Consider the following 57,367-nt stretch of genomic DNA (forward strand, 5'->3'; position numbering starts at 1 on the left):
TCGTCCTTCGCCAGCCAGTGGGTGGTCACGGTCAGCCCGTTGAGCAGTCCCGCCGCCCCGAGGACGAGCGCCCCGGTGCAGACGGAGGCGGTGAAACGGGTCGTCCCGTGGATCCGGCGCACCCAGTCGATGAACTCCGTGTTGTTCAGCATCAGCCGCGCCCCCGCACCGCCCGGGACGAGCAGCACGTCGCAGGACTCGACCTCCGTGAAGCGGGTGGGCACGTCCACCCGCAGGGAACCCAGCACGTCGGCGATCCGCCCGGGTTCGGGCGCGACGAAGCGCACCCGGGCGTCGGGGACGTTCGCCAGGAGCTCGTACGGGCCGATGGCGTCGAGCGGCTCGAAGAGCCTGAAGAGCGGGATCACGATGTCCATGCCGGGGAGCCTAGGCAGGCCTCCGTGTCGTCCGGGGGCGCATCCGCGGACACGCCCGGGCACGCACGGCAGGTTCACGAGAACGGGGGGCCGCCTCGGCCGCCCGCCGACGCACGTCTCCGCCGAAGGGCCCGACGCCGCTGGAAACCCGGAGGCCAACGTACGGGGGACCGCCGGCGGCCGGGGGGTTGGCCGCCGAATCGCGTCGGGGGGTTTCCCCCAGGGAAGTCGGAGGATGTCCCCAGGGCGTCGGAGGTACCGCCACAGCGAAGATCAACTCATCGAACGCCGAGGTCAACGGCGTTCCATCGAGTTGAGGAGTGGTTGGAACGATGACGGCTGACAAGCGGATCGGGCGACGCGGACTGCTGCTGGCGGCGGCGATGGCGGCGGCCGTGCTGGCCCCGGTGGCGGCGAGCGCCGCTCCCGTCGCCTCGGCCGCCCCGGCGGGCCCGGCGGCCGCGCCCGGGGCGAACGCCGCGGACGCCCGGCAGGACGCCGTGGTGCGCGCGCTGGAGAGCGTGGCCCAGCCGCTGCGGACGACCGAGCCCGGCGGCCGCACCGCAGACCTCCGGGCGCTGGGGGAGATGATCGGCGACGCCAAGGTGGTCGGCCTGGGCGAGGCCACCCACGGTTCCCACGAGTTCTTCGCGATGAAGCAGCGGCTCTTCCGCTACCTGGTCGAGGAGAAGGGCTTCACCACCTTCGCCCTGGAGACGAGCTGGACCAGCGGCCTGCGGATCGACGAGTACCTCCAGGGCGGCCCGGGCGACGCGCGGCAGGTCGTCAAGGAGGCCCTGGGCGGCAGCCCGTGGGACCGCGAGGAGTTCGCCGACCTGATCGCCTGGATGCGGTCCTACAACCAGAGCCACCCCCGGAACCCGGTCCACTTCCTGGGCGACGACCTCGGCCTCCCGAAGCTCGGCGACCCGGCCTTCGAGCGGGTCGCCTCCTACCTGCGGCAGGCCCGGCCGGCCGCTCTGCCGCAGCTCGAAGGGCTCTACGCCGGTCTGCGGCCCCTGGACGACCTCTTCGGCTACATCGGCAAGCCGGTCGCCGAGCGCCGGGAGAACGCGGCCAGGGCCCAGCAGGCGCTCGACCTGGTCACCGTGAACGGCACCCCCGGCGACGACGCCTACGAGTGGGCCGTGCAGCACGCCCGGAACATCGCCCAGACCTTCGCCTTCGCCACCTTCGACATCGCCGACCCGGCCTCCGTCTCCGCCTCGGAGCAGCTGCGCGACCGGGCGATGGCCGAGAACACCGCCTGGTGGCAGCGCCGCACCGGCGGCAAGGTCCTGATGTCGGCGCACAACGGGCACGCCGGCTACCTGTCCACGGACACCTTCCTGTACCCCAAGCCGCAGGGCTCCTACCTGAGGGACGCCTACGGCCGCGACTACGTCGCCATCGGCTTCACCTTCGACAGCGGCTCCTTCCTCACCACCGACGCGGTCCTGACCGGCGGCTGGAAGTCCGTCACCGTCCCGCCGGCCACGCCCGACATGAACGAGTACACCCTCGACCGGGTCCGCCACCGCGACTACTACGTCGACCTGCGCACCGCCCCCCGGGCGGCCCGCGACTGGCTGGACGTCTCCCGGCCCACCTACGACGCCGGTTCGGTCTTCGTCAACGACCCCCTGCCGCAGCTCGCGATCGGCCGGGCCTACGACGTCCTCATCCACCTGAACCAGGTCACCGAGGCGCGCACGTTCTGACCGGACGCCCCGGCGGCGGTGGACGTCCGTCCGGAGCGCCCTCGACGGCACGGACGCCCTGACCGCCCGCCGCAGCCGGTGGCCCGGGGCGGCTCGCCGAAAATCCGTGGTCCCGTGGCGGAGGCGCCCGTAGCATCCGCTCATGATCGAAAACGATGGGACCGCGGACACGGAGCTCGACGAGGAGGACGCGAGGGTGGTCAGCTGGCGCAACGCGGTGGTCGGGCTCGCGGTGCTCGACGTCGACGACGCCGAGCTGCTGCAGAGCTGGCGCTCCGACCCGGTGGCGGCCCACGAGATCGGCTTCTGGCCGCGGTCGCTCTCCGCGCTGCGCGAGCGCGTCGAACGCGACCGGGACAACGAGGACCGCGACGACTTCCTCGTCCTGCTCCCCGGCGGCCTCCCGATCGGCCACATCGCGCTGACCGGCCAGGACATGGTCAACGGCACGGCCCGCGTGGAGCTGGTGCTGGCGCCCGAGCACCGCGGCCGCGGGTACGGCGGCGCGGCGCTGGACGCCCTCGTGGACCTGGCCTTCGGCGAACTCCCGCTGCATCGCCTCGCCGTGGAGACCCACACCCACAACAGCGCCGCACTGGCCGTGCTCGCGGGATCCGGCTTCGTGCGCGAGGGCGTCAGCCGCTCCGCCTGCCTGCACCGGGGCCGCCGCTACGACCTCGCCGTGCTCGCACTGCTCCGCCCCGAATGGGAGGCCCTGGACCGCCCCCGCGCCTGGGACGCCTGACCGGCCGTCCGCCCCCGGCTGCCGGTCGCCGGCCGCTCGGCGCGCAGCGTGCCGCTCGCCACATCGACGGAGCGGGCTCTTGAACCGCGGCGGCCCGGAGCCGAAAGGCTCCGGGCGCGGCGGGGTCGGGAGACCGGGGCGGTGGCGGGGCTCAGCCGCGTTCCCAGAGGCAGACCAGGGTGCGGTCGGTGTCCGCGCCGTGGGCCTGGACGCCCAGGTCGTGCAGGAACGCCGTCAGGTCGGGCGCGCCGACCCGCCAGGTCTCGGCCAGGTAGGCGCCGACGTCGGGGCGCCGGAGCAGCTCGGCCGTGGCGCCGGTGCACAGCACCAGCAGGTCGCCCGGCCGGGTGTCGACGGGCTGCCAGCGCAGCTCCAGCCCGTCGGGCAGGGCCCGTTCGGGGGCCCAGGCGGTACGGCCGCCCAGGGCCAGCTGCTCGTTCCAGACGCCGTCGCGCAGCAGCAGGGCCGTCCCGTTGCCGGTGCCGAACACCAGCTGCCGGCGGGTCTCCGCGGGATTCTGGCCGAGCGGGGACAGGGCGGCCAGCAGATCGGCGGACACGTCGCCCGGCGCGGCCTGGCGCAGGTGGCCGAGCCGCTCCAGCCCGCCCGTGGTGCCGCGCAGCGCCGAGCGCAGCAACTCGCTGACGGTGTCGGGGGAGTGGGCCTCCCACATGGCGTACGCCAGCGGTTCGGCGAACGCGCCGACCTGGGTGGCCAGGGAGTTCACCAGTACGTCGGCGGCGCTGTGGGACCAGGCGCCCAGCGGGTTGCCCGCCGCCACCGCCGACAGCAGCGTCTGCCGGGGGAACTCGGGCACGATCCGGGTCAGGAAGGCGTCGCGGCGGAACCGCTGGTCGAGCCGGTTGCGGCCGCCGCGCTGGGACCCGGCCCGGACGTGCAGGTGGCCCAGGTCGACGCCGTCGACGACGGTGTCCGGCGCGACGTCCCGGCCGATCGGGAAGGCGCTCGGTACGGCCACCGGGAACGGGCCGGTGCCGAACCGGGGACCCGAGCGGGCGGGCACCTCCACCGGCCTGGTGATCTCGACCTCGACGATGCGTTCCGGTCCGGGGACCGGGACCTCGCGGACGACCTCGGGGCCCGGCACCTCCACGTACTGGACGGGCCCGGGGATCTCGCGCACCACCTCGGGCCCCGGCACCTCCACGTACTGGACGGGCCCGGGCACTTCGCGCACCACCTCGGGCCCCGGCACCTGGATGTACTGGGGCTGGCCGGGCACCTGGACGGTGGGCCGGCGGGCCACCAGGAACCAGGTGAGGACGGCGTTGCCGATCAGGGACAGGATCAGCAGGATGACGATCACAGTGTTCACGGAGCACCTTCCTGGGCGTCGCGCAGCGCGTCGGCCACCAGCGGGCCGCACGCGGTGGCGATCAGCTTCTCGTGCAGTTCCCGCGCGTACGCGGGGTCGGACAGCCGGTCCCCGTCCAGGCCCGGCCAGTCGGGGTCGGCGGTCCGGGCCAAGCCTTGCGCGGAGGCCCGCAGCGCCGAGCCGTAACGGCGGCGGGCCAGTGCGGCGACCGCCGCGGGAGCCGAGGCGGTCCACGGCTCCAGCACCTGCGCCGCGAGGTCGGCCAGCCCGGCGTCGGCGGCCTCCCGTTCGGTGCGCGCCGCGAGGGCGCGGCCGGTGAGTACCGGGACGACGGTGAGCGCGTGCAGCGACTCGCCGAGGACCCGCCGGACCGCCGCCGCCGCCCAGACCGCGAGGTGCGGCCGGGCGCTCACCCCCAGCGTGTCCGTACCCAGCACCACGACGGCGGTCCGGTCCGCGCCGACCGCCGCCACCGCGGCCGGCAGGATCCGCCGCAGCGCGCCGGTCGCGGCCCGCGGACGGGCGGCCTCGCCGGGCGGCGGGCCCGCGGCGGCCCGCTCCAGCGCGGGGTAGTCCACCAGGACCAGCACCGCGTGCGCCTGGCGGACGAGTCGCGCGGTCCCGTCGGCCGGACGGCCGACCGCGGCCGGACCCACCGGTGCGTCCAGCAGGTCGTGCCGGACGGCGCCGGTCGCGGCCGTGTCCAGCAGCCGGACCAGCAGCTCCCGCCAGCCGGCGGGCGGCAGCGCGGCGTGCAGCAGCGCGATCCGGTGCCGGACCGGCGGGCCGTCGGCGGGCGCCGGGGAGACAGTCGCCGGGGAAACGGACATCGGGGAGGCGGACGTCGCCGAGCGACCGGCTGCCGCCGCGAGGTCCTCGGCCAGGGAGCGGCGCATTCCGGCGCGCTCGCCGACGGCGGTGTCGCCCAGCAGCCGGGCCACCTCGGCGTGCCAGCCAGGTCCGGCCGCGGGGACGGGATCCTCGGGGTGTCCCGTCATGTCAGTGCCGGAGCTGGCGGGTGGCGGCCTGGCGGGGGGAACAGATCGCCTGACCCCGCACCAGTCCCTGACCGCCCGGCGGTTCGTACGGGAGCTTGAGCCACCACAGCACCGCGTTGGGCACCCCGCCGGGCAGGATGCGGGTGTCCGCCATCGTGCTGATCTCCTTCGTCAGGTAGCTGTCGTAGGTGGCCAGTACCTTTGCGCCCTGGGCGCCGATCACGTTGTTGACGCCGTTGCGGAGCTGCAGGCGCCCGTCGTACCACCAACTGCCGCTGGTCGGAATCGGGTCGGCGACGATCTGGGCGAGGGCCAGGTCGAGCTCCGTCAGCTTCGCCAGGAAGGCCGCGCCGGCCGAAGGGGTCTTGTGCTCACCGAGCCTGCTCAGCTCGCCGAGCCAGGTCAGGACGGCCTTCTCCCAGTTCTGGGCGGTCGGTTCGTCGAGGGGCCTGATGTTCTGGAGTCCGTTCGCCCGGACCAGACCGCTGTGCGGTACCAGCAGGCTCTCCCGCACCACGGCGATCAGGTCCATGGCGTGCTGGACGATCAGGCACAGCGGCCGCTGCTGGTTGGGGAGGGCGTGCGGCGGCCGGACCGCCACGGTGCTGTCCTCCGGGTCGAGCAGACGGATCAACCGGGCCCAGAGGTCGTGCAGTTGCTCCAGCGACGAGGTCTCGGACCGCTGCTCGAACGGCACCGGGTCCAGGATGTCACCGAAGCCGGGGAGCCTGCCGGCGTCCGGCGGACTGTCCGTCCCGAGGACCTCGGCCAGCTTCCGGTGCAGGAGGTCGCTCTCGCGCACCGGCAGCCGCAGCGCGTCCAGCCGCAGCCCGCGGGCCAGTTCCCGGTGGTCGGCGGAGAACTCGCGGTTCCGGGCGATCTGCGGGTCCGGTGCCACGAGCTGGGGGCGGAAACCCCCGGACGGACGGCCGGGGCCGGACGGCCACCGGGAGTGGATCTCGCTCTTGAGCAGTCGGCGGACGGCCTGGAGGTCGGGCTCGCCGGCGGTGGTCGTCTCGTCGGCGGGGTCCTCCTCCGCAGGGGCGCTGTCGTCGCCGCCGCTGTCCGTGTCGACGTCCGGGGCGTCCGGGGCGTCCGATACATCTGAGGCGTCCGGGGCGTCCGGGACGTCCACGGCGTCCGAGACGTCCGCAGCATCGGCAACGTCAGAGACGTCCGCGGCATCCGGGTCCGGGGCGGCCGAGGCGTCCGGCCGCTCCTCGGCCGGGGGCGGGTCCTCCGGGGCCGTGGCGTCCGGAGTCGGCGACCGGTCGCCGCCGTCTCCGGCGGCCGCGGCGGGCCGGACCTCACCGGCGGCCTCACCGTCGGCCCCTCCGCCGGACTCCCCGTCGCCGGGGACGGCGGCGGCACCGGAGGACGCCTCCTTCACCTCCCCCAGCCCCCCGTCCGCGCCCGCGTCGTCCGCCGTCGGCAGGGCGCGGCAGACGACGTGGACGAGCTCGTCCAGGTGCCGGTGCGCCAGGTACAGGGCCTCGTCCCTGACCTGCTCCGCCCACACGTCGCGGAGCGTGCCCGCGACCCGGGCGAGCCGCTGGTGCAGGTGCTCGTCGACCGGCGCCAGTGCCAGCAGCGCGTCGGCGAAGGCCACCGCCTCCCGGTGCGCCGCGGCGGTGCGGTGGTCGATGGTGGCGTCATCGTGGACAGAGTCCGCGGAGTGAACGACGTCCATGTCCGTGCTGATCCCTTTCCCTCGTGGTCCGTCGGGCGGTGCGCGTGGTCCGGCGGTGGGTCAGTGCCTGCCGCTGAAGGGGTTCCAGTCGGGGTAGAGGCTGTCGAGGTCCTGCGTCATGAGCGCGGAGTAGACGGTGCCGGGGTGCGCCTGGACCGTCCGCAGGTCCTTCGCCTCCAGGAACGGCGGCACGGTGGCGTGCACCCGCAGCCGGCCGAGGCTGTCCACGCTGAGGTAGCGCGAGGTGCGGCGGGGGCCGACCGGGGCCTTCAGCCGGCCGAGCGGGTGCTCCGTGCCGTCCTCGGTGACGCAGGTGAAGACGTACTCCTTGGCCGAGGGGACCGGTGCGAACGGGATCAGCAGACCGGGGACCGGCTCGTCCGGGCCGGCCAGGTCCTGGCTGTGGTGGAAGGTGTCCGGCAGCCGCTCGGTCAGCTTCGCCGTCTCCGTCCAGTGCGGCAGGACCTCCACCGGCTCGGTGAGCACGCCGTCCCGGTTGATGCCGGCCATCGTGACGCGGCCGGCCAGCCCGGTCAGGTGGCCGTCCTCGCCGAGCCGGGCGCAGCCGAGATCGGCCAGGTCGAGGTAGGGGCCGTCGACGACGTGGTGCGCGTGGTCGCCCTGCCGGAAGTGGATCCGCGGCTCCAGCCGTTCGTCGATCTCCATCATCATCCGCACCACGGGGTCGACGCCCTCGGACAGCCGGCCCGCCCACAGCTCCTCGTCCAGGGTGACGCCCTGGTCGAGGGCCTTGCGGCGGACGTCGTAGGTGCCCCAGCTCATGCTGATCTCACCGTTGAGCGGCCGGTGCAGGTTGATCGACCAGTCCGGCCGGAGCCACGGCGAGCGCACCGCCAGCCGTCCGCCGGGCACCGCGTCGTACGGGGTGCCGACGGCGAACACCAGGGCGCGCTCGGCGTTGTTGTCGATGAGGCTGAAGTCGCAGGGCAGGGTGGCCGACAGGTCGCCGACCTCGATGTCCACCGTGCTGGTGCGCAGGTTGTCGGCGTCGTCGTCGGCCCGGAGCCCGGAGCGGGTGCGGGCGAGGCTGCGGGTGTGCGCCCAGGCCGCGCCGATCGAGGTGGCCTGTTTGGCGAACGGCGCCTCCACGTCGATGGCGGCGGGGTTGTGGAACACCGGCCGGCCGTTGGCCAGGGTGCGCGGCGCGATCTCCTCGGCGACCGAGTCCAGCACGATCTGCATCGAGGTGCTGCGCCCGCACAGGATGATCCGGTCCAGGGTCAGGGACGGGTCCTGCCCGAACCGGCTCTGCACCAGTTCCACCGCGATCGCCGCGGCCTCCCGGAAGACCGGGACGGCGAGGAGGGCGAAGTCCTCCCGGCGGATGTCGAACAGGTGCTCGGTCTCCCGGCGGTCCAGCAGGGCGCGAAGTCCGCCGGCCCGGTCCTGGTCGGGCAGGTCGTTGAGCCAGCCGATCACCTGGGTCCGGGTGACCGTCCACACCGGCTCCGCACCGTCGGCCGGTGCGCTGCCGAGCAGGATCTTGGCCCGCTCGGCGTCCGCCCACACCTTGCGGAACAGCGGGTTCTCCAGGTTGGCGCCGGGCTCCCAGCCGGTCGGCAGGATCGCCGCCAGCACCGCCGTGACGCTCTCCGGGGCGAGGGTCTTGGGCAGGACCTGGCCGGAGAGGTGGCCGAGCACCTCGGCGGCCAGCTTGCGCGGCGGCTCGGTCGCGGTGGCGGCCAGCGCGTCGGGGAGCAGGCTGAGCAGCTCCTGCCCGAGGCCGGGCGAGTCCGTGCTCCAGCCGCCGCCGGCCGCCGCGCGCTGCTCCTCGTGGGCCAGTTCCAGGAGGTAGTCCGCGAACGCCGCCTTGAGCAGGTAGTAGACCCGCAGGGTGAGGTAGTCGCCGCCGAGGTCGGGGTGGCCGGAGGAGCCGAGCACCTCGGGGCGCAGCTCGTAGCGGCGGCCGCGGACCCGGGCCTGCTCCTTGGTCATCGGCTGGCTGTAGTCGGTGAGGGTGAGCCCGAGCAGGGCGATGTCGGTGGTGCCGCCGCCGATGTCGACGACCAGCATGGTCTGGCGCCAGGTGTCGTGCTCCTGGCCGGAGAGCTTGTGGGAGGCGGCGCGCAGCGCCTCGACCCCGGTGCCGGGGCTGCCGGCGAAGTCCCGCATCACGAAGAACAGCCCGGCGGCCACGCCCTCGTCGTAGCGCAGCACGACCTGCTGCAGGCCGCACTTGTCGAGCAGCAGGTGCTCCAACCGGTTCTGCGCGTCGGGCGGGGTGGTCGTCGGATGGGTGACCACCAGCTCGGTGAGGTGGCGCAGTTCGCCGGTCTGCGGGTGGCGGATGTTCTCCTGGGTGCTCTCGATCAGCCGGACGAACGCCAGCGCGATCAGGTCGTCGGAGCTGTGCTCCACGTCCGCGCCGAGGCCCGGCACCGGGATCGGGCCCGGTCGGCGCAGCCGGCGCTTGAGCCCGCGCACCGGGGAGCTGGACTCGTCCATGCCCAGGGTGAGCCGCCCGTCGGCGACCGTGAGCACGCTCGGCACCTCGTACGTGGTGGAGGCGCCGGTCAGGAAGTCCACCCGGCGCAGGCCCAGCCGGGCCAGCGGGGGGACCCGGAAGGCCCGGTCGTAGGCCGCGTGCAGCCGGGGGACCAGCCACTCGCTGAACCCGGCGGTGCGGGCGAGCTTCTCCAGCTCGTGGGCGGTGCCCTCGACCAGGGCCGCGGCGGGGCCGTCGGCGAGGGTGAGCAGCTCGGCCAGCCGCCGCGGGGTGCGCTCGCCCGCCGGCTGGCCGGCCAGCACCCGGGCGGCGAGCAGCTCGGCCGCCGCCGCCCAGGCCGGCGGCGTCGCGGGCTCGGCACCGGCCGCGCGGTGGACGACCTCGGCGAGCGAGGCGCCGAGCGAGCGGCCCTGCTCGGGGTCGATCCGCCAGATGACGTTCTCCTCGCCGTTGTAGACGGTGGCGGTCGAACCGGTGTTGCCGAAGTCCACCGCGGCGAAGTTGTTGAAGACCAGCCCGGGGCCGATGTGCCGGGGTATGCCGTCCAGCAGCGGAGCGGCCTGCTGCGGGCCGTCCTCGGAGCTGAAGGTCAGCTCCACCGACCCGAAGTCCTCGGCCTGGACGCCCTTCTCGTTGCGGTAGATCAGCTGCCACGTGACGCTGACCCGCACGTCCCCGGCCGGGGTCTCCGGGGGGCGTACGACCTCCGCGGGCACGACCAGCCCGGGGATCACCACCAGCCGGCCGTAGACCGGCAGGTTGTCGGGGAAGGGCAGCGCGGTCCAGTTGTTCTGCAGCCACTGCCGCAGCGGCGCCGAGCCGTCCGCGGTCTCGATGATCCGCAGCTCCTGCGGATAGCCGAGCAGGTTGTCGTAGGACTCCAGGACCACCTGCGGCAGGACGTGGCCGCCGTCCTCGCGCGCGGCGCTGGTGAACGCCTGGTCGGCGCCGGTGAGGCCGGGGACGGCCTCGAACATGACCTGAAGAGTGCTCACTTCTCCTGCTCCCAACGACGCAGTACGGCCCGCAGCGAGCCGTTCTCCTCGGACCCGTCGGCCGCTCCGCCGCCGTCGCCCGCTTCCCCGCCGCCCGCCGCCCCGGCGCCGGCGCTGATCATCTCGGCCACCTGGAGTGAGTCCGGCACCGCGCGCGCGTTCTGCTGCACCAGCTGGATCAGGCCGGTGAGGGCGGCCGACAGCATGTCGGTGAACGCGGCCGCGGCCTGCTCGTACACCGCCGCGACCAGCCGGCTGCGGAACAGCGCGACCACGTACTGGCTGCTCTCGGCCTCCCGCCGCTTGGGCGAGGGGTCGTCCGGGTAGTCGTGGCTCCACGGCAGCACGTGGTCCGGGAGCTGCGGGAACCCGGTGATGTCGGTGGGCGCCAGGGCCGCCGCCGAGGTGGTGGCTGCGGCCGTCGCGGTCGGGGGGAAGTACGCGGTCGTGGTGAGCACCCGCAGCTGGCTGACCCGGAAGGACGGGGGCACCCGCGACTCCGGGAGCTGCGCGAAGAGTGCCTCCAGCCGGACGCCGGTCTCCTCGTCGGCGAGCCACGCGTGCACCTCGCCGAACACCTCCTCCTGTTCGGCGGCCCACGACTCGGCCCACGCGGTCAGCTGCTTCAGCGCGTCCTCGCGCAGCGCGGTCACCGTCCGCACGTAGTGGCGGTGGAAGGCCGCCGTGGTGTCGGCGTCCCGCTCCTGCGACTGACCGGCCAGGTTCTTCAGGAACTCCTGCTGCAACTCGGGCGGGAGCACCCGCACGTAGTCCGGGACCTCGGTGCTCGACACCGGGGCCTTGGTCACCACGCCGTCCTCCAGGGCGGCGAACAGCTCGTTCCAGAGCGGCCACGAGAACACCTTGGTGACCGCCTGCCGCTCCAGCCGGGCCAGGACCGAACCGCCGCTGCCCTGGCGCGCCTTCGCCGGGTTGCGCAGCTCGTTGAGCGCCGTCATCAGCCGGCCCGCGTCGGCCCCCAGCCGCTCGAACCGCTCGATCAGCTCAGCGTGCTCCGGACTGCCCTCGGCGACCGAGTGCGCCCTGGTCCGCGCGTCCACCGTGCGCCAGGCCCGGTGGGTGCGCCGGAACTGCTCGCCGACGGTACGGCGCTTGAGCCGTACGCCGTGGGCCTCGATGTGCTCGGCGATCATCGCCCGCAGGGCGAGCAGCCCGCCGTCGCGCGCGTACTCGCCGAGCTGGCGCACCCAGTGGTGGCCCGGGTCGGCGAGCGCGATCCGGTTGGCCAGCTCGCCCCATTCCCGGCGCCGCTTCGCCATCGCCTTGGCCGCCTCGGGCGTCATGGCCGAGAGGTCCGCGAGCGTGCAGTCGAGACCGGAGCCGTCGGTCGCGACCGCGGCGAGCACCGACACCGGCAGCGCCCGCTCGATCCGTTCGAACAGCAGCTTCCCGGCCTCGACCCGGAACATGTGCAGCGCCTCGGAGGCGTCCGTCGCCGTGGCACCGAGCGCCACCGTCTCGGCGGGCAGCTCCGGGGCGTTGTGGGCGTCCCACTTGTTGAAGGCCATCAGGATGCTGTCGGCGAGCGTGTCCCGGTGATGGCCCTGCGACTCCATCTTCCCGTAGAACGTGCCGACCAGCCGGGAGCCCATCAGGTCGCCGCGGGGGACCACGAGGATGGTCTCGACGTTCTTCAGCTGGGACAGGCACAGGTAGTCGTCGCGGCGTCCGGCCGCCCCGAGGCCGGGGAAGTCCAGCAGCAGCGCGCTGCCGTCCTGGGAATCGACCGCCTCCCAGGCGCCGGGCCGGACGTCGACCTCCATGTCGATCCGCCGGATCAGCGGCGACAGCACGGCCCGGTACTCCTCACCGAGCGCCGCCCCGGTGCGGGAGGCGTGCTCCAGGGCGGCCTCCAGGCTCTGCCGGTCGAGCTTCTTGCGCAGCGGCGACCGGGCCGGGTACGGCGCGCCGGGGTCGTCCGCCTTGCCCATGTCCGCGAGCGCCCGGGCGACCGCGGTGGACATCCCCACCGTGCTGCCGAACAGGTCTGGGTCGACCGTCAGCAGCGCCTCGCTGAGCCGGTGCATCTCGCGGACGCTCTCGCGCAGGGTCTCGTCGTCCTGCGGGTGCGTCCAGAGCGCCTCGCGCGCCCAGGTGTCGAAACGCTGCCAGGTCCGCGGATCGCGCCACAGCGGGGTGGCGTCGGTCGCCGGGGTGGCGATGGCCGCCAGGAACTCCTGGAGCGGCCGGCGGTCCAGCCCCTCCTTCGACCGCTTGAAGTCGGCCGACAGCTCGTTCGCCATGTAGGTGAGGCAGCCCAGGACGTCGGCCGGGCTGAGGAGTTCGGCCACCGCCCGGTCGCCGAGCGCGGTCGGCCGGTCCGGCGGGCCGCTGCGCAGCCGCAGGGCGGTCACCTGCGCGGTGGTCGCGCGGTTCGCGGTCGGCAGCAGGTCGGGCTTGCCGAGCAGGGCGCCGATCAGGCTGGACTTGCCGGCGGTGAACTCGCCGACCACGCCGATCGCCACCGGGGTGGTCGCGACCCTGATCAGCTCCTCCGTGTGGTGCAGGGCGTCGCGGAAGTCGTCGGCGGCCTCCTCCGGTACGTCCAGCGGATCCGGCGCGGCCTCTTTGACCTCCTGGGCGAACCGCAGTGCCTGTACCGGGTCGTCCCATTTCACGGGCGTGCTCCTTCACGGGTGGTGCCGGGTGCGTGGGCTTCGGTGGGTGCGGAGTGCGGAGTGCGGAGTGCGGGAATGCGGTGGGTTCGGGCTCGGGTGGTTCGGGCTTCGGCGGTGCGGGGTCACGAGTTGTAGAGGAACAGCTCCATCCGCAGGGTGCCGGAGGCGGCGTCGAGGTCGAGGTAGCCCCGGTAGAACCCGGGATCGGTCGGCAGCAGGCCGTGCCCGCCCTGCCGGATGGCCTCGGCCGCGGCCACCGCGAAGGCGCTGCTGGCGTTGGACGTGGGGTCGCACCTGCCGCAGCCCCCGGCCGTGCCGAAGACGAAGACCATGGCACCGCGCTTCTGCTCCCCGTTCAGCGCGGTGGTGACGGCGTCATTGATCCGGCGGGCGGCGGCGGCCTTGCGCTCCGGACTGCCGTTCACCAGGTCGTCGGCCACCGACTGGTCGGCGAGCAGGGCCAGGTTGCGGCTCTGCGGGATCATGCCGACCGGAGGCGTCGGGGTGGGGGTCTGCGTCGGGGTCGGGGTGGCCGTCGGCGTGGACCGGGACGGCGACGGGGTGAGGGCCGCGGTCGGAGTGGCGGTCGGCGGCGGGTCCGAGACGACGGCGGGTGTCCGGGTGATCTGACCGCCGAGCACCACCAGCACCAGGATCAGCAGCAGGTCGGCGAAGAGCCAGCCCGCGAGGTGCGTGACGCCGGTACCCCTCACGACGGGCTCCCCGGCTCCGCGGAACGCGGTCCGGCCGGGGGAACGTCGCGCGGGGGCCGGTCGTCCGGCCGTGCGGTCGGCGGAGAGGTGTCCTGCGGAGGGGTGTCCTGCGGCGGGGTGTCCTGTGGTGGGGTGTCCTGTGGTGGGTCGGTGTGCGGGCGGGGGTCCTGCGGGGGCGGTACGACCCGCGGGTCCCGGCCCTGCGGAGGGACGGCCCGCGCGGGCACGTCGTACGGGGGCCGGGCGTCCGCCTTGCCCAGGCGGACGGCCTCCGGACCGGCGCCGCCACCGCCGCTGCGGTCGCCGCTGCCCAGGCGGACGACCGTGCGGTCCAGGCCGCCGACGCTCGCGTCGAGGGCGTCCACGCTGCCGTGCAGCGTGCCGACCGTGGCCCCGAGGCGCTCGGCGGTGCCGTCCAGGGTGACGACCGCCGAGCCCAGGTTCTCCACCCCGGAGTCGAACACGCCGACGGTCGAGCCGAGGGCGCCCGCGGTGCCGTCGAGCACCGTCACGGTGCCGTTCAGCGAACCCACCGTGCCGCCCAGAGTGCCCACCGCGCCGCCGAGTTCGCCGACGCTGCCGTCCAGGGCGCCGACCGTCCCGCCGAGCGTGCCCACCGTCCCGCCGAGCGTCCCGACGGTTCCGTCGAGGCTGCCGACGGTCCCGCCGAGCGTGCCGACCGCCGTGTCCAGGGTGCCCACGGCGCGGGTGAAGTCGGTGAGCGCGGCCTCCACGGCGCCGCCGGCCTGCTGGAACTGCCGGCTGAGCTCGACCGCCGCGGTGGCGATCGCCAGGTGGTAGGTGCGGGCGATGTGGTCGGCGCCCGTGCCGAGGGTGTGTTCCAGCCAGCCGGAGAGCCCCTCGCCGGCCAGGCCCAGCCGGTCGCCCGAGCGGTCGAGCGCGGCCGAGACGGTCCGCAGCTCGTCCAACAGGACGGCGAGCGAGGCGTCGGCCCGCTCCGAGGCGCCGCCGACCAGCCGTTCGCCCTGCGCGGCGGCCCGGGTGACCAGCTTCTCGACGTTCTCGCCGATCTCGCCCATCCGCAGGCTCGCGGTGTCCGACAGCACCGTGACCGTCCGCGTCATCTCCCCGGACAGCTCCTGCACCGTCCGGACCGCGTGGTCACCGAGGGCGCCGACGGTACGGGCCGAGGCGTCGGTGGCCTCCCGGATCTCCTGCACGCTCTCGGCGGCGGCCTGCGACAGGTCCGCCCGGGTGCGGGCGACCTCCTCCCGGACCAGCTGCGCCACCGCGTCGGCCGCGGCCGTGCTCCGCTCGGTCGCGGTGACCAGCCGGTTGCCGCTGTCGGTGAGCCGGCCGGCCGTGCCGTCGAGCACCGCGGACGCCTCGCTCAGCTGCTTGGTGCTGCGCTTGGCGGTGCGCAGCAGTTCGACGGTGCTGTCGGCGAGCGACCTGGTGGCGGCGTGGGTGTCGGCGGCCCGGTCGAGCAGCGGGGTCAGCTGCGCGGCGGCCCGGCTCAGTTCCGCGACGAACCTGGCCGGTGCCTCCAACCTGGCCGCCGACAGCAGCAGCTGGGCCTCCGTCAGCAGCGGCGGGAGCTGGGCGACGGCGGCGCCGAGCGAGGCCTTCCCGGCCAGGTCGCCACGCCGCCGGACGAGTTCGGCGGCCAGCGTGGTGCCGAGCAGCAGGAGCAGCGCCGCGATCGTCCACCACACCATGGCGCCGAAGGTGAACAGCCCGCTGAGGTGGCCGCCGAAGCCGTCCTGCCACAGGTCGAGGAAGGTCCGGCCGTCGGCGAGCTCCCGCCCGGCCTGGGTCGAACGCAACTCCTCGTACGCGCCGGTCGCCCGGCTGAGCCCGAACCAGGTGATGCCGAGCGGCACGAACACCAGCAGCGGCGGCGCGTGGGTGACCGCCTCCCGCAGCCGGGAGGTCCGGTCCGCCGGGGTGTCCGGGGCGCGGTACAGCTCGGGGCGGCCGAACAGCGCCATCAGGTCCAGCTGCGCCCAGGTGTCGACGTCGGCGGCGAGCGCGTCCTGGGCGTTCGCCGCGGCCGTCTGCCGGTCGGCCGGCGCCTGGCCGGCCCGTTCGTCCACCGCGAGGGCCAGCCCCCGAAGGCCCCGACGCTGTGCGGCAAGCACGGGCAGATCGGCGACGGTTCTCAGCCGTGCGCCGAGCGTGCCCCCTGAAACAGAATTCTGGCCCAAAACCGCCCCCCAGGCAGCAGGGCGCGACCGCCTGGTGCGGCGTCGACCCCGGAAGTCCAAGTGTGCACAGTTCCTTCGTCGGCTGTGGCTGATTCCGGTAAAGCCGGGGGCTTCAATTTTCGCGTGTACGACCGTTGTTGCGCTGCTCGTAGGGCTGCGGCCACCTTGCCGCGGTTGTCATGTCCGGCCGGGCGGAAGGACGTCCGCGCGGGCGCGCCCGTGATCGCCGGACGGTTCCCGGGCGGCGGCCGCGCGATCGTCCGACGGCGGCGCGGACGTAGAAGTCAAGCCACTCGCGGTGCCCAGCAACCGGGCGGCCTCTGTCATCGCCGATCCCAGCGGCAGATCGAGGCGGAGCGCGGCGAGGTCGTCGCCGCGGGTGGGGCCCTGGTTGACGATGGCGACGGGCAGTTGCGCCCGGGCGGCGCGGCGCACGAAGCGCAGGCCCGACAGGACCGTGAGCGAGGAACCGAGGACCACCAGCGAGCTGGCGGCGTCCACCAGTTCGTAGCAGTCCGCGACCCTGGCGGCGGGCACGTTCTCGCCGAAGAACACCACGTCCGGCTTGAGTACGCCTCCGCAGTCCGCGCAGGGCGCGACGCGGAAGCCGTCCACCAGCTCCTGCGCGAGCTGCGCGTCACCGTCCGGTCGCAGAACGGCGCCGGGGCGGCGGAAGCCCCGGTTCAACTCGTCCAGGCGCATGTCGAGTTCGGCCCGGGAACTGGTGCGGCGACAGTCGAGGCAGATCACCCGGTCGAGCCCACCGTGCAGCTCCACGGCCTCCCGGGTGCCGGCCGCGTGGTGCAGCCCGTCGACGTTCTGGGTGATGACCGCCCCGATGTGCCCCGAGCGGCGCAGGAGCTCCACCGCCCGGTGGCCGGCGTTCGGCCTGGCCCGGGCGAAGAGCGGCCAGCCGGTGTGGCTGCGGGCCCAGTAGCGGCGGCGGGCGGCCTCGCCGCCGGTGAACTCCTGGTAGGTCATCGGCGTTCCGCTGCGGTGGCGGCCGGTGGCACCGCGGTAGTCGGGGATGCCGGACTCGGTGGACAGCCCCGCCCCGCTGAGCACCACCGCACCGCGCCGGTCCAGCATCCTCACCAGATCCGCGAGGCCGCCGGAGCTCGTGGGGGACTCCGGGGCGCTGGCTTCCGACGCGTTCATACCGCCGAGGGTAACTCCGCCGACCGGCCCCTGTGCAGGGGCCGCTGTGCGGGGGCTGCTCGGCCCGGCAGGCCCCTCGTGACGAAAGAATCTTCAGCTCCGGACGGTGGGGTGACCTCACTTGGAGCGGTCTTGGCCGAAGAATCTCCTGCCCGGGCGGTGGCGCGGGCCGTTCCGGCCGTCCCGGCCGGGGCGGGGCGGGCGTACCCGCCGGCGCCCGGGACGAGGCCCGCCGTCCGGCTCGCCTCAAGGGCCGGGTGTTCGTCGTCGGGCCGACGACCGTGGAGAATGTCCGGGTGAGCGATGTACGTGAAATCCTGGATTATTCGACGTTCGGCCGTGCGGTGCGCGAGCTGGCGCAGGCGGTGGCGGATGACGGGTTCGAGCCCGATCTCATCCTGAGCATCGCCCGCGGTGGTGTGTTCGTGGCCGGAGGTCTGGCCTATGCGCTGGACTGCAAGAACATTCACCTCGTGAATGTGGAGTTCTACACGGGGGTGGGCACGACCCTCGACATGCCCGTGATGCTGGCACCCGTTCCCGAGGCGATCGATTTCACGGACAAGAAGGTCCTGATCGCCGACGACGTCGCCGACACGGGAAAGACGCTGAAGCTGGTGCGCGACTTCTGCCTCGGCCACGTCGCCGAAGTGCGCTCGGCCGTCATCTACGAGAAGTCGCACAGCCTCGTGCAGTGCGAGTACGTCTGGAAGCGGACCGACGACTGGATCAACTTCCCGTGGTCGACGGAGGCGCCGGTCGTCCGGCGCGCGGGCGGCGTCCTGGACGCCTGACCGGGGCCGCATCCGGAACCGGCCTGCGGCGTGCGTCCGGCCGGATCCGTCCGGACGATCACCCGCGGGTCGGCCGTGACGGGTTCGGCCGGGGCCTCCCGTACCCTGGGCAGGACTGTGCGGGCGCGAGCGGGAGGTGTGCCGATGGACGGCGGCAGCGTTCTGTGGTGGGTCGTCGGTGCCCTGGCGGCCGCGTCCCTGGCGATCGCGGTGGTCCTGGTCGTGAAGCTGGTCCGAACCCGGAGGCTTCTGGCGTCGACCGGTGTCCCCATGTCGGCCAAGTTCCTGTTCTGGGCATCCATCGCCTATCTGATCAGCCCCGTCGACCTGCTCCCGGACCCCGTCCTGCTGGACGACATCGGGCTGCTCCTGGTGGCCCTGCGCACCCTGCACAAGGCCGTCGGGCAGGCAGCGCGCGGCTCCGGCGACGCCGACCGCTACGGGTCGGCCTGACCGTCCCCGGAAAGTGGACGTCCGAAGCGCGCCCGGGGCCCGTTGCGAAGGCGGTCGGCCTTTGCCACGATCATGGTTCGGCACGAGGGGATGGCGGACCGCAATGGGGCAAGAGTCGAAGGCTTGGTACGGCGCCAGAACCTTCTACAGATGGCTGAACTGGGAAGGCCGTCCCTACGAGGAGCGTGTCGTGCTGTTCCGCGCACGGTCCCTCGACGAGGCCGTGGAACTGGCCGAGCGGGAGTCGGCCGAGTACGCCCGGGAGGGCGACCTCGAAGTCCTCGGCCTGGTGCAGGCATACCGGATCTCCGACGGCGGCGAGGAGGTGGGCGCGGGTACGGAGGTGTTCTCCATGCTTCATTCGCTCGACCGCACGAGGAACGCGTTTCTCGACCGCTACGACTCGGGACCGGCGCACACGCAGATCAGTGAGTGATGTCGTTCGCGAGGTTCGGTCCGGCAGAAGGGCGTCGATGTCCGCGCTCGACCACCCCCACCTTGGCGCCGGCCGTGCGCCACGAAGCGGCAGTGCTGGCCGCAGCCATCAGCGAACGGCTTGGACCAGCACTTTCGCAGCAGACCCTAGTCAGCCGGTGTGCGGTTGACGGCGGCTCGGAGCTGCAGCCAGGTCGGGTCGGTCGCGGCGGCCTCGGTCACGGTGGCGAGGTCGCCCTGGGACCAGGCGCCGCTGCCGTCCGTGATGACGAGGTGGGGCTCCAGCTCGCCGTCCTCGGGCACGTCGTCGGTCGATGCCCGGAACGCCGCGGCCTCGTCGCCGAGTACGGCGGGGGCAGTCGGGTGCACCGACAGCAGGACCAGTTCGCCGTCGGCGCGGGCGGCCAGCAGGTGGCCGGTCGCGGTGGCGGTGAGGGCGGAGAGCGGGAGGCCGGAGAGCAGGTCGTGTTCGACGGCCGACCGGGTCGTGACGTCCAGTTCGATCAGGGTTCCGGTGGGGGAGCCGATCCAGAGCACGCCGGGTGCGGCGCCGAACGCGAGGTTCTGGCTCGGCCACTCGCCGGATTCCCCGGGCTCGCCGAGCGAGGTCGACAGGACCCTTCGCAGGGAGGGGAGTTCGAAGACGTCCACGGAGTCGAAGTACGCGTTGCCGCGGATCGCGAGGTGTCGTCCGTCGGCGCTGAAGAGTGGGGTTCCGTATCCGTCGACGTCCAGGATCAGGGTGTGCCGGAGCTGCCGCATCGCGCCGCCGGCCGGGCGGGCGAAGAGACAGAAGGTGGCGTCCTGGTCGCTGACCAGGGTGGCGAGGAGCGCGCCGGAGGGGTGGGCGGCGACGCCGGTGTCCCAGCCGCGGGCCGTGGTGGTGGCGCCGGTGGCGAGGTCGAGGACGTCCGAGGTCTCCCATCCGGCGGCGGACGGCGAGGCCCAGAGGTGGCCGCCGTCGGGGCTGAACGCCAGGGAGTTGTAGGGGGCCGGGGAGGGTTCGACGACCGGCGGTCCGCCGGGTGTCCAGCGGGTCAGGGTGCTTCCGTCGGTGACGAAGAGCAGCGGTTGCTCGGGGTGCCAGGCCAGCGGGAGGCACCCGCCGGGCCGCCGGGCGGACCGGTCGTCCGCGGGCTCCGGACCGAGGTCGACGGGAGCGAGCTCGCGGAGCCGCCCGTCGGCGAAGTCCCAGATCCGGACCAGGCGGCTGCCGGCGGCTGTGGCGGCCGCCAGCGGGAGGCGCGGGTGGCAGGTCAACTGCTCCACCAGGGGGCCGCCGCCGGCGTGGACACGGGCCAGGACTGCGATTTCGGTCATGGGCTCACTGTAGGGCCGGGGTGTGACGGAGCCCGGCGGATTCACCAGCGGCCGGGGGCCCGGTCGGCACGGGTGCGCAGGGCGGGGCTGCGAGCACCGGGGGCACCGTAGGGACGGCGGTGTGACGGAGTCCGGCCGGCTCACCGGCTGTGCAGGGGTGAGGTGCTGGGCCGTGCTTGTGCCGGGCGCGGCCGGGGCATTTACTGATGGTTTCAAAATGATCTGCAGTTGAGGTCGGGGAAGATCATGATGTGAGAGCACACGGATCCTCGCGACCGAACGGAGCCCGCATCGATGGCAAGGCCCCCTGACGCATTTCAGTCGATCACGTTCGCGGCCTGGCGTGACCGTCTTCCTGGGCAGGACTACGCCTCCAGTCGGTACTACGTCACGCTGGCGGAACTCCTTGTGCGCCTCGGGAGCTTTGGGCTCGGCCTCACCTGGAAGGTGCGGATCGACGATGCTCGACTGGTCACCAGGTTTGCCGACATCGAGAAGGCTTCCTCCGGTGCCGGCATCGGCACCCTGGAGCTACTGGCCCTGGTCACGCCGGACCTTCAGTTTGTTGACGCCGACTTCGCGGGGTACGCAGGTGACGAGCTGAGGGTCGTGCTGAGGGAGTTCGACAGCACGAGTTGGGACCTCTGCACTGCGGATGCCTCGGTAGTCCAGGAGATCCGCCAGCACTACCCGGACGCGGTGCCGACTCCTGAGGATGTTCTCCAGGAGATCCCCTGGCCAACCACCCGGCGCGAGATGTGAGCCAACGCTCGTACTGATCGCTTCTGGGTGGGTTGACCTGTGGGTCTTGCGTTCGACGATCTTGGTCTGCAGGGTGTCCAGGATGCGCGCTGATCTTGTTCCTGATGACCTGTGGGAGCGGGTGGCTCCGCTGTTGCCACCTGCTCCCCAGCGATGCCACCGTTACCCCGGGCGACTCCGCATTCCGGACAGAGTCGCTCTCGCCGGCATCATGTACGTGCTGCGGACCGGTGTTGCCTGGCGTGACGTCCCCACCGAGACCGTGGGCTGCTCCGGCGTCACGGCCTGACGCAGACTGCGGGACTGGACCGAAGCGGGTGTCTGGCCGCGCCTGCGCTCCGCCCTGCTGACCGAACTGCGCCGCGCGGACCTGCTGGACCCGGACGACTGCGCCGTGGACGGCTCGCACGTCCGGGCGCTCAAAGGGGGGATCATGTCGGCCCCTCGCCCGTCGACCGCGCCCGTCCCGGCTCCAAACATCACCTGATCGTCGACCGCCACGGAACCCCGCTCGCCGTCACGCTCACCGGTGGCAACCGCCACGACGTCACCCAGCTCCTGCCGCTACTGGAAGCAGTCCCGTCGATTCGGGGTCTACGGGGACGCCCTCGACGTAAGCCCCGGCGCCTGTATGCCGACCGCGGCTACGACTTCGACAAGTACCGCCGTCTGCTGTGGAAGCGCGGCATCAAACCGCTGATCGCCCGACGCGGCGTCGCCCACGGATCCGGACTCGGGAAGACCCGTTGGGTGGTCGAGCGCACCTTCGCCTGGCTGCACCAGTTCAAGCGCCTGCGGATCCGCTACGAGATACGCGCCGACCTCCACCAGGGCCTGCTCCAACTCGCTTGCAGCATCATCTGCCTGCGACGACTCCGAACCGGATTCTGAAACGATCAGTTAGAAGGTGCCGCCGAGGTAGCCGATGAGGTGGTCCCGGTGCAGGGCGAGATCGACCAGTGCGGCGGCCGGCAGAGCGAGGTGGATGTAGAGGCCTCCCGTCAGCGCGCTCCGCAGGACGCGGACTCCGCCCCGGGACGGGGGCGGTGCGGCGCGGCGGGTGCGCGCTTCGCGACGTGCGCTCGCGCGGCCGAGCGCGATGCCGATCAGCGCACCGACCGCGACCAGGGCGGCGAGCGCCGCCACGACGCGTCCGTCGTACCCGACGCGGGCCAGCAGCCAGACGTCGAGCACCAGGGTGAGGCCGCCGTACAGCGCCGCCTGGACGAGGTCACTGTCCGTGATCCGTGTCACCTGGGGGTTCCCCGCATGGCTCCAGGATGCCGGTCGGAGCGGTCGGGGGGAACCGGTTCCACAAGCCGGGCACCGGGCTCGGGCCGGCCACAACGCGGACGGTGGATGAACCCCGCCCGACGGACGGCCTGATGAGGCATCAATGCCGGGAGCGGAGGCGCTTGTTGCCCTAGGGGATCGTCTCGTGCTCGCGGCGGACACCAGCGCGTTCGGGTACGTCCGGCGATGTACGCCGTTGTCCTCACTGGTCACGAGGTGTCGAGGTTCCGGTGTCGGCGACGATGAGGACGGAGTCCGCTGAGAGGTGTCCCAGGTGTCCGAGCACGTACCGGTCCGTTCGTCCGCCGCGGTTCGTCCGGACCGGCTTGCCCTGCCCGATGTCCTGAGGGGCGTGGCGATCCTGGGCACGTTGATGACCAATGTGTGGATCTTCGCGGCGCCCGGCGGTGAGTGGGGTGCGCTGACCGGTGCGACGTCCGGTGCGACGCTGCGGGACCTGTTGGACGATCCCTCGCCCGCGTTGGCGGCGCAGACGTTCTTCCGCCTCGCGGCGGACGGCAAGTTCCTCGCCCTGCTCACCGTGCTGTTCGGTGTGGGTCTGGCGATCCAGTACGACTCCGCCCGTCGGCGCGGGCGGCCCTGGCCGAAGAGCTACCGGCCCCGGGGGTGGTTCCTGCTGGCCGAGGGCACGGTGCACTTCGTGCTGGTGTTCGCCTGGGACGTCCTGATGGCCTACGCGCTGTGCTCGCTGCTGGTCGCTCGCCTGCTCGCCGCCTCCGACCGGGTGCGGCGGGTCGTCTTCCGGTCGGCCGTGGCCTTCCACCTGGTCCTGATGACCGTCGGGAGCCTCGCCCTGGCGCTGGGCGACGAGGCGTCGGCGACCGGGTTGGGCCCCGATGCCGCAGTGGTGGACCTCTACGCCCACGGGAGCTACCCCGAGCAGATCGCCTTCCGGCTGGCCAACGTCCTCGCCCTGCGGATCGAGCCGGTGATCAGCTTCGCCCTGCTGACGGTCCTCTTCCTCCTCGGCGTCCGCCTCTACCGGGCGGGCGCGTTCGCACCGGGCGAGGAGGGCCGGCGCCTGCGCGGCCGGCTGCTGGCCTGGGGTCTGGGCATCGGGCTCCCGCTCTCGCTGGCCGCCTCCCTGGCCGGATCGCAGGGCTTCCTGATCCAGCGCTACGTGGCCGCCCCCGCCCTGGCCCTGGGCTACGCGGGCCTGGTCGGCGTGATCCTGGACCGCTTCGCCCGTCCGCCGCTCATCGGGAGCCTCACCGCCGTCGGCCGCACCGCGCTGTCCTGCTACGTCGCGCAGAACCTCCTCTGCGCGCTGGCCTGTTACGGCTTCGGCCTCGGCCTCGCCGAGCGGCTGCGGGGCAGCGGGCCGTGGTGGGTGATGGGCCTGTGGGCGGGGGTCTGCCTGCTCCTGGTGCTCGGCGCCCGCCTCTGGCTGCACCGCTTCCCGACCGGCCCGCTGGAGTCCGTCCAGCGCCGAGTGCTGCGCCGCGCGGTGCCCGCCGCCGTGCCCCGGCCGTGATCGCGGGCACCCGGCGGGGCTCTCCCGGTCGGGCGGGCGAAACACCGTTCCGCGACGGCGGGTTCGGCAGGCCGGCGGACGGGTCCGCCGGCGGTCGCCGCGTCGGCACCCCACGGGTATTCACTCGTCCGGCCTATAGGGCGGGGTAGTTCGAGCCCGATATATTCTCCCGTGTCGGGAAACTTCCCCGCGATCCCACAGGACGATGCGGGGAATCGCTTTCGGCACCGCCGCCGTGCCGTTCGGCGCGGGCGTGTCAGCCGTCCCGATACGACAGGACCGACTCACCGACACCTCCGGCGACCTCTACACGGCCGCCGATGAGGACGGCCGCCTCGTCGGCGGCGGTCCGAAGGTGCTGTTTCCGGGGAATCGCACCGCCCCGACGACCACGGCAATTCCCGTCCGCCGGCGCAAGAGGCCGAAGGCAAAGGGTCAATTCGCGGCCCTTGGCCCGACGTTCCCTGCCCGACGGATCACCGCCGAGGACCGCCACCTCCGGGCAACGGAGGACCGGCGGCTCGCGAAGACCGCACGCGACGCGCCCGGGCCCGTTCGCCGTCCGGCGCACACCGTCCACTCGGGAGGAACCATGACCGCCGCCGCCGGCTGGAACGACATCCTGGTCCGGGACAACTTCCAGGACACCGGACAGACCCCCACGGCAGACCCCGTCTGGGAGTCCCCGGACATCATCCCCTTCGGTAGCGACATCCTCGACTTCCCCCTGCTGGAGTCCAGTTACGACGGTCCCGACCTCGGACTGAGCCACCCCATCGTGTACGGGCAGCTCAACCGCATCTACGTCCGGGGGAGGAACCTGAGGACCGGCTGCCCCGCCTCCGGGAACGTCAGGCTCTACTACGCCCCCGGCGGACTCCTCCTCGACCCCCGGGCCTGGACCCCGCTCACCGCCGAGGGGGGCGGCACCGTCGTGCCGTTCACCGTCCGCGGCGGCTCCAGGGAGGTCCCGCCCGGACAGATCTGCGTCAGCAGGTCCGCCTTCCTCTGGCCGAGCCAGAACCCGCCGGGCCACTACTGCACGATCGCCACCGTCGACACGCCCGCCCACCCCATGTCCGCCACCCTGCCCGCGTTCGGCTCGCTCGTCGACTACCTGAACTGGGTCAGGTACAGCCCCAACGTCGGCTGGCGGAACATCGACGTCATCCCGTGCCGGCAGACCAGGTACGTCCTCTCCAGCCTGGCCGTCTGCAACCTGAACAACACCCCGACGCGATTCGTCTTCGGGATCTCCGGCACCGACCTGCCCTCCGGTACCGCGACCTTCTCCAACACCGACCAGCAGGCCCCGTTCAGCCTGACGGCGCAGATCTACGCGCCCGGCACCGACGAGGGGTACACGCGCTCGGTCGTCCTGCCCGCCAACTACTCCGGCACGGTCACGGTCGTGGTCCAGCTCGACCAGCCCCTCCCGTGCGACGCCCGCATCGTGCTGCGCGCCTACAACCCGGTGACCGCCAGGGCCGGAGAGCGCGAGCGGCGACTCGCCGTCCCCCTCACCGGCGTGCCCGGGCTCCAGGACGCCCTGTTCCTCGAACTCGGCGCGTACACCTTCGTCGCCACCTCAAGCAGTCCGTAAACACGGGAGGAGGCACCCGTGTCGGGGTCCGGGCCGACCGCGGTCGCGCCCCGGCGCCGGCCGGCCCGGAACGACCGCGGGCGGTCCGACGGGCCCCGCCGCCCGCTCCGGCGTTCGGGATCGGGAGGCGGGGCCCGGCCGTGGACCCGGAAGCTCAGCTCGCTTGCGTCGGGCCGTCCTCTCCCGTCAGGCCGTAGTGCCGGGCGGCCAGTTCGGGCACATCGGGCTTGACGTCGCCGCGGGCGGCGAGCGTGCGCAGGGCGTGGACGACGATGGACCCGGGGTCGACGCCGAAGTGCCGGCGTGCGTTGTCCCGGTTGTCGGAGAGGCCGAAGCCGTCGGTGCCCAGGGAGGTCCACTGCTGCGGGACCCAGGGGGCGATCTGGTCCGGAACGGCGCGCATCCAGTCGGACACCGCGAGGACCGGCCCCGGTGCGTCGGCCAGCGCCTCGGTGACGTACGGGGTACGGCCCCGGGCCTCGGCCTCCATGGCGTCGCGGCGCAGCAGGGTCCAGGAGGGGGCGGACCACACGTCGGCGGCGACGTTCCATTCGGTGGCGAGCAGCTCCTGGGTGCGCAGGATCCAGTGGATCGCCGTGCCGGAGGCGAGGAGTTGCAGGCGCGGGGCGTCGGCGGGGGCCGCGGCGGCGGGCCGGTAGCGGTACAGGCCGCGCAGGATGCCCTCCTCGATTCCCTCGGCCTGCGGCATCGGCGGCTGGACCTTGGTCTCGTTGTAGACGGTGAGGTAGTAGAAGACGTCCTCGGGGGCCTCTCCGTGCATCCGCCGCAGCCCCTCGCGGACGATCACGCCGACCTCGTAGGCGAAGGCGGGGTCGTAGGGGAGGCAGGCCGGGTTGGTGGAGGCGATGAGGTGCGAGTGGCCGTCGGCGTGCTGGAGGCCCTCGCCGGTCATGGTGGTGCGTCCCGCGGTGGCACCCACCACGAAGCCGCGGCCCAACTGGTCGGCGAGCGCCCAGAACTGGTCGGCCGTGCGCTGCCAGCCGAACATCGAGTAGAAGATGTAGAAGGGGATCATCGGCTCGCCGTGCGTCGCGTACGAGGTCGCGGCGGCGGTGAAGGAGGCGAGCGAACCGGCCTCCGTGATGCCCTCGTTGAGGATCTGGCCGTCGGTGGACTCCTTGTAGTACAGGAGTTGGTCCCGGTCGACGGGCTCGTAGGTCTGGCCCTTGGGGGAGTAGATGCCGGCGGACGGGAACAGCGACTCCATGCCGAAGGTGCGGGCTTCGTCCGGGACGACCGGCACCCAGCGCGGGCCCGTCCCCTCCTCCCGCATCAGGTCCTTGACCAGGCGGACGAAGGCCATGGTGGTGGCGATCGGCTGGGTGCCCGAGCCCTTGGCGAGCGCGGCGAACGGCTTGTCCGAGGGGGCGGGGAGCGGCCGGGGTACGACCCGGCGGGCCGGGGCCGGGCCGCCGAGCGCCCGTCGGCGCTCCCGGAGGTAGGCGACCTCCTCGGAGCCGGCCCCCGGATGGGCGTACGGGACCAGGTCCTCACCCAGCCGGGCGTCGGGGATGGGAAGGCCGAGGAGGTCGCGCATGACGCGGAACTCCTTGCCGGACAGCTTCTTCATCTGGTGGTTGGCGTTGCGGGACTCGAAGCCGGGGCCGAGCGTCCAGCCCTTGACCGTCTGGACCAGGACGGCGGTGGGCGCCCCGCGGTGGTCGAGCGCGGCCCGGTAGGCGGCGTGGATCTTGCGCGGTTCGTGTCCGCCGCGCGAGGTGCCGACGATCCGGGCGAGGTCCTCGTCGCCGTAGGGGCGGGCGAGTCCGGCGAGCGCTCCGGTGAACAGGCGCTCGCGGATGTACGCGCCGTCGCGGGCGGCGAAGGTCTGCAACTGCCCGTCGGGCAGGGTCTCCAGGGCGTCGAGCAGGAGCCCGTCGGCGTCGGCGGCGAGCAGGCCGTCCCACTCCACGCCCCAGGGCGCCTTGACGACGTTCCAGCCCGCCGCGCGGAACTGGGCCTCCAGCTCCTGCATGATCTTGAAGTTGCCGCGCACCGGGCCGTCGAGGCGCTGCAGGTTGCAGTTGACGACGAAGGTGAGGTTGTCGAGTTCCTCGCGGGCGGCGAGCGCGAGGGCCGCCGTGGACTCCGGCTCGTCCATCTCGCCGTCGCCCAGGAACGCCCACACGTGGCTGCGGCTGGTGTCCTTGATCCCGCGGTGGTGCAGGTAGCGGTTGAAGCGGGCCTGGTAGATCGCCGAGAGCGGGCCGAGGCCCATGGACACGGTCGGGAACTCCCACAGCCAGGGCAGCCGCCGCGGGTGCGGGTAGGAGGGCAGGCCGCCGCCGCCCGCCTCCATCCGGAACCGGTCCAACTCGGCTTCGTTCAGCCGCCCTTCGAGGAAGGCGCGGGCGTAGATACCGGGGGAGGCGTGGCCCTGGACGTAGAGCTGGTCGCCGCTGCCGTCGGCCTCCTTGCCCTGGAAGAAGTGCTGGAAGCCGACCTCGTAGAGCCAGGCGGCCGAGGCGTAGGTGGCCATGTGGCCGCCCAGGCCGCCGCGTTCGTTGCCGCGGGTGACCATGACGGCGGCGTTCCACCGGTTCCAGGCCGTGATCCGTGCTTCTATCGCCTCGTCGCCGGGGTAGGCGGGTTCGGCGGCGGTCGGGATGGTGTTGATGTACGGGGTGGCGGACTGCGGCGGCAGCGGCACGCCGGCCCGGCGCGCGTGGTCGAGGACGCGGCGGAGCAGTCGCGCGGTGCGCCGCGGCCCGACGGCGCCGACCGCGCCGTCCACGGAGGCGAGCCATTCGGCGACCTCCTGCGGGTCGGGTTCGGGCAGCTGGTCGAGCTGGTGGTGCGGGGACATGGGTTTGCCCTTCCGTGGTGCGGGCCGACCGGAAGCGGGTAGCGCCTCAGGCGGTCGGCTTTGGTGGGGACTACTGCTGGCCCGTAATGCTCAATGATCGATCAAATATTACTGCCGCGATCCATGGCGCCTCTCCTGTGCGGAAGGGTGCGGGAAGCCGGCTCCGTCGGAGCGTGCCGGATCGCCCCCGGCCCCGCGTGCGCCAGGGGCGCGGTCTCGCGAGGGGCCGGGGGGCGGCGCTCGTATCAGGCGCTCTTCGGCTCGCGCGCGTAGTCCATGACGTGCCGTTCCATGAGGCGCCCCAGGTGTGTGTCGCCGCGGAGCAGGCCCTCGGCGATCTCCTCGTGGTCCTCCGCGTTGTCGTGCAGCTCCGTGCGCAGCCACCGCAGCGAGAGCCGGGTCCACACCTCCACGCCCAGCCCGTCCCAGTGCCGGATGAGCACGGGATTCCCGCACGCGTGGACGATGGCGCGGTGGAAGGCCACGCCGTGCAGGGCCTGGCCGTCGGCGTCCCCCTCGGCGGCCGCGCGGCGCATCGCGAGCAGGTGCTCCTCCAGCGCGGCGGTGTTCCCGGCCAGGCGGGGGGCGGCCAGCATGACGGCGCGGCGCTCCAGGGCGGCGCGCACGACGTACACGTCCCGGAGCTGCGCCACGGTGAGCTCCTGGACGCGGGCGCCCTTGTTGGGGCTGGAGGTCACGAGCTCCATGGCCTCCAGCTCGCGCAGCGCCTCGCGCACCGGCGCCTGGCTGGTGCCCAGCTCCACCGCGACCCGGCGTTCGACGATGCGGTCGCCGGGCTCCCAGCGGCCGGCCACCAGGCCTTCGAGGATGAAGGCGCGCACGTGTTCGTGCAGCGGGGCCCGCTCCAGGGGGAGGGACGCGGGGCCCATGGGGTTCGCAGGACTTGCGGGAACCGGCAACTCGACTCTCCTCAGCTTGCCAGGTGAGCAATGATCGATCATTTGCCATAGTACTCGACACGAGAGCGGCGTCCGCAGATCGCCCCTGCGGCCGGGAAACAGGCGGGCGCCCCGCGCTCCGGCGACCCCTCGCACACCGTGAGGAGTCGCCGGAGCGCAGGGCGCCCGGCGTGTTGTCGCCGATCCGCCGTTCACCGGCGGCCGGTCCTAGGCGGGCGGGAGTACCTCCGAGAGCGCCTGGAGAACCGGTTCGCGGCGGACGTCGATGTGGGCGTAGGCGAGCGCTTCGGCGAGTTTGGGCCGGCCGGAGTAGATGACGCGGCAGATCTCCCGGTGTTCCTCGCAGTGCAGACGCGGGCCGGCCTCGGTGGAGGTGAGGCGGAACAGCCAGTGCATGAGGCCGAGCGAGGGCTGGAGGGAGGCCTGCAGGAGCCGGTTGCCGGTCATGGTGATGATCTCGGCGTGGAAGGCGGTGTTCGCGGCGGCGATGTCGGCGGCGTCGTCGCGCCGCGTCGCGTCCTCGGCCCGGTCCATGACCTGCTGCAGCCCGGGATGCCGGTACCCCTGGGCGCAGCGCTCGGTGGCGCGGCCCGCGGCGAACACCTCCAGGCTCAGCCGCAGGTCGAACAGCTCGTCGACGTCCCGGAGGGTGAGCCGGCGCACGGTGGCGCCGCGCCGCGGTTCGGTGACGACGAGGCCCTCCGCGGCGAGCCGCACGAGCGCCTCGCGCACCGGGATCCGGGAGACGCCGAAGGACTCGGAGAGCTCGCGCTCGCGCAGCCGGCTCCCCTGCGGATAGTCGCCCGCGTGGATCCCGGCGCGGATGAACGCCTCGGCGCGGTCCACGTGTGTCGCGGCGGCGGGTTCGTCGGTCATGCCTGGATCCGGAAGTCGGGGAAGGTGGGCGGGAAGAGGGTGTCGGCGTTCCGGCGCAGGATGTCGCGTTCGCTGTAGGCCGCCCGCATCCTATCGAAGAGGTGCTGGGCCTGCTGCTTGAGGGCCGGGAGGTCGACGCCGGGGAGCGCGCGGTCCACGAGGACCGGCCGGCCCGCGACGACGGAGTGGGTCGCCTGCCGGGCGGTGCCGCTGAGGAGGAAGGTGCGCACGGGGTCGTCCTGGACGCCGTCGCGGAAGTCCGCGAGGTCGAAGGCGACGAGGTCGGCCTGGGCGCCGGGTTCGAGCCGCCCCAGGTCGGCGCGGCCCAGTGCGCGGGCGCCGCCGAGGGTCGCGGCCTCGACGTAGTGCTCGGCGGGGGCGGCGTCGAACCGCTCGTCGACGAGCTTCGCGAGGTGCACGCCGGTGTCCATCCCGCGGACCAGGTCGGGCGGGAAGGAGTCGGTGCCGAGGCAGAGGTTCACGCCGGCGGCCCGGTACGCGCCGAAGGAGTGCAGGACGGAGCCGTAGCGCAGTGAGGTCAGCGGGCAGTGCACGACGGACACGCCGGCCCGGGCCAGCCGGTCCAGATCGCCGCGGTCCTCGCCGTGCACGTCCGGATGGCGGTCGATGAGCATGGTGTGGGGGATGAGCAGCCGGGTGTCGAACAACCCGGTCTCCTCGATGAGTCGGATGGGCTCCATGCCGTGCATGCGCTCGACCAGCTCGCGTTCCACGGTGCCCTGCAGGGCGTGCAGCCGCACGAGGACGTCGCGGCGCCGGGCGACCTCCGCCGTCTCGCGGAGCAGTTCCGCGGTCAGGGTCTCGATGCGGCACGGCAGCAGGACGCCGGTGAGCAGCGGGTCGGCGAGCCGGTCGAGGTGGTCGAGGAAGCGGACGGCGTCGTGCAGGCCGGCGCGGCCCCGGTCCTCGTCGAAGGCCACGCCCCGGCCGCCGTCCGCCAGCGCCACGTTGACGCCGGAGCGGTAGGCGGGCCCGAGGTAGCCGCGCAGCCCGATGCGGCGCGAGGTCTCCGCCATCGCCACGAGTTCCTCGTACGGCTCGGCCCAGGAGCTGTGCACCTCGGAGGCGATCGGCATGTAGGTGGTGATGCCGTGCAGGGCCAGCTGCGCGAGGGCGAACTCGCGGACGGTGCGCCGCTCGTCGGGGGTGAAGACGTCGTGGCGGCGGTGGTCGAAGTAGTCCTGGGACCACTGCAGCCCGCCGCCCATGGCGGGGCCGTGCCAGGAGTCGAGGACGAGGTGGTCGATGTCGGTGAGCGCGTCCAGGTCGATCAGACCGGGCATGACGAGCGAGTCGCCGAGGTCCAGATCGACGTCGACCGGGCCTTCGTAGCGCCGGCCGACATGGACGATGACGTCGTCCTCCCACACCACCTCCCCGTCGTGCAGCAGCGCGTGGCCGCCGTTCTGGTGGGCGAGTACGTGACGGGCGCGCCAACGCGTGCGCATAGGACCTCCTGAGGCCGGTCGGAATGCGGACAACCTAGACGCTGGCATACCAAGTGTGGAAGACGTCGGTCGCTGCGACTTGATCGTGACCTGGCGTGCGAGGCGTCCGCGGCCCGCCGGAGGATGCGCACCTGACCAGTGTTTACGCAGGTGAAGCGGGTTTCTATCGGTCGGGGAAGCGCGCTGCGGGCCTCGCTCGGCACAGCGTGGGACATTTTGGTCGCCGTCAGGTCTGGTGGCGAATCCTGATTTCGGTATACCGTCCGGACACCCGCTCGGTATACCGTCCGGGTCACCCCCCACCCCATTGCGCCGGAGGACCGACGTGTTGGATCCCCATGAGCCGCCGAGCCGGACGCCCCCCGCCGCCGCGTCCGCGCCCACTGCCGAACAGGTGGCCACGCTCTCCCCACAGCCCGCCACGACAGGCTCCGGACCCTCCGCGGAGCAGACCGGCGCGCGCACCCTCCTCGGTACCGCCTGGCTGCGCATCCGCCGCAGCCGGGTCGCCGTGGGCGCGCTGGTCGTCGTGGCCCTGATCATGCTGTTCGCGATCCTGGCCCCCCTGCTGACCTCCCTGGAGGGCCAGGACCCGTACACCTCCCTGACCGGGCCCGACTACCTCGACGAGGTCGACACCCCGGGCCTGCCGCTGCCGTACTACCGGTTCCCGTCCCCGGACCACTGGCTGGGCCTCGAACCGGGCCTGGGCCGCGACCTCTTCGCGCGGATGGCCCACGGCGCCCGGATCTCGCTGGTCATCGCGCTGCTGTCGACGCTGGTGTCGGTGTTCCTCGGCACCGTGATCGGCGCCGCCGCCGGATACTTCGGCGGCAAGGTCGACATGGTGATCAGCCGGGTGATGGACCTGTTCCTGGCCTTCCCGCACCTGCTGCTCGTCCTGTCGCTGACCCCGATCCTGCAGTCGCGCCTCGGCGGCACCGCGCTGGACTCCGGAAGCCTGCTGCCGGTCGCCTCACTGGTGATCATCCTGGGCTTCTTCGGCTGGGCGTACCTGGCCCGCGTCGTGCGAGGCCAGGTGCTGTCCCTCCGCGAGCAGGAGTTCGTGGAGGCCGCCCGCGCCTACGGTGCGTCCCGGCGCAGCATCATCTTCCGCCAGATCATCCCGAACGTGATGGGTGTCGTGCTGGTCTACGCGACCATGCTGATCCCCACCAACATCACCGCGGAAGCGGCCCTGTCCTTCCTGGGCGTCGGCGTCAAGGACCCGACCCCGTCCTGGGGGCAGATCCTCAACGCGGCCCAGGCCGGCAACTGGTACCTGTCCGACCCCTGGTTCCTGGCCGTCCCGGCGGGCGCACTCGTGATCACGGTGCTGGCCTTCAACCTGCTCGGCGACGCCGTCCGTGACGCGCTGGACCCCAAGTCCTCCCGCCACTGAACCCACCTCTCCCACCCGCTTCGACTCCCCCCTCGAAGCGTTCGACGTCCCTCCCACCCCCACCCTCCCCGAGGAGACGCAAGTGCAGCGACGTATCGCAGCCGCGATTGCCCTGACCCTGGCCACCGCGACGGCCCTGACCGCCTGCAGCGGCAGCAAGCCCGCCCCCGGTTCCGGCGCCACCCGCGCGGCGGCCGGCACCTTCGACCCCGTGCACGTCGGCAAGGGCTTCGACACCAAGGGCGGCAACGTCAACGTCCTGATGTCCACGGACTTCCAGACGCTGGACCCCGGCAACAGCAACTACGTGCAGACCGCCAACGTCGGCCAGCTGTACTACCGCACGCTGACCATGGCCAAGGAGTCGGCGGGCGCGCCGCCCACGATCGTGCCGGACCTCGCCACCGACCTCGGCACCCACTCCGAGGACGGCCTGACCTGGACGTACACCCTGCGGGAGGGCCTGAAGTTCGAGGACGGCACGCCGATCACCAGCAAGGACATCAAGTACGGCGTCGAACGCACCTACGCCCGCGACGTCTACACCCAGGCGCCGCAGGAGCTGAACTCCGCGCTCGCCGACGACACCTACAAGGGGCCCTACGGCGGCGCCGAGTTCAAGGGCATCGACACCCCGGACGACCGGACGGTCGTCTTCCACCTCAAGCAGCCCTTCGCCGAGTTCCCGGCACTGGTCTCCCGGTCGAACACGGCGCCGGTGCCCAAGGGCGCGGACACCAGGCTCGACTACACCAACCACCCCGTCTCCTCCGGCCCGTACAAGATCAAGTCGTACCAGCGCGGCCGGTCGCTGCAACTCGTCCGCAACGAGCAGTGGGACCCGGCCACCGACCCCAACCGGCCGGCCCTGCCGGACACGTTCACCTTCACCCTCTCCACCGCCCAGGCCACCATCAGCCAGCAGCTGATCGCCGACTCCGACCCGACGGCCATCACGCTGGACAGCAACGGCGGACTCCAGGTGTCCGACGCCGCGCAGCTCAACACGCCCGAGGTGAAGAAGCGCACCGCGTCCGGCCTCCTCGGCTGCACCGACGTGCTGGACCTCAACACCACGACGATCACGGACCCGCAGGTCCGCAAGGCCATCGCGCTGTCCATCGACCGCAGCGCCATGCACCTGCAGTACGGCGGCAGCCGGTTCGGCGCGCTCGCCCAGTCGTACATCAACCCGGCCCAGCGCGGCTACGTCGAGCAGCACACCGACCTGGACCCCTCCGGCAAGCCGAAGCCGGACGAGGCCAAGAAGCTGCTGGAGGGCAGGACCGTCCCGAAGAAGCTGGTGTACGGCTACGCCGACAGCAGCCCCCGCTACAAGAACATCGGCACGACGCTGCAGCAGAACCTCAAGCAGATCGGCATCGAGCTGGAGCTGCGCCCCATCCCGGCGGCCAACTACTTCACGACCCTCGCCGGCGAGCAGATGCCCGACATCGCCCGCAGCGGCTGGTGCGGCGGCGCCGACAGCGGCTCGGTCCGCACCACGATCGACCCGAACCTCGGCCCGAGCGTGGACGGCACGACCTACGGCTTCTCCAACATCCCGCGCTACTACAACCCGGAGGTCTCCCGGGCGATGTACGAGCTGCGGGGCACCAACGGCACCAGCGAGGAGCTGGGCAAGAAGTGGGCGACCCTGTTCGACCGCGCCATGCAGGACTACCCGCTGGTCCCGCTCGTGCGCACCTACACCAACAGCGTCGTCGGCTCGAAGATCCGCGGCGCGCAGGTGGGCTACTTCTTCGGCGGCATCGACCTGTCGACCGTCGGCGTCGAGCACTGACGCCCCCCTCACCCGACGCGACCACCCGCTCCCGCCGCCCCTGAGAGGTACCACGGTGAGTTCCCTGCGAGCCGACAGGCCACACCCATGACCGGATTCCTGCTGCGGCGCTCCGCCGCGATGATCGCCCTGCTGCTCGTCATCAGCTTCGTGACGTTCAGCCTGTTCCAGCTCGGTCCCGCCGACCCGGCCGCGGCGGCCTGCGGCCAGGAGTGCACCCCGGCCCGGGTGGCCGAGGCCCGGGTCGCCCTGGGGATGGACAAGCCGTTCCTCACCCAGTACGCCGACTACATGTCCGGCCTGCTGCACGGCCGGATGATCGGCGCCCCCGGCACCCAGACCCTCTGCGAGTGGCCGTGCCTCGGCAAGTCGTTCCAGACCAACGAGAACGTCACGGCCGTCCTCGCGCGGGCCCTGCCGTACACCCTGTCCGTGGCGGGCGGCGCGATCGTGCTGTGGACCGTGGCCGGCGTGGGCCTCGGCCTGCTGGCGGCGCTGCGCAAGGGCAGGTTCACCGACAAGCTGATCGTGGGCGCCGCCTCGGTCGGGGTGTCCCTGCCCATCCCGGTGACGGGCCTGTTGCTGCTGCTGGTCTTCGTCAGCACCCTGCACGTGCTGCCGTTCACCACCAACGCCATCACCTCGCCGTTCGGCGCCGCCGGCCCGGGGGCCTGGTTCCTCAACTACCTGCTGCCCTGGGTGGCGCTGGCCGTGCTGTTCAGCGCGCAGTACATCCGCGTCACCCGGAGCAGCATGCTGGAGACCTTCGGCGAGGACTTCATGCGCACGGCGCGGGCCAAGGGCCTGGCGCGGTTCGGCATCGTCCTGCGTCACGGCGCGCGGGCCGGCCTCACCCCCGTCGTCACCATGCTCGGACTGGACATCGGCCTGCTCCTCGGCGGCGCCGTCCTGACCGAGCAGATCTTCTCCGTCCCCGGGGTCGGATTCACCGCGGTGCACGCCGCGCAGTCGGGAGACCTCCCGGTGATCATGGCCATCACGATGGTGGCCGCGTTCTTCATCATCGTCTCCAATGTGGTGGTCGACGCCGTCTACGCGGTCATCGACCCGCGAGTGAGGGCTGTCTGATGACCACACCACCCACCGCGCCCCTGCTGGACATCCGCGATCTGCGGGTGACGTTCCCGACCGACGACGGCCTCGTCCACGCGGTCAACGGCATGGACCTGACGCTGTCGCGCGGGGAGACCGTCGGCATCGTCGGTGAATCCGGCTCCGGCAAGACCGTCACCAGCCAGGCGCTCATGGGCCTGCTCAAGGACACCTCGGCCGCCGTCACCGGGCAGATCCTGCTCGACGGGCAGGACCTCAACGCGCTGAGCGAGGCGCAGATGCGGGCCTACCGGGGCAAGAAGATCGCGATGATCTTCCAGGACCCGCTGTCCGCGATGCACCCCTTCTATCCGGTCGGCGTGCAGATCGCCGAGGCCTACCGGGTGCACAACACCGTGACGAAGAAGGCCGCCGCGGCCGTCGCCGTCGACATGCTGGGCCGGGTCGGTATCCCCGACCCCCGCAAGCGCTACCACGCCTACCCGCACGAGTTCTCCGGCGGCATGCGCCAGCGCGCCATGATCGCCATGGCCCTGGTCTGCGAACCGGAGCTGCTGATCGCCGACGAGCCCACGACCGCGCTGGACGTGACCGTGCAGGCGCAGATCCTCGACCTGCTCGGCGAGCTGCAGTCCGAGACCGGGACCTCGGTGATCCTGGTGACCCACGACCTCGGTGTGGTCGCCGAGGTGTGCCACCAGGTGGTGGTGATGTACGGCGGGCTCTGCGTCGAGCGGGCCACCGTCGCCGACCTGTTCAACGCGCCCCGGCACCCCTACACCCAGGGCCTGTTGGACTCGATGCCGTCGCTGACGGGCGCCGGCGAGCGGCTCCGGCCGATCCCGGGCTTCCCGCCCTCGCTGCTGGCCCTGCCCGAGGGCTGTCTGTTCGCCGACCGGTGCCCGCACACCGGCCTGGTGGCCGACGATGCCTGCCGCACCCGCCGGCCGGACCTGGCCGGCCCCGGGGCGCACCCGTCGCGCTGCCACCTGACCCACCCGCAACCGGCCCGAGAGGTGCTCCGATGACGCAGTTGCTCGAGGTGACCGACCTGACGAAGCACTTCCCGGTCCGCTCCGGCCTCCTCCGCTCCGGCGTCGGCGTCAAGGCCGTGGACCGCGTCAGCTTCTCGGTCGACGCCGGCCAGACCCTCGGCCTGGTGGGGGAGTCGGGCTGCGGCAAGTCCACCACCGGACGCATGCTCATGCGGCTGCTGGAACCCACCTCCGGCAGCATCCGGCTGGACGGCCGGGAGATCTCCGAACTGCGCCGCTCCGAGCTCCAGGAGTACCGGCGGCAGGTGCAGATGGTCTTCCAGAACCCGTCCTCCTCGCTCAACCCGCGCCAGTCCGTGGGCAGCGCGATCGCCGCCCCGCTGCTGGCCCAGCGGATCACCCCGCGCGGCGGGGTCAAGGCCGCGGTGCGGGACCTGATGGACCGGGTCGGCCTGCGCCCCGACCACTACAACCGCTTCCCGCACGAGTTCTCCGGCGGCCAGAAGCAGCGGGTGGGCATCGCCCGGGCCCTCGCCCTGGGGCCGCGGCTGATCATCTGCGACGAACCGGTCTCCGCGCTGGACGTCTCGGTGCAGGCCCAGGTGATCAACCTCCTGGAGGACATCCAGCGGGACACCGGCGTGGCCTACGTGTTCATCGCCCACGACCTGTCCGTGGTCAAGCACTTCGCCCAGCGGGTCGCCGTGATGTACCTGGGCCGGATCATGGAGCAGGGCGACACCCGCGAGGTGTTCGACGCTCCGCGGCACCCCTACACCCAGGCGCTGCTGTCGGCGGTCCCGCAGGCGGACCCGGCCGCGGACCGCAGCGGGCGGATCCGCCTGACCGGCGACCTGCCCAGCCCCACCGACCCTCCCTCCGGCTGCGTGTTCCGCTCGCGCTGCCACCTGCGGCCGCGCCTCGACCCGGAACGCGGGCGCCTGTGCGCCGACAGCGTGCCGACCGGCGCCGTCGCCTGCCACCACACCACCGCGAACTGACGACAGAAAGGTGACGACTACCGTGCTGATCCGCAACGTCCGCCCTTGGGGCGGCGAGCCCAGCGACGTGGACATCTCCGGCTCCCGCATCGCCGCGATCCGCCCGCACGACCCCGCGGCCGAGCCGGCGGGGGAGGTGGTCGAAGGCCGCGGCAGGCTGCTCCTGCCGTCCTTCAGCGATGTGCACGTCCACCTCGACTCGACCAGGATCGGCCTGCCGTTCAGGCCGCACAGCGGCGGCCCGGGCGTGTGGGCGATGACCATGAACGACCGGGAGAACTGGCGTTCGGCCGAGATCCCGCTCCCCGAGCGCGTCGCCGGCACGCTGGAGCGGATGATCGCCCGCGGGACGACCCGGGTGCGCTCGTACGCGCAGGTCGACGTGGACTGCAAGCTGGAGAAGTTCGAGGCCGTGATGGCCGCGAAGGAGAAGTTCGCGGACCGGGCCGACGTCCAGATCATGACCTTCCCGCAGGCCGGCATCCTGCGCGAGGAAGGCACCGTCGACTACCTGGAGGCCTCGCTGAAGGCGGGTGCGGAGGTCATGGGCGGCATCGACCCGTGTTCCCTGGACCTCGACCCCAAGCGGCACCTGGACATCGTGTTCGGCCTGGCCGAGAAGTACCAGGTCGAGGTGGACATCCATCTGCACGAGCCCGGTCATCTGGGCGTGTTCTCCACCGACCTGATCATCGAGCGCACCCGGGCCCTCGGCATGCGGGGCAAGGTCACGATGTCGCACGCCTACGAGCTCGGCTCGGTCGGCGAGTCCGTCAGCCGCCGCATCATCGACGAGTTCGCCGAACTCGACATCGCCATGGCCACCGTGGCGCCGTCCGGCCGCGGGCACCTGTCGCCGGCGGACCTGGTGGAGGCGGGGGTGCGGATCGGCCTCGGCGAGGACGGGCAGCGCGACTACTGGAGCCCGTACGGCAACTGCGACATGCTCGACCGCACCTGGCAGCTGGCCTTCACCAACAACTTCCGGCGCGACGACCTGATCGAGATGTCCCTCGCGGTCGCGACCCTCGGCGGGGCCTCGATCATGAGCCACGACGTGCCCCGACTGAAGGGGATCACCGACCGGCCCGGCCTCGCGGTCGGCGACCGCGCGGACCTCCTGCTGGTCGACGGCGAGACCCCGACCAGCGCGGTCATGGACCGGGGCACCGACCGCACGGTCCTGCACGACGGGAGGGTCGTCGCGGACCAGCTGTCCTTGACGGAGGCCTGACCGACCGAAGGAGCGCGGCCCCGCCGAGGCCCTGTCCGGACCGGACACGCCCCGGCGGGGCCGCGCGCTGTCCGGCGCGGTCGCGGCCGGCCGTGGCGCCGGCGCCGGTGGTCAGCCCTCCGGGAAGAACCGCGCGACGGCCGGCCGCAGCCGGGCGGTCTCGAAGTCGTCGGTGGGCAGAGCGAGTTGCTCCAGCAGTAGGCCGTTGACGAGGGTCAGCAGATCGGCGGCGCCGGCCTCGGGGTCCGCGGCGCCGGCTCCGCGCAGTTCGCCGGCGAAGGCCGCCCGCTGGGCGGTGCCCCACGCGTCGAGGCTGGCCCGCAGCTGGCCGCGGCGGGCGACCTCCAGGAAGAACTCGTACCGGGCGATGCCCGCGTCCCGGTCGTGGGCCAGGGAGCCGGTCACGTACCGCACGATGCGGGTGATCCGCTGCGGGACGTCGGCGTCCGGCAGCTCGTGGAACAGCGCGCGCACCTCCTCGACCTGGCGGGCGGCCAGACGGCGCAGGGCCTCGTCGAGCAGCTGGTCGAGGGTGCCGAAGTAGTAGCGGGCGATGCCGTGGGTGGTACCGGCCTCCGCCGCGATGGCCCGGTGGGTCAGGGCGCGCGCGCCTTCCCGCGCCAGCAGCCGGGTCGCGGCGTCCAGGAGGGCTTCGCGGCGGGCGATCCCCCGGTCCATCTGCGGTTCACGCACGGGCGTTGTCACGGAGCCCATCGTACCGGCGCGGGCGGCGGAAGGTTTTCTCCACATGGAGAACTTCTCTGTTACGGTGTGCCCACCGAGCACCACCGTCGAACTGCGGAGGGAAGCTGTGACCAACACGATCATCACCGGTGGACGGGTGCGGACGCTCGATCCGGGCGCACCCGAGGCCGAGGCCGAGGCACTGGTCCTGTCCGGCGGGCGCGTGCTCGCCGTGGGGGACCGGGACGCCATGGTGCAGGTGGCGGGGCCCGGCGCCCGCCACCTCGACGCCGAGGGCGGCGTGATCATGCCCGGCCTCATCGACACCCACCCGCACGTCATGCACTTCGGGATGCTGGCCGGCGGGCTCGTCGACCTCACCGACGCCGTGGACCACGCGGACATCGTGGCGCGCATCCGGGCCACGGCCGCGACCACGCCGCCGGGGGAGTGGATCATGTGCACCCCGGTCGGCGAGCCGCACTACTTCATCCGCCGCTCGGAGCGGGACCTCGCCGAACGGCGCCTGCCGGACCGGTGGACCCTCGACTCGGCGACCGACGCCCACCCGGTGCTGATCCAGGCATGGGCGCCGCGCATACCCAACGTGGTCGCCTTCAACACCGCGGGCCTGCGCGCGGTCGGACTCACCGACTTCATCCCCGACCGGGTCAGCGACGTCGAGATCGACAGGAACGAGGCCGGCGAGCTCACCGGGATCCTGCGCGGACCCGTCACCAACTACTACACCTACGACCCCTTCTGGGGTCAGATCCTGACCAAGCTGCCGAAGCTCAGCCTGGAGAACGCCGTCGCGGGCACCACCGCGGAGCTGGCGCGCTACACGGCGCAGGGCGTGACCGCCGTGTACGAGGGCCACGCCATGGAGCCGGAGCACATCGGGGTCTACCGGCACCTGCACGAGACCGGCGCCCTGCCCCTGCGCGTGCTGGCGACGCTGGACGTCGAGTCGGCCATCTTCTATCCGTTCGACCCCCTGTCGCACGACGAATTCGCCGCCCGCCTCGAACGCTTCGCCGCCGAGGTCGCGGACGAAGGCCATGACATGCTGCGGCTCGACGGGCTCACGATCAGCCCCGGCGGCCCCTGCTTCTCGGGCCACTTCGCCACCTACGAGCCCTACCGGGACCCCTTCGGCCGCCCCACCCGCGGCCATCGGTTCGTGTCCCTGGAGAAGGAGGAGACCTTCGTCAGGTTCTGCGCCGCCAACGGCATCCGGGCGAACGTGTGCGTCGGCTCCTACCGCGAGCACGACGACTTCCTCGACATCGCGGAACGCGTCGTGCGGGAGCACGACTTCCGCGACCGGCGCTGGATCCTCCAGCACGCCATGACGATCACGCCGCAACAGGCCCGCCGCTACGCCGACCTCGGCTTCCGGGTCACCACCAGCGCCGGATTCGCCTGGGGCAAGGGCGCGATGTACGGCGAGCGCATGGGCACCCACGTCTGGCGCGACCTCGAACCGCTGCGCCGCCTCCTCGACACCGGGCTCGACCTGGCGGGCGGCTCGGACTGGGGCCCGAAGAACCCGTGGGAGCAGATCGAACTGGCGCAGACCCACCGCTTCGCGGGCAGCGACCACCGCAACGACGGGCCGGACCAGAGGATCTCCCGCATCGAGGCGCTGCAGATGTGGACGACCGGGGCGGCGAAGGTGCTCGACTGGTCCGGGATCGGCTCGCTCACGCCGGGCAACCACGCGGACCTGGTGATCGTGGACCGCGATCCGGTGACCTGTTCGGAGGACGACCTCCCCGGTACCAGGGTGCTGCGGACGCTGGTGGGCGGCCGGACCGTCCACGACAGCGGCGAGCTCGCCGGCCCGGCCGAGGAGACGCCGGCGGCGACGTCGTGAGACCCGGCCCGACGGACCGGGTGCTCGCCCGCACCGACGGCTTGCGCGAGGGGACGGCCGCCGCCGCGAAGGCAGGCGCGACGGCGGCGATCGCCTGGTGCGGGGTGGTGTGAACCCACGGCACCACCGGGCCCGTCCCGGCGATCCCGGCGGCACACCGCGGCCGCCGGGATCGCGAACGGCGGCGCGAGCGGCGGGGCTTGGGCCGGAGCGCCACTATGCTGGGGGAATGGTCGAGTCGTTGCCCGTCGCGGTCGCGAGTCGGTGGCGGCTGAGCGTCGGGTTCGTCGTGCGGGTCGGGCGCCGTACGCTCGTGGAATCGCTGTACCTCCTCACCGCTCCGCTGAGCGCCGTCCTCGGCCTGCTCCTGGTGGTCGGCGGTCTGTGCGTCGCCACGGTCGGTTCGCTGCTGCCGGGCGGATCGCCCGTCACGGCCCGGGCGCTGGCGCTGGCCCGGTGGCCCGGCGACGTGGAGTGGTGGCGGATCGGCAAGGTGCCCTCCCGGGCGGGCGGGGCGGCGGGCGCCGGTTGGCGCCCGAGGCCCAAGGAGACGGCCGACGCGGCCGACCCCGGGCTCTGGCTCGACCTGGCGCACGCGGTGATGGTGCTGCCCGTCGTCCTGGCCACCTCGGCGGTGACGGGGCTGTGGTGGTTCACGGGCGTCGCCACCGCCACGTACCCGCTGCGCAACCAGGTTCCGCCCGGGTCGCTGCGGCCCATGACCCTGTACGCGGGCAGCGACCAGTCCCACATCGCCGTGAGCCTGGGGCTGACGGCGCCGACCGAGCGGCTGGTCTTCGCGATCACGCTCGCCGTGCTGCTGCTGTCCACCCTGCCGCTGGTGACCCGGGTGTGCGTCGCGGCCCAGGCCGGTCTCGGCAGGGCGCTGCTGTCCGACGTGTCCGCGCTGCACCGCAGGATCCGCGGGCTGGAGCAGGAGCGCGACACCGCCCGGGCGCAGGCCGTCGCGGCGGTGACGGCCGAGGCCGCCGCTCTGCGCCGGCTGGAACGCGACATCCACGACGGCCCCCAGCAGCAGCTGGTCCGGCTGGCGATGGAACTGGGCCGCGCGCAGCACCACTTCGACCGCGATCCGGAACTCGTCCGGACCGCGCTCGCCGACGCCGTCGTCCAGACCCAGCAGGCGCTGGACGAGCTGCGGGCCCTGTCCCGGGGCATCGCGCCGCCGATCCTCACCGACCGGGGGCTCCGGGAGGCGCTCGCCGCCCTGGGCGCGCGCTGCGTCGTCCCGGTCGAGCTCGACGCCGGTCCCGTCGGCCGGGGGCTGGACGCCGCCGTCGAGACGGCCGCGTACTTCGTGGTCGCCGAGGCGCTGACGAACGTCGCCAAGCACAGCCGCGCCCGCCGGTGCACGGTCGGCGTGCGCCACGCCGACCGGGTGCTGCGGGTCTGGGTCACGGACGACGGGGTGGGCGGCGCCGCGCTGGCCAAGGGGCACGGCCTGCAGGGCCTGGCCGACCGGGTGCAGGCGGTCGGCGGCCGCCTGCGGGTCGGCAGTCCCGAGAACGGTCCGACCACGATCACCGCGGAGCTGCCATGTCCTTGATGCCGGACCGGACGGTGTCCTCGGCGCCGTCCTCGGCACCGTCCGAAGCGCTGCGGGGAGCACCGGCGGCTCCCGCGGCCCGGGGGCCGCTGCGGATCGTCGTCGCCGATGACGCCGTGCTGCTGCGCGAGGGCCTGGTCCGCCTGCTCGTCGAGGACGGTCACGAGGTGGTGGCGGCCGTGGGTGACGGCCCCGCCCTGGTCGAGGCGGTGTGCGAGCACCGCCCGGACGTGTCGATCGTCGACGTGCGGATGCCGCCGACGCACACGGACGAGGGCCTGCGGGCGGCGGTCACCGCCCGCGGACGGGTGCCCGGTTCCCCGGTGCTGGTGCTCAGCCAGTACGTCGAGGTGTCGTACGCCACCGACCTGCTCGCGGACGGTTCCGGCGCCGTGGGCTATCTGTTGAAGGACCGGGTCGCCCGGGTCGAGGAGTTCCTGGACGCCCTCGACCGGGTCGCCCGCGGCGCGACGGTGCTCGATCCGCAGGTCGTCGCCCAGCTGCTGGCCGGGCAGCGGCGGGGCGACCCGCTGGGCGTGCTGACCGCGCGTGAACGGCAACTGCTGGGGCTGATGGCCGAGGGCCACTCCAACTCGGCCATCGCCCGGCGGCTGGTGCTCTCCAACAGCGGGGTGGAGAAGCACATCGGCAACGTCTTCGCGAAGCTCGGCCTGCCACCCGACGACGCCCGTCATCGCCGGGTGCTCGCGGTCCTCGCCTACCTCAGTTCCTGACGCCCGTCACCAGCCGCCCCGGAAGAAGTCGAGCAGCGCCGGCGCCGCGTCGGCCGCCGTGGACGCGTTCGCCGCGCCGAGGACGAGGAAGCCCAGTGACAGCAGGGCCCACAGGAGAGCGAGCGACCTGACCACCCGTCCGGCCCCCCGGTCGGACGCCGCGGTCCGGGTGCCCCGCCGCCACGACAGCACGCTCAGGGCGATCAGGGCGACCGCCACCGTCGGGGCGGCCACGGCTATCACCAGGTGGTACAGGGAGAAGTCGTCGACCATCACCGCGACGGCGGGCGGGGTCCGGTCACCGGCGTCCGGAGAGTCCGCCAGCTGCCGCCTGACCTGGTCGAGCGTGTCGGCGAGCGCTCCGTGCGGCGGGTGCATCGGCAGCATCGACAGCAGGGAGGAGAGCGGGGCCACCGCGCCCTGGACGTTGGCCAGGACCGCCGCCAGCGAGGCCAGCCCGAGCGCGGTGACGGCGGTTCCGGCTGCCGCGAGGGCCGCCGCGCGTCCCGCTCCGAGTCCCCGGTCCCGCCCGCGGGCCCGTACGAAGGCCCTCCACAGCAGCACGCCGAGCGCGATCAGCACGGCCAGCAGGGCCGCGGCGATCGAGGCCTTCACCAGGTGGTAGTCGCGCCAGTAGCCGACGACCCGCTCCAGGTCCGGGGAGAGCTTCCGGTCGCCGGAGTTCCAGTAGCCGACGAACGCGGTGGAGAGCCCGTCGATGAGGTGGCGCTGGTCGTCGAAACCCCTGCCGGACATGCGCGCCGCCAACGGGGCGGGGGCGAGGACGAAGGCCGGGACGAGGCCCGCGGCAAGGGCGAGGAGCGCGGCGGGTGCGCGACCGGGGGCACCCGCGGATCGGGATCGCCCGTGCGTTCCGGTGGGTCGTGAGGTTGTTCTCATGGGGATGACCATGTCGCGCCGGCGCCCACCCGGTCACTGCGGTCCGCCCTGCACTTGGGGTGTGGCCTGCCACACCCCGAGCGGGTGGCGGGCCGCTCCGCTCCGCGCCACGCCACTCCACTCCGTGCCGTCCACGGGAACGGTTCGGTCCCTTCTCTTCGGACCCTGTTCGATATACGGTGCAAAACGCTTGTTACGTACCGGCAGATCGGCGCGACGCTGCGCCGCATCTCCCCACCCTCCCTGGAGAGTCCGCAGTGACCGAGCCCACCGAGCCCATCAAGTACCGGAAGAACGGTCTGACCCGCGGGGTGACCGAGGAACTCGCCGAGAACATGAAGCAGGGCTGGGCCGACACCGAGCGCCACGGCCTGGAGCCGATAGCGCAGGCCCCGTACGCCGAGCGCCGCCGCGCCGCACTGTCCGCCGCCTTCCCGGGCGAGCTGCTGGTGGTCCCGGCCGGCAATCCGAAGGTGCGGGCCAACGACACCGACTACCCCTTCCGCCCGTCCTCCGACTACGCCTACCTGACCGGCGACCACAGCCAGGACGGCGTGCTGGTGCTGGAGCCCACCGGGGAGAGCGGCCACCGGGCCGTGCTCTACCTGCGGGGCCGCTCCCGGACCGACAACGGTGAGTTCTGGCTGGACGGACACGGCGAGCTGTGGGACGGCCGCCGCGACAGCCTGGCCGAGAGCGGGCAGCTGCTCGGCCTGGCCTGCCGGGACGTGCGCACCGTCCACGCCGACCTCGCCGCGGCCGACGGCCCGGTCCGGGTGCTGCGCGGCCACGACGCCGGCGTGGAGAAGGCCCTGCGGGACAAGGGAACGGCCGGGCGGGACACGGAGTTCGAGGCCGTCCTGTCCGGGCTGCGCCTGGTCAAGGACGCGTGGGAGATCGCCGAGCTGCGCTTCGCCTGCGCGGCGACCGCCCGGGGCTTCGAGGACGTGGTGCGCGTCCTCGCCACCGACGCCGAGACCTCCGAGCGGCTGATCGAGGGCACCTTCTTCCTCCGGGCCCGGATCGAGGGCAACGACGTCGGCTACAGCACCATCGCCGCGGCCGGCCCGCACGCCACCACCCTGCACTGGGTCCGCAACACCGGCCGGGCCCGCCCGGGCGACCTGCTGCTGCTGGACGCGGGGGTGGAGACCAACCAGCTGTACACCGCCGACGTGACCCGCACCCTGCCGGTCTCCGGCCGCTTCACCGACATCCAGCGGAAGGTCTACGACGCCGTCTACGCCGCCCAGGAGGCGGGCATCGCGGCGGTGCGGCCCGGTGCGGACTTCCGCGACTTCCACCGCGCCGCCCAGCGCGAGCTGGCCGAACACCTCACTTCCTGGGGCCTGTTCGGCGACCTCACCGCCGACAAGGTCTACGAGCTGGGCCTGCACCGCCGCTTCACCCTGGCCGGTACCGGCCACATGCTGGGCCTCGACGTCCACGACTGCGCCCACTCCCGCGTCGAGGAGCACGTCGACGGCCCGCTGAAGGCGGGCATGGTCCTCACGGTGGAGCCGGGCATCTACTTCCAGGAGAACGACCTGACGGTGCCGCAGGAGTACCGCGGCATCGGCGTCCGGATCGAGGACGACCTCCTGGTCACCGAGGACGGCAGCGAGAACCTCTCGGCCGACCTCCCCCGCCGCTCCGACGAGGTCGAGGCCTGGCTGGCCGGCCTGCGCGGCTGACACCGGACGGCGGCCGCCCCCCGCCCGGCCGCTGCGGCCCGCACGCACGATCCCCGGCGGGGGGCGGTGCCCCGCCGCCGGGCCCTGCGCTTTCCGCCCCCGGGGGCGGTGGCCGCCTCATGACCGTCGGCGCCTGCCCCGTCGGTCGTGCCACTGGAACATCACGGGGTCCTCGACGCACAGAGCCTCCCACTCGTCCTGGTGGTGGAGGTCGAGGCGCGGGAGGCGGACGCGGCAGGAGGCCTCGTCGAGCCAGTGGAAGCCCGCCTCGGTGAGGCACCGGGGCCGTGCCGCCCGGGCGGCCCGCCGGGCCTGTGCCGCCGTCCGCCGTTCCGGCGTCAGAGCGCGAGCATCGCCTCCGCGACCTCGCCGGCCGCCGCGCCGGGGATCGCGGTGGCGGCCTCGTCGAGGACGAGCAGCCGCGCCCCGGGGATCTCGCGGGCGAGCGCCTCGCCGTTGCCGACCGGGAAGAACGGGTCGCGGCGGCCGTGGACGACGAGCGCGGGGACCGCGATCTCCGGCAGGCGCTCCCGCCAGCGGGGTGCGCAGTCGAGCCTGGAGAACACCATGCCCAGCTGGTTGGCGAGTTGGACCGGGGGAGCGGTGCCGGGCGTGCGGTCCCAGACGCGCCCGGCGGTCGCGTACGCGGCGGCGGGGTCGTCGCCGCAGATCTCCGCACCGGCGGCGGCGAACGCCGCGACCGCCTCGCGGTCGGCCCAGTCGGGCATCAGGCGCGCGAACAGACGGCCCATCGTCGCCCGGTCGTGGTCGGGGAGGTCGTCGTCGGGCGGGCCGGGGGCGACCGCGCGGGTGCCGACCAGGGTGAGCGCCGAGAACGCCCCCGGGTGGTCGAGCACGGCCCGCTGGGCGACCATCCCGCCGACGCCGATCCCCGCGAGGTGCGCGGGTCCCCCGCCGAGCGCCTCGGCGAGGGCCGCCGCGTCGGCGGCGAGGTCACGCAGGGTGTAGGCGGGCGCCTGCGGATCCGCCGTCGTCGATGCCCCGCTGTCGCGCAGGTCGTAGCGCACCGCGCGGCGCCCGCCGGCGGCGAGCCGCTCGCAGAGCGCGTCGGGCCAGGACAGCAACGTCGGACCGCCCGCGAGCAGGACGAGGGGCGCGCCCTGGGCACCGAAGGACTCGATGCCCAGGGCGATCCCGTTGGCGTTGACCGTGGTCGTCATCGGATCACCGGGCGCCGTCGTGCCCGAGACCGCGGTCGGGTGCGCTCATGTCACCCGTCGCGGGCGTGCCCTCGGCCAGCCCGTAGCGCAGGTAGACGGTGCCCCGCGGATCGGCCGCAGGCGGTTCGAGCAGCGTCAGGTTCGCGGGCACCGCGCCGCCGTCGAACACCTTCTTCCCGACGCCGAGCACGATCGGGTGCACCCAGAGGTCGAGGCGGTCGAAGAGCCGCTCCCGCAGGAGGGTCTGGACCAGGTTCAGGCTTCCGACGACCTTCACGTGCTCGTGCCGGTCCCGGATCGCGCGCACCGCGCCGGCCAGGTCCGGGCCGAGTCGCGTGGACCCGGCCCACGGCAGGTCCGGCGTACCGCGCGAGGCCACGTACTTCGGGACGCGGTTGAACAGCTCGGCGATCTCGCCCTCCTTCTGGTGCGGCCAGTAGGCGGCGAAGATGTCGTACGTACGGCGGCCGAGCAGGAGGGCGTCCGTCCCCTCGTAGGCGGCGCCGATCTGCGCTCCGGTGACCTCGTTCAGCAGGGGCGCCTGCCAGCCGCCGAACGGGAACCCCGCCGGGTCCTCGTCGGGTCCGCCGGGCGACTGCCCGACGAGGTCGAGGGTCGCGAACAGTTCGATGTGGATGAGGCCCATGTCTGTACTCCCGATGAGTTGGTCGTCCCCGTCGAGATGTAGACCTGCCGGGGCCGGAAAACTCATCGCCGCGCCGGTACCCGGTCTTTCCGTACCCGCCGCCCGCCCACCCGGGCCGGGCGGCGGAAAACCAGTGGGACACCCCTGCCGCACCCGGCCACAATGACCCGCATGCCGCACGAAGCCGATCAGCTGCTCGCCGACCTCGATCCGCTCCCGCACCCGGAGCGCCAACGGGTGCTCGCCCGCAGGGCCCGGGAGTTCGCCGCCGACGGCAGGCTCCCGGCGCTGCTGGCCGACCTCGAACGCCGCGGTGTGTACGGCCGGCGGCTGGCCGCGTTCGCCGCGTCGGCCGGTGGCGCCACCGGCCACCTCACCGAGCGGCTGACCGACCCCGACCCGGTGGTCCGCGGGTACGCCCTGCGCGCCGCCCGCACCCGGGGGATCACGGACGAGGCGATCGAGGCGGCGTTCGCCGACGCCTCCAGCACCGTGCGCCGACAGCTGACCCGGGCCGTCCGGTACGGCCGCCGCCACCGGCTCGCCGAGCGGCTGGTGGAAAGCCTGCGCGCCGAATGGGGCGACGCCGAGGCCGCCCGGCTGCTCTCCGCCTGCGAGCCCGCGTTCGTCGGCCGGACCCTGCCCGACCTCGCGCACGCCGCCCCGCTCGCCCGGCTCGCCGCGCGCTTCCCGGACGAGGTCCTGGACCACCTGGAGCGGGTCCTCGCCGAGCACCCCGAGACGCTGCGGCTGGGGCGCCGGCCCGCCCTGGCCGAGGTTCTGAGCGCCACCGTGCGTACCCGCCCCGAACGGGTCCTCGACCTGCTGGAGGGGGTCGGCCCGGACCTCCCGCTGCGCCGCGGCCTGCTGGCGCCGCTGGCCGCCGCGGACGCCGAACGCACCGTCCGCCTGCTCGCCGACCCGCGGCGCGGCGCGGTCGGGCCGTACACCGCACCGCCCGGAGGCGGCACGCTGCGACGGCTGGTGCGCGCCGACCCTCCCTCGCTCCCCGCCCTCGGCCGCCACTGGCTGGCGGCGCCGCGCTGCCTCGCCGCCCTGCTGCGCGCCCTCCCGCCGGGCCGGCGCGACGCCTTCCTCGACCTCGTGTACGACGGAGCCCTCCCGCGGGAGGAGGACCTTCCCCTGCTGCTGCCGCTGTTCCCGCACGCCCGCCGCCACGCCGAGGCCCGGCGGCAGGTCGCCGCACGCCGCGCGGAGGGCAGCCCCTGGGCCCGGACGGCCGCCGCGTCGGCGTACCTGCCCACCGAGGAGGCCCGGCCGGAGCTGCGGGCCGGGCTCTCCCGCCCGGACGCCGGCGACCGGGCCGCGGCGTGGGCGGCTCTGTTCGCCAACGCGGCCGCCTCCGACGACCGGGCCGCCGTCCAGGACGTGCTCGGCCTGCTGCCGCGGCTGCGCAACGAGCAGGACCCGGTGCGCTGCGCGGCGCTGACCGCGCTCGTCCGGGTACCCGCCCGGCTGCTGACCCCGGCCGCGGTGCCCGTCCTGGACGCCGCCGTCGAGGACGCGATCAACGCCCGCGACTGCTCGCACGCCACCCGCGCCGCCCTGCAACGGCTGGTCACCGACGTGCTGCGCGAGCACGCCCTCGCCGGTGGGGCCGAGCTGGTCGAGTGGGCGCTGCGGAGCCTGCGGCGGATCGCCGGGCAGACCGGCACGGTCGAACTCGGCCCACTGGAGCACCGGCTGCGGCGGGGCCACGAACACGCCGTGTTCGCGACCCTGCGGCCGTGGCTGGACACCATGGCCGCCACCGCGGACCACTGGCTCCTGTTCGCCCTGGCCCGTTCGTTCGGCCGACGGGCCCGCGGCATCCCGGACCTCCAGGAACTGCTCCTGCACGCCCTCCGGTCCGGGCCGGACGGCACGTTCGGCACGGCCGCCGCCCTGTGGCTGGACGACCCGCGCACCCGCGGCTCCCGGGTCGCCGAGATCCTGGAGATCGAGCCCTCCGCCGCCGTCCTGCCGCCGGTCCTGAAGGTGCTGGTCGAGCAGCGCACCGACCTGCTCGACCCCCTGCTCGGCCCCGTGCCGCCGTACGGGCGGTTCCTCGAACGGCCGAAGCGGGCGCCCCTGCCGCCCACCCGGTCGGCGAGCCGCTGGACGCCGCGCCAATGGCGGGCCGCCGCCGACCTGGCCGCCGCGGCGGCGAGCGACCCCACCCTGCCGCTGCACGGGCGCGCCGCGGCCGTCCACGCCGCCGCCGCGATCCCGCAGTACGGCGAGGCGGTCGTCCGGGCCCAGCTGGACCCCGTCCCGAAGGGCTCCGCCCCGAAGGACCCTGCCCGACCGGACCCTGCCCGACCGGGCTCGGCCCAGCCGGACTCGGTCCAACCGGACCCGGCCGAGGTGGTGCTCGCCGAGGCGGCGCTCGCCGCGCTGGCCCGGACGGACCGGCCCGCCGACGCGCTGGACGACCTGCTGGCCCACGCGGGCGGCGACCGCGCCCGGGTCGCGGTGTACGCGGCCGCCCGGGCCGCCCGGTCCGCCCCGCCGGGCGAACTCGCCGAGCGGCTCGGCGAGCTGTTGTCCCGGGCGCAGGGCACCAAGGTGACCAGCCGCAAGGAGGCCGTGCGGCTGGCCGCCGAGCACCTGCCCCCGCGGTCCGCCGCCGATCTGCTCGTCGCCGCGTACCGCGCCGAAGGCCAGCACCAGGACGTGCGCGCCGCGGCGGTCGCCTTCGCGGCCGGTCTGCTGGACGCCGAACCGGTCTGGGAGCTGCTCGCCGGGGCCGCCGCGGAGGACTCGCCGGCCGTGCGCCGCGCCGTCCTGCGGGCCGACCCGGCGGGCCTGCCCGAGGCCCACCGGGCCCGCTACGCCCGTCTGGTGGCCTCCGTCGCCGCCGCCCCGGACCGGGAGGTCGCCCGGCTCGCCCTCACCGTGCTTCCGCGATGGGCCGCCTGGGCCCCGCAGAGCGCGGACGTGGCCCGACGGGCCGTCACCGACCTCGCCGACCGCGGAAGCTGGCGCGAGGCCGCGGGCGCCGTCCGCGAGCTCGCCGCCTCCGGACTGCCCCACCCGCTCGGCGGCGCCGCCCCCGGCAGCCTCCTGCACCGCACCCTCGCCGAACTCGCCGCCGCCACGCGGACGGACGACCCGCACGCCGAGGACGACCGGGACCTGCCGGCCCGCCGGAGGCTGGCCCACCTCGCCGACCTCCCGGCCGACGACCACCACCGGCCCCTGCTCGCCGCCGTCGCCGACCTGCTCGCGGCCGAGCCCGACCTCGCGGACCTCAGGTCGGCCGCTCTGCGCCGGCTGGTGGACCCCGGCGCCGGGCCGCAGAAGCTGGCAGAGGCACTCGGCGCGCTCGCCGCATCCCACCGGGACCGGCCTGCGGCGGCCGCGTGCACCGCCCTGGCGCTGCTGCGCGAGCACGCCTCGGGACCGCTGCCGCCGCCCGGGACGCTCGACGCACTGGCGCGCACCGCCCGCCCGGACGGCGACACCGCCGCGGCGGCCGGGCTGTTCGCGACCGCGCTGACCGAGGCGTTCGGCGAGCGCCTCGGCTGGCCCCCGGAGTGGCGCGCCCTCCTGCGCGAGCTGCGCCGCCATCCTTCGCCGGATGTCCGGGACCGCGCCGTGGCAGTCGTCACGCACCGGGAGTGACCCGTCGCCGGGGCCCCGCCGTCCGCCGCCTCACCGAACCGCCGGCGACGAGGGGCGGGTGGCGGCCCGGGCCGGGTCGGCGGTCCCCGTCGCACGCGGGGACCGCCGGTTCCTCACCGGCGTCCCGTCACTTCCAGTCCCTGTGGACGGAGTTGGCGTCCTGGATCTTCCTCCAGGACTTCGGCTCCGCCGGCGGCCGCCCGTCGCCCCGCTCCGCGGCGGCGGCCGCGGTGCCGTTCGGCACCGGTCCGGTGGCGGGCTTGCCGGGGGTGAACAGCCAGGTGGTGAACAGGTCGCCGAGCCGGCGGCCGGAGACCTGCTCCGCGTAGGCCCGGAACTGCGCGATGGTGGCGTTGCCGTAGCGGTGCTCGGTGGGCCAGCCCTTCAGGATCCGGAAGAACGCCTGGTCCCCGACGGTGTTGCGCAGTGCCTGGAGGGCGAGCGCGCCGCGCTGGTAGACCGCGTCGGAGAGCTGGTTCTCCTCGCCCGGGTCGCCCGGCTTGACGCTCCAGAACGGGTCGTCGGCCGGGTAGAGGGCGTAGATGTAGTCGGCCAGCTCCTGCGCGGTGCCCTCGTTCTCGTGCTCGGACCAGAGGAACTGCGCGTACTGGGCGAAGCCCTCGTTCAGCCAGATGTCGCTCCAGCGGGAGAGCGAGACGCTGTCTCCGTACCACTGGTGGGCCAGCTCGTGGACGACGACCGAGGTGTTGGATCCCCGTGCGAACAGCCCGGGTCCGTAGAGGATCCGGGTCTGGGTCTCCAGGCCGCCGCTGCTGCGGATGTTGGGCACGAAGCCGCCGACCGAGCTGAACGGGTACGGGCCGAAGTAGCCGCTCAGCCAGTCCACCAGCTCGCCGGTGCGCTCCACGCTCGCCCGGGCCGCGCCCGCGTTCGCCCCGAGGTCCCTGCTGTAGGCGTTGTAGACCGGCAGCCCGCCGGGCGTGGTGTCGCGGGTGATGTCGAACTTCCCGATCGCCAGGGTCGCCAGATAGGTGGCCTGCGGCTTGTCCTCGCGCCAGTCGTAGCGGGTCCAGCCGGCCCGGGAGGTGGTGCCGGCCAGCACCCCGTTGCTGATCACCTGGGTGCCGTCGGGCACCATCACCGAGACGTCGAAGGTCGCCTTGTCGCTGGGGTGGTCGTTGCTCGGGAACCACCAGGCCGCCGCCACGGGCTCGCCGGCCACCACCGCGCCGTCCGGGGTGCGGCGCCAGGCGGTGTAGCCGCCGTACCGCTCCACGGTCGACGGCACGTCCTTGTAGCGGACCACCACGGTGGCCCGGTCCCCCTTGGCCAGCGGCCGGGCCGGGGTGATCTCCAGCTCCTGGTCGCCGCTGGTGGCGAAGGCGGCGGGCCGCCCGTTGACCCGGACCTCGGAGACCTTCAGCGCGAAGTCGAGGTTGAACCGGGAGAGGTCCTGGGTGGCCGTGGCCAGGATGGTCGCGGTGCCCTCCAACTCGTCGGTGGCGGGCTGGTACTTCAGCCGGACGTCGTAGTGCGAGACGCGGTACCCGCCGTTGCCGAAGGTGGGGTAGTACGGGTCCCCCAGGCCGTCCGCCCCCGGCCGGAAGCCGGAGGCCGAGGCGGGCACGGCCAGGAACAGGCTCAGGGCACCGGCAGCGGAAACGATCAATCTCTTGCGCACATGGTCCTCCGGGATCACAGGAACGACAGGTTCTGATCGATCCTTGTCCCGTCAACTCCCGCTCTACTCCCCGACGGTGAGAACGTGATGAAGGTCGACCCCACGGGGTTCTGCCGACTCCCCGCCGATCCCGGACCGGAGATGACCGTCCGCGCAGGAGGCCTCGCCCCCGTCAGGAGGCGAGGCCCGGTGTCGGCAGGGGCAGGACCGGCCGCCCACCTGCGCGGGGGACTCCGCTAGACGTCGTCCGCCTGGTCGGGTCCTGCGAGGGAGTGGTTCCTGACGGCGTCGATGGTCGAGGCGATGAGTCGGGACTGCTCCAGGGGGACGAGGTAGCCGGGGCGTCCCGTGGCGGCCTTCTCGACGGCCTGGACCATGAAGCGGTACGGATCGAGGGCGGGGTAGCTGCGCGGCGCCCGGCCGGCGCCGGTCAGCAGGGCGGGGGCGGCCGCCGCGCAGAAGGCCGGTGCCGACAGCCGAAGCGTGCCGGCCGTCCCGGTGACCGTGAACTCCTCGGCGCGCGAGCCGTTGAGCGAGCAGTGGATCTCGGCGACGCCGTTTCCGGGGAACTCCAGCAGGCACGCCGACTCGCGGTCGGCCGAACCGATGTCCCAGCGGTCCTGCTTCGCCCACACCACCTTGGGGTCCCGCCAGCCGAAGGCGGCCAGGGCGGCGGACACGGCGTAGTAGCCGACGTCGAGGAGGGCGCCGCCGCCCAGCGCGGGGTCGCGGCGGTAGTTCTCCGGGGACGGCGCCAGGCCGTCGAACCGCGCCGAGACGCTGGTCACGGTACCGATCGAGCCGTCCTCGATCATGGACTCCAGGTCGCGGGTCCGCGGGTGCCAGCGGTTCCAGGCGGCCTCGACGAGCAGGCGGCCCGTGTCGGCGGCGGCGCGGACCATGGTGTCGACCTCGCCGGCGGACAGCCCCAGGGGCTTCTCGCAGACGACGTGCTTGCCGGCCCGCAGGGCCGCCTCGGTCCAGCGGCAGTGGACGCTGTTGTGGAGGGCGATGTAGACGACGTCCACGTCGGGGTCCTGGAGCAGGGCGTCGTAGGAGGAGTGGGCCCTGAGCGGGGCGAGCGCGCGGGCCCGTTCGGGGCTGGTGGACGCCACGGAGTGCAGGGTGGCGCTGCCGTCCGCGTGCACCGCCGGTGCGAGGCTGGAGCGGGCGATCGAGCCCGCGCCGAGGAAACCCCAGTTCGTCATGTCGGCTCCTTCGTCCTCGGCCGTTCGGCGGCGGTCGCAGCCGCCGGACCTGCCGGATCAGCTGCGGCGGTCCAGGGGCGTCCGGGAGCCGGCCGCCCCGTTCGGCCGCCCGTTCCCGGCCGTCGCCCGGTCGGGGGAGATCGGCAGGCCGATGGTCTCCAACCGCCCCTCCCGGCACTGCCGCAGGACCTCGGGAGCGAGCATGGACGTCTTCATGGACGGGCCCGCGCCGTAGTCCAGGAACACCCGCTGCACGTCGCCCGCGTCGCTCAGGGCGACCCGGTCGGTGATCAGCGGCCGGGCGTCCACGAGACCGGTCCTGAGCATGCGCAGCGCGACGTTCATGACGTGCGCGGACCGGGACATCGGGAACAGGCGAACGTCGAACGGGGTGGAGCGCAGCTGCAGGCCCTTGGCGAGGATCAGCCAGGTGCTGATGCGCTGCGGGACGGAGGTCGCGCCGAAGATGACGTACGTCCCGCCGGGCCGGAGCAGCCCCATGGCCAGCTCGCGGATGTCCTTGCCGGTCGTCGTCTCGGCGGAGTCGATGTGCGGCAGCGCGTCGAAGACGTAGTCCGCGTACTGGTCGTGGTGCTCGCGGACGAACGCCTCCAGCTCGGCCGCCTGGGAGTCGGTGTTGAAGGCGGACGACGCCCCGTGGGCGAGGGCGGTGGCCAGCCGCGGGTCGCTGCGGTCCAGCACCGTCACCGAACCGGCCCCCAGGTAGGCGTTCAGGACCTGGACGGCCAGCAGCGCGCTCGGGCCGCAGCCGAGGACCACGCAGACGTCACCGGGACGGCAGGGGTTGAGCAGGACGGAGCGGAGCACGGAGGTGAGGGGCTCGACCACGGAGGCGAGGTCGGTGGGAACGTCGGCGGGTACCGCGACGACCGCGGCCTGGGCGGCGTCGTAGAAGTTGCGCTCGGTGTACCAGGCGGTCTCGATGTCGGGCCGGCCTGCGAAGAGCGGCCGGAGCAGGCGGTACTCGGCCATGCCGTCGAAGTCGGTCTGCCCCCAGTAGGCGATGCGCTCACCGGTCCTCACGTCGCCCGCGAGCCGGCGCCCGACGTCGACGACCCGGCCGACGTACTCGTGGCCCGGAACGATGGGCCACGCCTCGGGAGTGATGTGGCCGCGGAAGTACGAGACGTCCGTGGAGCAGATCGAGACGGCCTCGGTGCGCAGCACGATCTCGTCCGGCCCGCACACCGGGTCGGGTACGGCGGTGTGGGCGAGTTCGCCAGGCGCGTTCATCTGATAGGCGTACACGGGAGCCCTCCAAACGGTCTTGGGGCCGTCCTGTCGGCGGCTCGCACCCATGCCGGTGCCGACCGGGGTCCGGGGCCCGATGCGGCTCATGGGCTGATGGTCGGTGCGGGTGGGATCGTGAGCGGCGAGGTCGGGACCGGGGCGGGCCTCGGCCGGGACGCCGGGTTCACCGGGACGCGCGGTTCACCGGGAGGAGCCGGCCGGGGTGCCTTCGCGGGGGCGGCGCTGATCGGGCGCCGCGACGGAGTTGCCCGTGGACGGCCGGTGCGGCCTTCGACGCGTGAGTCGCGGCCCGGACCGGTGCACGGCTGCCGGTGGCCGAGTGCGGTGACTCCTGGGAATCGGCAATCGCTGCCGATACTCCCGGCCGGGCGGGCGGAGGGCGCGCCGGACCGTCCGAACGGGTGAATTCTCGGGGAGGCGGTTTCACCCGAGGACGCCCGAAGCCGCAGGTGGGCGGCGACCGCGAGGCCGGCCCGGCCGGGCGGGGCCGCGCGGGATCGCACGGCTCGGCGGACCACGGTCGGGCCGGTGCCGGGGCCGGATCATGCCCGCTGGTCGCAGCCGCCGGCACTTGTTACGTTGGAAACGAGGTGCTATCGATCGGGGCCCGCGGCCTGCCGACCTCTCCGAGGCGTCTCACGGCGCGACCGGGCCGATCGGGCCGCGCGCCGCCGCCCGACGAATATCCGCTGCGCACACATCCGGGACAGTCCTGTGGACCACACCGATGTCGACGTTCCCCACGTCGCGAAGATGATCGATCACTCGCTGCTGCGGCCCGAGCTGACCACGAACGATCTGCTCGAAGGCTGCGCACTCGCCGCCCGCTACGACGTGGCCTCGGTCTGCGTGAAGCCGGTCGACGTGGCCAGGGCCGCCAAGGAGCTCACCGGTACCGGAGTCCTCGTCGGCACCGTCGTCGGCTTTCCGCACGGCTCCTCGGTCACCGCCGTCAAGGTGGCCGAAGCCCGAGCGGCGCTGGCGGACGGCGCCCACGAACTCGACATGGTGCTCTGCATCGGACGCCTGCGCGGTGGCGAGGACGAGGCCGTGGGCGACGACATCCACGCCGTCGTCCAGGCCGCCGGGGAGGCCCGGGCCGTTGTGAAGGTGATCTTCGAGAACGCCTATCTCACGGACGACGAGAAGATCCGCGCCTGCCGGCTGAGCGACCGGGCGGGGGCGGACTACGTGAAGACCTCCACCGGCTTCGCACCGTCCGGCGCCACGGTGGCGGACATCCGGCTCATGCGGGCCAACGTGCCGCCCCGGATGAAGGTCAAGGCCGCCGGAGGCGTCCGCACCCTCGACCTCCTGCTGGAGATGGTCGAGGCCGGAGCCACCCGCTTCGGCGCCACCGCCACGGCGGCCATCCTGGACGACCTGGCCGCCCGCCGCGCCGCCGGGGCCTGACCGTCTGACCGGCCGGGCTCGACCCCGAGCCGGAGGCGGCACGGAGGACGGCACCCCGCACGCCGACCCGGGCGACGGCCCCCGGGCCGAGCCCAGGCCCCCGGGCCGGCCCGCCCCCCCCCCCCCCCCCCCGAACCCCCCCCGGGCCGGGGCGAG

42 protein-coding genes and 1 pseudogene are annotated in these 57,367 nt (G+C 73.5%); 21 read left to right on the plus strand and 22 right to left on the minus strand.

Going from position 1 to position 57,367, the window contains the following annotated elements:
* A partial coding sequence (locus tag ACFVFS_RS28255; protein WP_380627532.1) for a DJ-1/PfpI family protein occupies positions 1-377 on the minus strand: 377 nt, incomplete at its 3' end.
* A gap of 332 nt (positions 378-709) precedes the next feature.
* Here ACFVFS_RS28255 and ACFVFS_RS28260 point away from each other — a divergent pair.
* Together ACFVFS_RS28260 and ACFVFS_RS28265 are read left to right on the plus strand one after the other, a co-directional pair.
* Positions 710-2,098: an erythromycin esterase family protein gene (locus tag ACFVFS_RS28260; protein ID WP_380627533.1), complete on the plus strand. Its 1,389-nt coding sequence runs from the start codon at positions 710-712 to the stop codon at positions 2,096-2,098.
* Positions 2,099-2,240: 142 nt separating this feature from the next.
* On the plus strand, positions 2,241-2,843 hold the full coding sequence (locus tag ACFVFS_RS28265; RefSeq protein WP_380627534.1) for a GNAT family N-acetyltransferase: 603 nt from the start codon (positions 2,241-2,243) through the stop codon (positions 2,841-2,843).
* 151 nt (positions 2,844-2,994) lie between these two features.
* Here the strand turns inward: ACFVFS_RS28265 and ACFVFS_RS28270 are convergent, their stop codons facing one another.
* From ACFVFS_RS28270 to ACFVFS_RS28305, 8 genes are all read right to left on the minus strand, one after another.
* The gene (locus ACFVFS_RS28270) at positions 2,995-4,179 is read right to left on the minus strand and encodes a hypothetical protein (protein ID WP_380627535.1); all 1,185 of its coding nucleotides are present in this window, start codon (positions 4,177-4,179) and stop codon (positions 2,995-2,997) included.
* Positions 4,176-5,177 carry a hypothetical protein gene (locus tag ACFVFS_RS28275; RefSeq protein WP_380627536.1) on the minus strand — a complete coding sequence of 334 codons (1,002 nt, stop codon included), beginning with the start codon at positions 5,175-5,177 and terminating at the stop codon, positions 4,176-4,178. The genes ACFVFS_RS28270 and ACFVFS_RS28275 overlap by 4 nt, the downstream gene beginning before the upstream one ends.
* 1 nt (position 5,178) lies before the next feature.
* Positions 5,179-6,867: a hypothetical protein gene (locus ACFVFS_RS28280; RefSeq protein ID WP_380627537.1), complete on the minus strand. Its 1,689-nt coding sequence runs from the start codon at positions 6,865-6,867 to the stop codon at positions 5,179-5,181.
* Positions 6,868-6,927: 60 nt separating this feature from the next.
* Entirely contained in the window at positions 6,928-10,329 is a 3,402-nt protein-coding gene (locus ACFVFS_RS28285) for a hypothetical protein (protein WP_380627538.1), read from the minus strand.
* Positions 10,326-12,968, minus strand: a complete 2,643-nt coding sequence (locus ACFVFS_RS28290; RefSeq protein ID WP_380627539.1) for a dynamin family protein — start codon at positions 12,966-12,968, stop codon at positions 10,326-10,328. The genes ACFVFS_RS28285 and ACFVFS_RS28290 overlap by 4 nt, the downstream gene beginning before the upstream one ends.
* 122 nt (positions 12,969-13,090) lie before the next feature.
* Complete coding sequence (locus ACFVFS_RS28295; protein WP_380627540.1) at positions 13,091-13,681, minus strand: hypothetical protein; 591 nt, start codon at positions 13,679-13,681, stop codon at positions 13,091-13,093.
* Entirely contained in the window at positions 13,678-15,783 is a 2,106-nt protein-coding gene (locus ACFVFS_RS28300) for a hypothetical protein (RefSeq protein WP_380627541.1), read from the minus strand. The genes ACFVFS_RS28295 and ACFVFS_RS28300 overlap by 4 nt, the downstream gene beginning before the upstream one ends.
* Positions 15,784-16,026: 243 nt before the next feature.
* Positions 16,027-17,007, minus strand: coding sequence for an NAD-dependent protein deacetylase (locus tag ACFVFS_RS28305; RefSeq protein WP_380627542.1), 981 nt, complete (start codon positions 17,005-17,007; stop codon positions 16,027-16,029).
* Positions 17,008-17,303: 296 nt separating this feature from the next.
* On the opposite strand from ACFVFS_RS28305, the gene ACFVFS_RS28310 reads away from it, so the two are divergent.
* The 3 genes from ACFVFS_RS28310 (at position 17,304) to ACFVFS_RS28320 (ending at position 18,690) form a co-directional block, all read left to right on the plus strand.
* Positions 17,304-17,801: a phosphoribosyltransferase gene (locus tag ACFVFS_RS28310; protein WP_380627543.1), complete on the plus strand. Its 498-nt coding sequence runs from the start codon at positions 17,304-17,306 to the stop codon at positions 17,799-17,801.
* A gap of 144 nt (positions 17,802-17,945) precedes the next feature.
* Positions 17,946-18,254, plus strand: a complete 309-nt coding sequence (locus tag ACFVFS_RS28315; protein ID WP_380627544.1) for a YkvA family protein — start codon at positions 17,946-17,948, stop codon at positions 18,252-18,254.
* A gap of 190 nt (positions 18,255-18,444) precedes the next feature.
* A complete protein-coding gene (locus ACFVFS_RS28320) occupies positions 18,445-18,690 on the plus strand; it encodes a hypothetical protein (RefSeq protein WP_380627545.1) in 246 nt (81 codons plus the stop codon).
* 146 nt (positions 18,691-18,836) lie between these two features.
* On the opposite strand, the gene ACFVFS_RS28325 is transcribed toward ACFVFS_RS28320, so the two are convergent.
* Positions 18,837-20,009 (minus strand): TolB family protein, encoded by a 1,173-nt coding sequence (locus tag ACFVFS_RS28325; RefSeq protein WP_380627546.1) that lies wholly within the window; start codon positions 20,007-20,009, stop codon positions 18,837-18,839.
* 294 nt (positions 20,010-20,303) lie between these two features.
* Here ACFVFS_RS28325 and ACFVFS_RS28330 point away from each other — a divergent pair, with 294 nt between their 5' ends.
* Both ACFVFS_RS28330 and ACFVFS_RS28335 read left to right on the plus strand, forming a co-directional pair.
* Positions 20,304-20,771, plus strand: a complete 468-nt coding sequence (locus ACFVFS_RS28330) for a hypothetical protein (RefSeq protein ID WP_380627547.1) — start codon at positions 20,304-20,306, stop codon at positions 20,769-20,771.
* Between the two features lie 82 nt (positions 20,772-20,853).
* A pseudogene (locus ACFVFS_RS28335) lies at positions 20,854-21,662 on the plus strand (IS5 family transposase).
* Positions 21,663-21,671: 9 nt separating this feature from the next.
* Here the strand turns inward: ACFVFS_RS28335 and ACFVFS_RS28340 are convergent.
* Entirely contained in the window at positions 21,672-22,025 is a 354-nt protein-coding gene (locus ACFVFS_RS28340; RefSeq protein WP_380627548.1) for a hypothetical protein, read from the minus strand.
* 391 nt (positions 22,026-22,416) lie between these two features.
* Between ACFVFS_RS28340 and ACFVFS_RS28345 the strand changes: the two genes are divergently transcribed.
* Together ACFVFS_RS28345 and ACFVFS_RS28350 are read left to right on the plus strand one after the other, a co-directional pair.
* The gene (locus ACFVFS_RS28345; protein ID WP_380627549.1) at positions 22,417-23,559 is read left to right on the plus strand and encodes a DUF418 domain-containing protein; all 1,143 of its coding nucleotides are present in this window, start codon (positions 22,417-22,419) and stop codon (positions 23,557-23,559) included.
* A 592-nt stretch (positions 23,560-24,151) separates the two neighbouring features.
* Positions 24,152-25,162, plus strand: a complete 1,011-nt coding sequence (locus tag ACFVFS_RS28350; RefSeq protein ID WP_380627550.1) for a hypothetical protein — start codon at positions 24,152-24,154, stop codon at positions 25,160-25,162.
* Between the two features lie 154 nt (positions 25,163-25,316).
* On the opposite strand, the gene aceE is transcribed toward ACFVFS_RS28350, so the two are convergent.
* The 4 genes from aceE to ACFVFS_RS28370 form a co-directional block, all read right to left on the minus strand.
* The gene (gene aceE / locus ACFVFS_RS28355) at positions 25,317-27,989 is read right to left on the minus strand and encodes a pyruvate dehydrogenase (acetyl-transferring), homodimeric type (RefSeq protein WP_380627551.1); all 2,673 of its coding nucleotides are present in this window, start codon (positions 27,987-27,989) and stop codon (positions 25,317-25,319) included.
* 245 nt (positions 27,990-28,234) lie between these two features.
* The gene (locus tag ACFVFS_RS28360; protein WP_380627552.1) at positions 28,235-28,879 is read right to left on the minus strand and encodes a GntR family transcriptional regulator; all 645 of its coding nucleotides are present in this window, start codon (positions 28,877-28,879) and stop codon (positions 28,235-28,237) included.
* Between the two features lie 237 nt (positions 28,880-29,116).
* Positions 29,117-29,785 carry a GntR family transcriptional regulator gene (locus ACFVFS_RS28365; protein WP_380627553.1) on the minus strand — a complete coding sequence of 223 codons (669 nt, stop codon included), beginning with the start codon at positions 29,783-29,785 and terminating at the stop codon, positions 29,117-29,119.
* Entirely contained in the window at positions 29,782-31,254 is a 1,473-nt protein-coding gene (locus ACFVFS_RS28370; protein ID WP_380627554.1) for a chlorohydrolase family protein, read from the minus strand. Before ACFVFS_RS28370 ends, ACFVFS_RS28365 begins: the two co-directional genes overlap by 4 nt.
* Before the next feature lie 325 nt (positions 31,255-31,579).
* Here ACFVFS_RS28370 and ACFVFS_RS28375 point away from each other — a divergent pair, with 325 nt between their 5' ends.
* From ACFVFS_RS28375 to ACFVFS_RS28400, 6 genes are all read left to right on the plus strand, one after another.
* Complete coding sequence (locus tag ACFVFS_RS28375; RefSeq protein WP_380627555.1) at positions 31,580-32,656, plus strand: ABC transporter permease; 1,077 nt, start codon at positions 31,580-31,582, stop codon at positions 32,654-32,656.
* Positions 32,657-32,738: 82 nt separating this feature from the next.
* Positions 32,739-34,460 carry an ABC transporter substrate-binding protein gene (locus tag ACFVFS_RS28380; protein WP_380627556.1) on the plus strand — a complete coding sequence of 574 codons (1,722 nt, stop codon included), beginning with the start codon at positions 32,739-32,741 and terminating at the stop codon, positions 34,458-34,460.
* Positions 34,461-34,547: 87 nt separating this feature from the next.
* The gene (locus ACFVFS_RS28385) at positions 34,548-35,549 is read left to right on the plus strand and encodes an ABC transporter permease (protein ID WP_380627557.1); all 1,002 of its coding nucleotides are present in this window, start codon (positions 34,548-34,550) and stop codon (positions 35,547-35,549) included.
* Positions 35,549-36,562, plus strand: coding sequence for an ABC transporter ATP-binding protein (locus tag ACFVFS_RS28390; RefSeq protein WP_380627558.1), 1,014 nt, complete (start codon positions 35,549-35,551; stop codon positions 36,560-36,562). The genes ACFVFS_RS28385 and ACFVFS_RS28390 overlap by 1 nt, the downstream gene beginning before the upstream one ends.
* Entirely contained in the window at positions 36,559-37,530 is a 972-nt protein-coding gene (locus ACFVFS_RS28395) for an ABC transporter ATP-binding protein (RefSeq protein ID WP_380627559.1), read from the plus strand. Before ACFVFS_RS28390 ends, ACFVFS_RS28395 begins: the two co-directional genes overlap by 4 nt.
* A gap of 22 nt (positions 37,531-37,552) precedes the next feature.
* Positions 37,553-38,764 carry an amidohydrolase family protein gene (locus ACFVFS_RS28400; protein WP_380627572.1) on the plus strand — a complete coding sequence of 404 codons (1,212 nt, stop codon included), beginning with the start codon at positions 37,553-37,555 and terminating at the stop codon, positions 38,762-38,764.
* A gap of 111 nt (positions 38,765-38,875) precedes the next feature.
* On the opposite strand, the gene ACFVFS_RS28405 is transcribed toward ACFVFS_RS28400, so the two are convergent.
* Positions 38,876-39,469, minus strand: coding sequence for a TetR/AcrR family transcriptional regulator (locus ACFVFS_RS28405; RefSeq protein WP_380627560.1), 594 nt, complete (start codon positions 39,467-39,469; stop codon positions 38,876-38,878).
* A gap of 106 nt (positions 39,470-39,575) precedes the next feature.
* Between ACFVFS_RS28405 and ACFVFS_RS28410 the strand changes: the two genes are divergently transcribed.
* The 3 genes from ACFVFS_RS28410 (at position 39,576) to ACFVFS_RS28420 (ending at position 43,628) form a co-directional block, all read left to right on the plus strand.
* Positions 39,576-41,327, plus strand: a complete 1,752-nt coding sequence (locus tag ACFVFS_RS28410) for an amidohydrolase (protein WP_380627561.1) — start codon at positions 39,576-39,578, stop codon at positions 41,325-41,327.
* Positions 41,328-41,556: 229 nt separating this feature from the next.
* Complete coding sequence (locus tag ACFVFS_RS28415; RefSeq protein WP_380627562.1) at positions 41,557-42,894, plus strand: sensor domain-containing protein; 1,338 nt, start codon at positions 41,557-41,559, stop codon at positions 42,892-42,894.
* Between the two features lie 89 nt (positions 42,895-42,983).
* The gene (locus ACFVFS_RS28420; RefSeq protein WP_380627573.1) at positions 42,984-43,628 is read left to right on the plus strand and encodes a response regulator; all 645 of its coding nucleotides are present in this window, start codon (positions 42,984-42,986) and stop codon (positions 43,626-43,628) included.
* Between the two features lie 6 nt (positions 43,629-43,634).
* Here ACFVFS_RS28420 and ACFVFS_RS28425 read toward each other — a convergent pair whose 3' ends face one another.
* Positions 43,635-44,384, minus strand: a complete 750-nt coding sequence (locus ACFVFS_RS28425) for a hypothetical protein (RefSeq protein ID WP_380627563.1) — start codon at positions 44,382-44,384, stop codon at positions 43,635-43,637.
* Positions 44,385-44,785: 401 nt separating this feature from the next.
* Between ACFVFS_RS28425 and ACFVFS_RS28430 the strand changes: the two genes are divergently transcribed.
* A complete protein-coding gene (locus ACFVFS_RS28430; RefSeq protein WP_380627564.1) occupies positions 44,786-46,222 on the plus strand; it encodes an aminopeptidase P family protein in 1,437 nt (478 codons plus the stop codon).
* 338 nt (positions 46,223-46,560) lie between these two features.
* Here the strand turns inward: ACFVFS_RS28430 and ACFVFS_RS28435 are convergent, their stop codons facing one another.
* Entirely contained in the window at positions 46,561-47,403 is an 843-nt protein-coding gene (locus ACFVFS_RS28435; RefSeq protein ID WP_380627565.1) for an alpha/beta fold hydrolase, read from the minus strand.
* A gap of 4 nt (positions 47,404-47,407) precedes the next feature.
* The gene (locus ACFVFS_RS28440) at positions 47,408-48,049 is read right to left on the minus strand and encodes a dihydrofolate reductase family protein (RefSeq protein WP_380627566.1); all 642 of its coding nucleotides are present in this window, start codon (positions 48,047-48,049) and stop codon (positions 47,408-47,410) included.
* Between the two features lie 171 nt (positions 48,050-48,220).
* Here ACFVFS_RS28440 and ACFVFS_RS28445 point away from each other — a divergent pair, with 171 nt between their 5' ends.
* Positions 48,221-51,676 (plus strand): hypothetical protein, encoded by a 3,456-nt coding sequence (locus tag ACFVFS_RS28445; RefSeq protein WP_380627567.1) that lies wholly within the window; start codon positions 48,221-48,223, stop codon positions 51,674-51,676.
* A gap of 127 nt (positions 51,677-51,803) precedes the next feature.
* Here ACFVFS_RS28445 and ACFVFS_RS28450 read toward each other — a convergent pair whose 3' ends face one another.
* From ACFVFS_RS28450 to ACFVFS_RS28460, 3 genes are all read right to left on the minus strand, one after another.
* Entirely contained in the window at positions 51,804-53,318 is a 1,515-nt protein-coding gene (locus ACFVFS_RS28450) for a M1 family metallopeptidase (protein WP_380627568.1), read from the minus strand.
* 236 nt (positions 53,319-53,554) lie between these two features.
* Positions 53,555-54,526, minus strand: coding sequence for a Gfo/Idh/MocA family protein (locus ACFVFS_RS28455; RefSeq protein ID WP_380627569.1), 972 nt, complete (start codon positions 54,524-54,526; stop codon positions 53,555-53,557).
* A gap of 57 nt (positions 54,527-54,583) precedes the next feature.
* Entirely contained in the window at positions 54,584-55,780 is a 1,197-nt protein-coding gene (locus tag ACFVFS_RS28460; protein WP_380627570.1) for a zinc-binding dehydrogenase, read from the minus strand.
* Positions 55,781-56,512: 732 nt separating this feature from the next.
* Between ACFVFS_RS28460 and deoC the strand changes: the two genes are divergently transcribed.
* Positions 56,513-57,211 (plus strand): deoxyribose-phosphate aldolase, encoded by a 699-nt coding sequence (gene deoC, locus ACFVFS_RS28465; protein WP_380627571.1) that lies wholly within the window; start codon positions 56,513-56,515, stop codon positions 57,209-57,211.
* Positions 57,212-57,367: the final 156 nt, after the last annotated feature.

Origin of the sequence: Kitasatospora sp. NPDC057692 (assembly GCF_042799475.1) — a bacterium.
GTDB lineage: Bacteria > Actinomycetota > Actinomycetes > Streptomycetales > Streptomycetaceae > Kitasatospora.

Coding starts and splice junctions, on each gene's coding strand:
- ACFVFS_RS28260 (WP_380627533.1), top strand. CDS start 710: ATGACGGCTGACAAGCGGATCGGGCGACGCGGACTGCTGCTGGCGGCG.
- ACFVFS_RS28265 (WP_380627534.1), top strand. CDS start 2,241: ATGATCGAAAACGATGGGACCGCGGACACGGAGCTCGACGAGGAGGAC.
- ACFVFS_RS28275 (WP_380627536.1), bottom strand. CDS start 5,177: ATGACGGGACACCCCGAGGATCCCGTCCCCGCGGCCGGACCTGGCTGG.
- ACFVFS_RS28280 (WP_380627537.1), bottom strand. CDS start 6,867: ATGGACGTCGTTCACTCCGCGGACTCTGTCCACGATGACGCCACCATC.
- ACFVFS_RS28305 (WP_380627542.1), bottom strand. CDS start 17,007: ATGAACGCGTCGGAAGCCAGCGCCCCGGAGTCCCCCACGAGCTCCGGC.
- ACFVFS_RS28315 (WP_380627544.1), top strand. CDS start 17,946: ATGGACGGCGGCAGCGTTCTGTGGTGGGTCGTCGGTGCCCTGGCGGCC.
- ACFVFS_RS28325 (WP_380627546.1), bottom strand. CDS start 20,009: ATGACCGAAATCGCAGTCCTGGCCCGTGTCCACGCCGGCGGCGGCCCC.
- ACFVFS_RS28330 (WP_380627547.1), top strand. CDS start 20,304: ATGGCAAGGCCCCCTGACGCATTTCAGTCGATCACGTTCGCGGCCTGG.
- ACFVFS_RS28350 (WP_380627550.1), top strand. CDS start 24,152: ATGACCGCCGCCGCCGGCTGGAACGACATCCTGGTCCGGGACAACTTC.
- aceE (WP_380627551.1), bottom strand. CDS start 27,989: ATGTCCCCGCACCACCAGCTCGACCAGCTGCCCGAACCCGACCCGCAG.
- ACFVFS_RS28360 (WP_380627552.1), bottom strand. CDS start 28,879: ATGGGCCCCGCGTCCCTCCCCCTGGAGCGGGCCCCGCTGCACGAACAC.
- ACFVFS_RS28365 (WP_380627553.1), bottom strand. CDS start 29,785: ATGACCGACGAACCCGCCGCCGCGACACACGTGGACCGCGCCGAGGCG.
- ACFVFS_RS28370 (WP_380627554.1), bottom strand. CDS start 31,254: ATGCGCACGCGTTGGCGCGCCCGTCACGTACTCGCCCACCAGAACGGC.
- ACFVFS_RS28385 (WP_380627557.1), top strand. CDS start 34,548: ATGACCGGATTCCTGCTGCGGCGCTCCGCCGCGATGATCGCCCTGCTG.
- ACFVFS_RS28390 (WP_380627558.1), top strand. CDS start 35,549: ATGACCACACCACCCACCGCGCCCCTGCTGGACATCCGCGATCTGCGG.
- ACFVFS_RS28395 (WP_380627559.1), top strand. CDS start 36,559: ATGACGCAGTTGCTCGAGGTGACCGACCTGACGAAGCACTTCCCGGTC.
- ACFVFS_RS28415 (WP_380627562.1), top strand. CDS start 41,557: ATGGTCGAGTCGTTGCCCGTCGCGGTCGCGAGTCGGTGGCGGCTGAGC.
- ACFVFS_RS28425 (WP_380627563.1), bottom strand. CDS start 44,384: ATGTCCGGCAGGGGTTTCGACGACCAGCGCCACCTCATCGACGGGCTC.
- ACFVFS_RS28435 (WP_380627565.1), bottom strand. CDS start 47,403: ATGACGACCACGGTCAACGCCAACGGGATCGCCCTGGGCATCGAGTCC.
- ACFVFS_RS28440 (WP_380627566.1), bottom strand. CDS start 48,049: ATGGGCCTCATCCACATCGAACTGTTCGCGACCCTCGACCTCGTCGGG.
- ACFVFS_RS28445 (WP_380627567.1), top strand. CDS start 48,221: ATGCCGCACGAAGCCGATCAGCTGCTCGCCGACCTCGATCCGCTCCCG.
- ACFVFS_RS28455 (WP_380627569.1), bottom strand. CDS start 54,526: ATGACGAACTGGGGTTTCCTCGGCGCGGGCTCGATCGCCCGCTCCAGC.
- ACFVFS_RS28460 (WP_380627570.1), bottom strand. CDS start 55,780: ATGAACGCGCCTGGCGAACTCGCCCACACCGCCGTACCCGACCCGGTG.